56 protein-coding genes and 2 pseudogenes (1 of these 58 running past the window's edge) are annotated in these 55536 nt (G+C 71.3%); 26 read left to right on the forward strand and 32 right to left on the reverse strand.

Going from position 1 to position 55536, the window contains the following annotated elements:
• Positions 1-192: 192 nt before the first annotated feature.
• The 3 genes from BT364_RS15385 to BT364_RS15395 are packed head-to-tail and all read left to right on the forward strand — an operon-like array spanning position 193 to position 3416.
• Positions 193-903, forward strand: coding sequence for a bifunctional DNA primase/polymerase (locus BT364_RS15385; protein WP_256259790.1), 711 nt, complete (start codon positions 193-195; stop codon positions 901-903).
• Between the two features lie 39 nt (positions 904-942).
• The gene (locus BT364_RS15390) at positions 943-1773 is read left to right on the forward strand and encodes an ABC transporter ATP-binding protein (protein WP_072485710.1); all 831 of its coding nucleotides are present in this window, start codon (positions 943-945) and stop codon (positions 1771-1773) included.
• Positions 1770-3416 carry a transporter gene (locus BT364_RS15395; RefSeq protein WP_072485711.1) on the forward strand — a complete coding sequence of 549 codons (1647 nt, stop codon included), beginning with the start codon at positions 1770-1772 and terminating at the stop codon, positions 3414-3416. Before BT364_RS15390 ends, BT364_RS15395 begins: the two co-directional genes overlap by 4 nt.
• 83 nt (positions 3417-3499) lie before the next feature.
• On the opposite strand, the gene BT364_RS15400 is transcribed toward BT364_RS15395, so the two are convergent.
• Complete coding sequence (locus BT364_RS15400; RefSeq protein WP_072485712.1) at positions 3500-4393, reverse strand: alpha/beta fold hydrolase; 894 nt, start codon at positions 4391-4393, stop codon at positions 3500-3502.
• Positions 4394-5060: 667 nt separating this feature from the next.
• The gene (locus tag BT364_RS15405; RefSeq protein WP_072485713.1) at positions 5061-5753 is read right to left on the reverse strand and encodes an iron-dependent transcriptional repressor DtxR; all 693 of its coding nucleotides are present in this window, start codon (positions 5751-5753) and stop codon (positions 5061-5063) included.
• Between the two features lie 211 nt (positions 5754-5964).
• Here BT364_RS15405 and BT364_RS15410 point away from each other — a divergent pair, with 211 nt between their 5' ends.
• Complete coding sequence (locus BT364_RS15410) at positions 5965-6720, forward strand: SIS domain-containing protein (RefSeq protein ID WP_072485714.1); 756 nt, start codon at positions 5965-5967, stop codon at positions 6718-6720.
• A gap of 33 nt (positions 6721-6753) precedes the next feature.
• On the opposite strand, the gene BT364_RS15415 is transcribed toward BT364_RS15410, so the two are convergent.
• Together BT364_RS15415 and pdxH are read right to left on the reverse strand one after the other, a co-directional pair.
• The gene (locus BT364_RS15415) at positions 6754-8112 is read right to left on the reverse strand and encodes a PAS domain-containing protein (protein ID WP_072485715.1); all 1359 of its coding nucleotides are present in this window, start codon (positions 8110-8112) and stop codon (positions 6754-6756) included.
• A gap of 371 nt (positions 8113-8483) precedes the next feature.
• Complete coding sequence (pdxH, locus tag BT364_RS15420; RefSeq protein ID WP_072485827.1) at positions 8484-9110, reverse strand: pyridoxamine 5'-phosphate oxidase; 627 nt, start codon at positions 9108-9110, stop codon at positions 8484-8486.
• 220 nt (positions 9111-9330) lie between these two features.
• Here pdxH and BT364_RS15425 point away from each other — a divergent pair, with 220 nt between their 5' ends.
• The 3 genes from BT364_RS15425 to BT364_RS15435 all read left to right on the forward strand — a co-directional run bounded on the left by BT364_RS15425 (position 9331) and on the right by BT364_RS15435 (position 12518).
• The gene (locus BT364_RS15425; RefSeq protein WP_072485716.1) at positions 9331-10440 is read left to right on the forward strand and encodes a citrate synthase 2; all 1110 of its coding nucleotides are present in this window, start codon (positions 9331-9333) and stop codon (positions 10438-10440) included.
• A 178-nt stretch (positions 10441-10618) separates the two neighbouring features.
• A complete protein-coding gene (locus BT364_RS15430; protein ID WP_072485717.1) occupies positions 10619-11926 on the forward strand; it encodes an AAA family ATPase in 1308 nt (435 codons plus the stop codon).
• Positions 11895-12518, forward strand: a complete 624-nt coding sequence (locus tag BT364_RS15435; RefSeq protein ID WP_072485718.1) for an RloB family protein — start codon at positions 11895-11897, stop codon at positions 12516-12518. The genes BT364_RS15430 and BT364_RS15435 overlap by 32 nt, the downstream gene beginning before the upstream one ends.
• 12 nt (positions 12519-12530) lie before the next feature.
• Here BT364_RS15435 and BT364_RS40115 read toward each other — a convergent pair.
• The 3 genes and pseudogenes from BT364_RS40115 to BT364_RS15450 form a co-directional block, all read right to left on the reverse strand.
• A pseudogene (locus BT364_RS40115) lies at positions 12531-12626 on the reverse strand (TetR/AcrR family transcriptional regulator); the annotation flags it as partial.
• 243 nt (positions 12627-12869) lie between these two features.
• A complete protein-coding gene (locus tag BT364_RS15445; protein WP_218172435.1) occupies positions 12870-13280 on the reverse strand; it encodes a hypothetical protein in 411 nt (136 codons plus the stop codon).
• A gap of 69 nt (positions 13281-13349) precedes the next feature.
• Positions 13350-13574, reverse strand: a complete 225-nt coding sequence (locus tag BT364_RS15450; RefSeq protein WP_072485721.1) for a hypothetical protein — start codon at positions 13572-13574, stop codon at positions 13350-13352.
• Positions 13575-13622: 48 nt separating this feature from the next.
• On the opposite strand from BT364_RS15450, the gene BT364_RS15455 reads away from it, so the two are divergent.
• Entirely contained in the window at positions 13623-13841 is a 219-nt protein-coding gene (locus tag BT364_RS15455; RefSeq protein WP_072485722.1) for a hypothetical protein, read from the forward strand.
• A gap of 181 nt (positions 13842-14022) precedes the next feature.
• Here the strand turns inward: BT364_RS15455 and BT364_RS15460 are convergent, their stop codons facing one another.
• The 4 genes from BT364_RS15460 to BT364_RS15475 form a co-directional block, all read right to left on the reverse strand.
• On the reverse strand, positions 14023-14616 hold the full coding sequence (locus tag BT364_RS15460; protein WP_072485723.1) for a TetR/AcrR family transcriptional regulator: 594 nt from the start codon (positions 14614-14616) through the stop codon (positions 14023-14025).
• On the reverse strand, positions 14604-15341 hold the full coding sequence (locus BT364_RS15465) for an enoyl-CoA hydratase family protein (protein ID WP_072485724.1): 738 nt from the start codon (positions 15339-15341) through the stop codon (positions 14604-14606). Before BT364_RS15465 ends, BT364_RS15460 begins: the two co-directional genes overlap by 13 nt.
• Positions 15342-15489: 148 nt before the next feature.
• A complete protein-coding gene (locus BT364_RS15470) occupies positions 15490-15708 on the reverse strand; it encodes a DUF397 domain-containing protein (RefSeq protein ID WP_072485725.1) in 219 nt (72 codons plus the stop codon).
• On the reverse strand, positions 15705-15926 hold the full coding sequence (locus BT364_RS15475) for a Scr1 family TA system antitoxin-like transcriptional regulator (RefSeq protein ID WP_143166494.1): 222 nt from the start codon (positions 15924-15926) through the stop codon (positions 15705-15707). Before BT364_RS15475 ends, BT364_RS15470 begins: the two co-directional genes overlap by 4 nt.
• Positions 15927-16173: 247 nt before the next feature.
• Here BT364_RS15475 and BT364_RS15480 point away from each other — a divergent pair, with 247 nt between their 5' ends.
• The 4 genes from BT364_RS15480 (at position 16174) to BT364_RS15495 (ending at position 19243) form a co-directional block, all read left to right on the forward strand.
• Positions 16174-16512 (forward strand): hypothetical protein, encoded by a 339-nt coding sequence (locus BT364_RS15480; RefSeq protein ID WP_143166495.1) that lies wholly within the window; start codon positions 16174-16176, stop codon positions 16510-16512.
• Positions 16513-16603: 91 nt separating this feature from the next.
• Positions 16604-17356 carry an ATP-binding cassette domain-containing protein gene (locus BT364_RS15485; protein ID WP_072485728.1) on the forward strand — a complete coding sequence of 251 codons (753 nt, stop codon included), beginning with the start codon at positions 16604-16606 and terminating at the stop codon, positions 17354-17356.
• Positions 17350-18651 carry a DUF7224 domain-containing protein gene (locus BT364_RS15490; RefSeq protein ID WP_072485729.1) on the forward strand — a complete coding sequence of 434 codons (1302 nt, stop codon included), beginning with the start codon at positions 17350-17352 and terminating at the stop codon, positions 18649-18651. The genes BT364_RS15485 and BT364_RS15490 overlap by 7 nt, the downstream gene beginning before the upstream one ends.
• Positions 18638-19243 carry a hypothetical protein gene (locus tag BT364_RS15495; RefSeq protein ID WP_072485730.1) on the forward strand — a complete coding sequence of 202 codons (606 nt, stop codon included), beginning with the start codon at positions 18638-18640 and terminating at the stop codon, positions 19241-19243. Before BT364_RS15490 ends, BT364_RS15495 begins: the two co-directional genes overlap by 14 nt.
• Positions 19244-19387: 144 nt before the next feature.
• Here the strand turns inward: BT364_RS15495 and BT364_RS15500 are convergent, their stop codons facing one another.
• From BT364_RS15500 to BT364_RS15525, 6 genes are read right to left on the reverse strand one after another with little or no spacing between them, the layout of a single operon-like run.
• Positions 19388-21007 carry a 4-coumarate--CoA ligase family protein gene (locus tag BT364_RS15500; RefSeq protein ID WP_072485731.1) on the reverse strand — a complete coding sequence of 540 codons (1620 nt, stop codon included), beginning with the start codon at positions 21005-21007 and terminating at the stop codon, positions 19388-19390.
• Positions 21008-21057: 50 nt separating this feature from the next.
• A complete protein-coding gene (locus BT364_RS15505; protein ID WP_072485732.1) occupies positions 21058-22218 on the reverse strand; it encodes an acyl-CoA dehydrogenase family protein in 1161 nt (386 codons plus the stop codon).
• Positions 22215-24182 carry an ATP-binding protein gene (locus BT364_RS15510; RefSeq protein WP_072485828.1) on the reverse strand — a complete coding sequence of 656 codons (1968 nt, stop codon included), beginning with the start codon at positions 24180-24182 and terminating at the stop codon, positions 22215-22217. Before BT364_RS15510 ends, BT364_RS15505 begins: the two co-directional genes overlap by 4 nt.
• A gap of 17 nt (positions 24183-24199) precedes the next feature.
• Positions 24200-25798 carry an acyl-CoA carboxylase subunit beta gene (locus BT364_RS15515; RefSeq protein ID WP_072485733.1) on the reverse strand — a complete coding sequence of 533 codons (1599 nt, stop codon included), beginning with the start codon at positions 25796-25798 and terminating at the stop codon, positions 24200-24202.
• A complete protein-coding gene (locus tag BT364_RS15520) occupies positions 25795-27510 on the reverse strand; it encodes an acyclic terpene utilization AtuA family protein (RefSeq protein ID WP_072485734.1) in 1716 nt (571 codons plus the stop codon). Before BT364_RS15520 ends, BT364_RS15515 begins: the two co-directional genes overlap by 4 nt.
• Positions 27507-28304, reverse strand: a complete 798-nt coding sequence (locus BT364_RS15525) for a TIGR03084 family metal-binding protein (protein WP_072485735.1) — start codon at positions 28302-28304, stop codon at positions 27507-27509. The genes BT364_RS15520 and BT364_RS15525 overlap by 4 nt, the downstream gene beginning before the upstream one ends.
• A gap of 173 nt (positions 28305-28477) precedes the next feature.
• Between BT364_RS15525 and BT364_RS40120 the strand changes: the two genes are divergently transcribed.
• Positions 28478-28999, forward strand: coding sequence for a hypothetical protein (locus BT364_RS40120; RefSeq protein ID WP_072485736.1), 522 nt, complete (start codon positions 28478-28480; stop codon positions 28997-28999).
• A 27-nt stretch (positions 29000-29026) separates the two neighbouring features.
• Here BT364_RS40120 and BT364_RS15535 read toward each other — a convergent pair whose 3' ends face one another.
• Entirely contained in the window at positions 29027-29455 is a 429-nt protein-coding gene (locus tag BT364_RS15535) for a DUF3592 domain-containing protein (protein ID WP_072485737.1), read from the reverse strand.
• Between the two features lie 82 nt (positions 29456-29537).
• A complete protein-coding gene (locus BT364_RS15540) occupies positions 29538-30518 on the reverse strand; it encodes an EamA family transporter (RefSeq protein WP_072485738.1) in 981 nt (326 codons plus the stop codon).
• 150 nt (positions 30519-30668) lie between these two features.
• On the opposite strand from BT364_RS15540, the gene BT364_RS15545 reads away from it, so the two are divergent.
• Entirely contained in the window at positions 30669-31568 is a 900-nt protein-coding gene (locus tag BT364_RS15545; RefSeq protein ID WP_072485739.1) for a LysR family transcriptional regulator, read from the forward strand.
• A gap of 671 nt (positions 31569-32239) precedes the next feature.
• On the opposite strand, the gene BT364_RS42975 is transcribed toward BT364_RS15545, so the two are convergent.
• Positions 32240-32371 (reverse strand): hypothetical protein, encoded by a 132-nt coding sequence (locus BT364_RS42975; protein ID WP_256259795.1) that lies wholly within the window; start codon positions 32369-32371, stop codon positions 32240-32242.
• Positions 32372-32384: 13 nt separating this feature from the next.
• On the opposite strand from BT364_RS42975, the gene BT364_RS15555 reads away from it, so the two are divergent.
• On the forward strand, positions 32385-32555 hold the full coding sequence (locus BT364_RS15555) for a DUF397 domain-containing protein (RefSeq protein WP_072485741.1): 171 nt from the start codon (positions 32385-32387) through the stop codon (positions 32553-32555).
• A gap of 65 nt (positions 32556-32620) precedes the next feature.
• Here BT364_RS15555 and BT364_RS15560 read toward each other — a convergent pair whose 3' ends face one another.
• Together BT364_RS15560 and BT364_RS15565 are read right to left on the reverse strand one after the other, a co-directional pair.
• Positions 32621-33622 (reverse strand): MarR family transcriptional regulator, encoded by a 1002-nt coding sequence (locus BT364_RS15560; RefSeq protein ID WP_143166496.1) that lies wholly within the window; start codon positions 33620-33622, stop codon positions 32621-32623.
• Positions 33623-33977: 355 nt separating this feature from the next.
• Positions 33978-36818 (reverse strand): FAD-binding and (Fe-S)-binding domain-containing protein, encoded by a 2841-nt coding sequence (locus BT364_RS15565; RefSeq protein WP_072485743.1) that lies wholly within the window; start codon positions 36816-36818, stop codon positions 33978-33980.
• 305 nt (positions 36819-37123) lie between these two features.
• On the opposite strand from BT364_RS15565, the gene BT364_RS15570 reads away from it, so the two are divergent.
• The 8 genes from BT364_RS15570 (at position 37124) to BT364_RS15605 (ending at position 44572) form a co-directional block, all read left to right on the forward strand.
• Positions 37124-38680 carry an ATP-binding protein gene (locus BT364_RS15570; protein WP_072485744.1) on the forward strand — a complete coding sequence of 519 codons (1557 nt, stop codon included), beginning with the start codon at positions 37124-37126 and terminating at the stop codon, positions 38678-38680.
• On the forward strand, positions 38677-39120 hold the full coding sequence (locus BT364_RS15575) for a roadblock/LC7 domain-containing protein (protein WP_072485745.1): 444 nt from the start codon (positions 38677-38679) through the stop codon (positions 39118-39120). Before BT364_RS15570 ends, BT364_RS15575 begins: the two co-directional genes overlap by 4 nt.
• Complete coding sequence (locus BT364_RS15580) at positions 39117-39482, forward strand: DUF742 domain-containing protein (RefSeq protein WP_072485746.1); 366 nt, start codon at positions 39117-39119, stop codon at positions 39480-39482. The genes BT364_RS15575 and BT364_RS15580 overlap by 4 nt, the downstream gene beginning before the upstream one ends.
• Positions 39463-40116 (forward strand): GTP-binding protein, encoded by a 654-nt coding sequence (locus tag BT364_RS15585; RefSeq protein ID WP_072485747.1) that lies wholly within the window; start codon positions 39463-39465, stop codon positions 40114-40116. Before BT364_RS15580 ends, BT364_RS15585 begins: the two co-directional genes overlap by 20 nt.
• Complete coding sequence (locus BT364_RS15590) at positions 40113-41393, forward strand: cytochrome P450 (RefSeq protein ID WP_072485748.1); 1281 nt, start codon at positions 40113-40115, stop codon at positions 41391-41393. The genes BT364_RS15585 and BT364_RS15590 overlap by 4 nt, the downstream gene beginning before the upstream one ends.
• Entirely contained in the window at positions 41390-42598 is a 1209-nt protein-coding gene (locus BT364_RS15595) for a cytochrome P450 family protein (protein ID WP_072485749.1), read from the forward strand. Before BT364_RS15590 ends, BT364_RS15595 begins: the two co-directional genes overlap by 4 nt.
• 97 nt (positions 42599-42695) lie before the next feature.
• On the forward strand, positions 42696-43814 hold the full coding sequence (gene serC, locus BT364_RS15600; RefSeq protein WP_072485750.1) for a phosphoserine transaminase: 1119 nt from the start codon (positions 42696-42698) through the stop codon (positions 43812-43814).
• 146 nt (positions 43815-43960) lie between these two features.
• Positions 43961-44572, forward strand: coding sequence for a Uma2 family endonuclease (locus BT364_RS15605; RefSeq protein ID WP_072485751.1), 612 nt, complete (start codon positions 43961-43963; stop codon positions 44570-44572).
• On the opposite strand, the gene BT364_RS15610 is transcribed toward BT364_RS15605, so the two are convergent.
• The 3 genes from BT364_RS15610 to BT364_RS15620 form a co-directional block, all read right to left on the reverse strand.
• Entirely contained in the window at positions 44573-44977 is a 405-nt protein-coding gene (locus tag BT364_RS15610; protein WP_072485752.1) for a DUF4259 domain-containing protein, read from the reverse strand. It abuts the gene before it with no gap.
• A gap of 66 nt (positions 44978-45043) precedes the next feature.
• Entirely contained in the window at positions 45044-45571 is a 528-nt protein-coding gene (locus BT364_RS15615; RefSeq protein WP_072485753.1) for a GNAT family N-acetyltransferase, read from the reverse strand.
• Between the two features lie 4 nt (positions 45572-45575).
• On the reverse strand, positions 45576-46571 hold the full coding sequence (locus BT364_RS15620; RefSeq protein ID WP_072485754.1) for a hypothetical protein: 996 nt from the start codon (positions 46569-46571) through the stop codon (positions 45576-45578).
• 58 nt (positions 46572-46629) lie between these two features.
• On the opposite strand from BT364_RS15620, the gene BT364_RS15625 reads away from it, so the two are divergent.
• Complete coding sequence (locus BT364_RS15625) at positions 46630-47316, forward strand: GDSL-type esterase/lipase family protein (protein ID WP_072485829.1); 687 nt, start codon at positions 46630-46632, stop codon at positions 47314-47316.
• Positions 47317-47337: 21 nt separating this feature from the next.
• Positions 47338-47484 (forward strand): histidine phosphatase family protein, encoded by a 147-nt coding sequence (locus BT364_RS40130; RefSeq protein ID WP_107408238.1) that lies wholly within the window; start codon positions 47338-47340, stop codon positions 47482-47484.
• Positions 47485-47496: 12 nt separating this feature from the next.
• Here the strand turns inward: BT364_RS40130 and BT364_RS15630 are convergent, their stop codons facing one another.
• The 7 genes and pseudogenes from BT364_RS15630 to BT364_RS15660 all read right to left on the reverse strand — a co-directional run bounded on the left by BT364_RS15630 (position 47497) and on the right by BT364_RS15660 (position 53896).
• The gene (locus BT364_RS15630; RefSeq protein WP_072485755.1) at positions 47497-48123 is read right to left on the reverse strand and encodes a helix-turn-helix domain-containing protein; all 627 of its coding nucleotides are present in this window, start codon (positions 48121-48123) and stop codon (positions 47497-47499) included.
• Positions 48124-48158: 35 nt separating this feature from the next.
• Positions 48159-48749 carry a TetR/AcrR family transcriptional regulator gene (locus BT364_RS15635; RefSeq protein ID WP_072485830.1) on the reverse strand — a complete coding sequence of 197 codons (591 nt, stop codon included), beginning with the start codon at positions 48747-48749 and terminating at the stop codon, positions 48159-48161.
• Between the two features lie 421 nt (positions 48750-49170).
• The gene (locus BT364_RS15640; protein ID WP_072485756.1) at positions 49171-49821 is read right to left on the reverse strand and encodes a hypothetical protein; all 651 of its coding nucleotides are present in this window, start codon (positions 49819-49821) and stop codon (positions 49171-49173) included.
• 119 nt (positions 49822-49940) lie between these two features.
• Positions 49941-50267 (reverse strand): annotated as a pseudogene (locus BT364_RS15645) (isochorismatase family protein); the annotation flags it as partial.
• A 55-nt stretch (positions 50268-50322) separates the two neighbouring features.
• On the reverse strand, positions 50323-50940 hold the full coding sequence (locus BT364_RS15650; RefSeq protein ID WP_072485757.1) for a hypothetical protein: 618 nt from the start codon (positions 50938-50940) through the stop codon (positions 50323-50325).
• A 303-nt stretch (positions 50941-51243) separates the two neighbouring features.
• Positions 51244-53256, reverse strand: a complete 2013-nt coding sequence (locus tag BT364_RS15655) for a serine/threonine-protein kinase (protein WP_079179481.1) — start codon at positions 53254-53256, stop codon at positions 51244-51246.
• 145 nt (positions 53257-53401) lie between these two features.
• Complete coding sequence (locus BT364_RS15660) at positions 53402-53896, reverse strand: hypothetical protein (protein ID WP_072485758.1); 495 nt, start codon at positions 53894-53896, stop codon at positions 53402-53404.
• 423 nt (positions 53897-54319) lie between these two features.
• Between BT364_RS15660 and BT364_RS15665 the strand changes: the two genes are divergently transcribed.
• Positions 54320-55536: the 5' portion of an N-acetylmuramoyl-L-alanine amidase gene (locus BT364_RS15665; RefSeq protein WP_256259833.1), read on the forward strand. 850 nt of this gene lie beyond the right edge of the window; only the first 1217 of its 2067 coding nucleotides appear in the window; it begins with the start codon at positions 54320-54322; its stop codon lies beyond the right edge, outside the window.

Raw genomic sequence — 55536 nt, forward strand, 5'->3', positions numbered from 1 at the left:
ACAGAGGCCGACCGTTCCGGACCCGCACATCGGCCGCCCGGCGGTTGCCCGTATGTGGCTACCCGCCCCGCCGGGCACCGCCTCACGCGCGCCCCCGCCCATGCATCCATGCGCCCCGTGTGCCGGACCGGTACGCCGCGTCCGCGCCTCGCGCGCCCGTAACCCCGGGCGTTGGCCGTAGTTGTGCTCTGCGTGGAAGAGCCCATCGGAGTCGAAGAGCCCGTCGTAGTCACGGAAGCCGCGAAGGTCCCCCGGCAGCAGGGCGAGCAACTGCTGGACGCAGCGGTGCGGTACGCGGAGGAGCGGCACTGGGACGTGTGCCCGGGCACCTGGCTGGAGGCGGCGGAGGGGACCGAGCGGTGCTCCTGCGGCGACACCGGCTGCGCCGCTCCCGGCGCCCATCCCGCCGGCCCGGACTGGGCGGGCCGGGCGACCGGCAGCGGTGCCGCGGCCCGCCGGATGTGGTCCAGGCACCCGAAGGCGTCGATCCTGCTGCCCACCGGGCGCACCTTCGACGTCATCGGCGTACCGGAGTCGGCGGGATTCCTGGCACTGGCCCGGATGGAGCGGATGGGCCTGCGCCTGGGCCCCGTCACCTGCAGCCCCGACCGGCGGATGTTCTTCTTCGTGCTGCCGGGTGCGGCGGCCAAGTCGGACGAGCTGGTACGGAAGTTGGGCTGGCGGGCCGCCGCCATCGACCTGGTCGGCCGCGGCGACGGCCAGTACGTGACCGGTCCGCCGACCCGGGTCGGCGGGCGCGGAGCGGTGCAGTGGGCGCGCCGCCCCACCCCCGCCAACCGGTGGCTGCCGGACGCGGAGGAGCTCATCAGCCCGCTCGCCTACGCCTGCGCCAGGGAAGCGGCCGACGCACGGACCCGCCCCCCGCAGAGCCCCCTTTCGTAGGGTGGTCCCTGAAACGGGGCCATCGAAAGGCAGTGCATCATGCAGGACCGGGCAGAGACCGACAGAGCGACGCGGGCGGGTGAGGCGGGCGGACCGGCCACGCCACCGCCCGCCGTGCGCGTACAGGGGCTGTGGAAGCGGTTCGGGGAACAGACCGCGGTGGCCGGGATCGATCTGCAACTGCCCGCGGGCAAGTTCATCGGTCTGGTCGGACCCAACGGCGCCGGCAAGACCACCACGCTGTCGATGGTCACCGGGCTGCTCCGCCCCGACCAGGGGACCGTCGAGGTCGCCGGTCACGACGTGTGGCGCGACCCGGTCGAGGTGAAGAGCCGGATCGGCGTGCTCCCGGAGGGGCTGCGGCTCTTCGAGCGTCTCTCGGGACGCGAACTCCTCGCGTACACCGGCAGATTGCGCGGACTGCCGGGCTCCGAGGTCGACAAGCGGGCCACCCAGCTCCTGGACGTGCTCGACCTGGCGGGTGCCCAGCACAAGCTGGTCGTCGACTACTCGACCGGCATGCGGAAGAAGATCGGGCTCGCGGCCGCGCTGCTGCACAACCCCGAAGTGCTGTTCCTGGACGAGCCGTTCGAGGGCGTCGACCCGGTCTCGGCGCAGACCATCCGCGAGGTTCTCGAGCGCTACACCCGCTCGGGTGCGACCGTCGTCTTCTCCAGCCATGTGATGGAGCTCGTCGAGTCCCTCTGCGACTGGGTGGCCGTCATGGCGGCCGGCACGATCCGGGCCCAGGGCACCCTCGCCGAGGTGCGCGGCGAGGCGTCCTCGCTGCAGAACGCCTTCCTCGAACTCGTCGGCGCGGGCTCCCGCACCGGCGGTGACTCCCTGGACTGGCTGGGCGGCAAGCGATGAGCGTGCTCGACGCCCCGGCGGGGGCCGCGCCCGGACCGGCCGGCACCGGCGAGGGGCTCGTCGGTGTCTTCGTACGGCTGAAGCTGACCCTGCTGCGCAACGGGCTGCGGCAGTCGGCCGGCCGGCGGGCCGCGTACATCACCTCCGTCGTCTTCACCCTGCTGTTCGCCGCGGGCCTGCTGCTCGGGCTGGTCGCGCTGCGCGGGCACGCCCACGCCGCCTCCCTCGTCGTGCTGCTGGCGGGGGTGGTGGCGGTCGGCTGGACCGTGATACCGCTGTTCTTCCCCAGCGGTGACGAGACCCTCGACCCGAGCCGGCTGGTGATGCTGCCGCTGCGGCCGCGGCCGCTGATCGGGGCGCTGCTGACGGCCTCGCTGGTCGGGATCGGTCCGCTGTTCACGCTCTGCCTGGCGGCCGGATCGGCCTTCGCGGTGGCGAGCGGGGCGGCCGGGGCGGTGTTCGCGGTGGTGGCCGCGCCGCTCACGCTGCTGGTGTGCGTGGCACTGACGCGGGCCGTGGCCACGGCCAACACCCGGCTGCTGACGTCGCGCAAGGGCCGCGACCTCGCGGTGCTCAGCGGGCTGGTGATCGCGGTGGGCTTCCAGGTCGTCAACTTCGGTGCGCAGCGGCTCGGCCGGGCGGGCGGGCTCGCCGCGCTCGACCCGGCCGCGGACGTGGTGCGCTGGCTGCCGCCCGCCTCGGCGGTCGGCGCGGTGGACTCGGCGTCGCGGGGCTCGTACGGGCAGGCCCTCGTACAACTGCTGCTGTCCGTCGCGGCGCTGGCCGCGCTGCTGTGGCTGTGGCAGCGGAGCCTGGTGAAGCTGATGACGGCCCCGGACGGTTCGACCCTGGCCGCCGCCGGGCCGGGCCGCGAGAAGGCCGGCAAGGACGGCTCCAGGCTTTCCGCGCTGCTGCCCCAGGGGCGCACGGGGCCGGTGATGGAGCGCAGTCTGCGGTACATCGCACGCGACCCGAAGACCAAGGCCGCCTGGACCACGGCGCTGGCGATCGGGCTGATCGTGCCGATCCTCAACGCGCTCCAGGGCACCGGGTCGATCTACTTCGCCTGCTTCGCCGCCTGGATGCTCGGCATCCAGATGTACAACCAGTTCGGGCAGGACACCTCCGCGTTCTGGATGGTGGCGCTGACGATCTCCTCGGCCCGTGACGCCTATCTGGAACTGCGGGCGCGGGCCCTGGCGTTGCTGCTGATCACGCTGCCCTACACGGTCCTGGTGACGGTGGTGACCGCCGGGGTGCTCGGTGACTGGGGTGACCTGCCGGAGGCCATGGGGCTGTCGTTCGCCCTGCTGGGCGGGATGCTGGCGACGGGGGCGGTGGCGTCGGCGAACTTCGCGTACTCGATCCCGCAGGACGGGGCGTTCAAGAACGTGGCGCCGGGGCAGGCCGGGCTCGCCTGGATCTCGATCTTCGGCGGCATGGTCTCGGCGGGACTGCTCTGCGCACCCGTGATCGCGGTGACGATCTGGCTGCATGTCGCCGATCTGGAGCAGTGGCTGTGGCTGCTGCTGCCCGTGGGGGCGGTGTACGGGGCACTGATCTCCTGGGCGGGGCTGCGGATCGCCGCGCCCCGCACGGCGGACCGGCTCCCGGAGATCCTGGCGGCGGTCAGCAAGGGCTGAGAGCCTGTCGGCCTGTGCGGCGGATCAGGGCCGGACAGGCCCCGGTCCGCCGCACACCCGTCCGCACCCGTCCTGATGCTCCGTTACGACGGGACGGGCTCGCGGTCGTCCTGGGAGTCCTCGGCGAACTGTTCCAGGAAGGGCTCGACCGCCGCGCGCCAGCCCTCGGGCTGGTCGTAGTGGACGAGATGGCCGGCGTCGGCCACCTCCGCGTACTGCCCGCGCGGCAGTACGCGGACCATCTCCTGGGCCTCCGCCCGGCCCAGCTCGCCGTCGAGGCCGCGGAGGACCAGGGTCGGGCAGCGGACCTGCGCCAGCTCATCCCAGTGCGCGTCGAACACCCAGGTCGCGCGGGACTGGAGCATCTGGCGGCGGGAGAAGACGGGGCGCCAGCCGTCGGCCCGCTCGGCCATCACCTCGGCGAAGAACTCGCCGCGGGCCGGGTTGGGCCGCTCCACCCAGGGGTCGTCCTCGCCGAACCACTTCCGTACGTCGGAGAGCGTCGCGAACGGCACCGGCCAGGTCTTGAACCAGTCCTCCCACTCTCGCTGCGAGGCCGCGCCGAGCGCGGAGGCCCGCATGTCGCAGATGACCAGGGCCCGGACGAGATCGGGGCGCTTCGCGGCGAGCTGCCAGGCCGTCAGCGCGCCCATCGAATGCCCGACGAGGGTGACGGGCGCGAGGCCCAGCTGTTCGATCGCGGCCTCGGCGTCGGCGACGTACGCGTCACGGGTGTACGGGCCTTCGGCCGGCTTGTCGCTGCGGCCGTGCCCGCGCTGGTCGAGGCCGACGGCGCGGTGCCGCTCGGCGAGCCAGCGAGCGGTGGGGGCCCAGTGCGCGGCCCTTCCCATCAGGCCGTGGAGCAGTAATACCCCGGGGGCGCGCTCGCCCTCCGCGCGCCCCTTGGGTGGGTCGGCGAACTCCCAGGCCGCGAGGCGTACGCCGCCGGTCCCGGTCACATCGATGCGCCGCACCATATGTCCTGGCACCCCCTTCTGGTCCTCGATCACCGCTTGATGCACTGCTCGATCACCGCGTGGTCGCGTCAAGCCAGACTATCGAACTTGTATTCGAAAACTGGGTTCCGCCATCCAACACCGCTCGTTCGAGTGACCGCCGTCAAGGATTGACCGGGGCGGCGGAGGGGAGACCTTCTCCGGGAGGCGGGCCACTCGGGGATGAGGGCCCGTGGGGATCGACCTCGAGAGCTCGGGGCTCCAGGTCGAAGCAGGGGAGGACAGGCCCCGGCGCCGCGAGGCGCCGGGGCCCTCTGTCTTCCGGGAAGCCGCCGACGCCGGTGCGCCGCGATGGGCGGCGGCACCGGCTTCGCGGGCGGCGGCGGGCGATGCGCGGGGGCTTCCATGAGCACTGCCGCGCGATGTTCGGACGGCCGGGACCACGGCAGCCACGTTCCGGTACGCGCGCCGGACGTGCCGGACGCGCCAGTACGACGGGCGCATGCACCTGCTCCCTCCCCGACCGCGCGGCCAGTCGGCCGACACTCTCAGGTATGTCTCAGCCACAGCCTGGCACGCGATCCGTCCGGGCGCTGCAGTTCCGGACGGAAAAAGGGAAAGCGGAATTCACACATGAACGCCCCGCAGACGGCATCCGGCCAAGCGGTGGGACGCGGAGACGAGGCGCTCAGCGCTTGCCCACGAACACGTGCGAGGCGACCTCGGTGTCCAGCTCCGCCGCCTCGCCGCTGCTGCCGACCAGCACGCCACCGGGCGACTGGGTCACGCTGACCACGGAGCCGGGCTGCACACCCGCACGCCGCAGCGTGTACATCAGCTGGGCATCCGTCTGGATCGGCTCACCGATCCGGCGCACGACCACCGTCTTGCCCTCGGCACCCGGGTCGAGCTCCGACAGGCTCACCATCCCCTCGTCGAGGAAGGGGTCGGCCTCGGCCTTCTCGCCCAGCTCCTCCAGACCCGGGATCGGATTCCCGTACGGCGACTCCGTCGGATGACGCAGCAGCTCCAGCACCCGCCGCTCCACGGCCTCGCTCATCACATGCTCCCAGCGGCACGCCTCGGCGTGGACCTGCTCCCACTCCAGGCCGATCACGTCGACGAGCAGGCACTCGGCGAGCCGGTGCTTGCGCATCACACGCGTCGCCAGGCGGCGCCCCTCGTCGGTCAGCTCCAGATGCCGGTCGCCCGCGACCTGCACCAGACCGTCACGCTCCATGCGCGCCACCGTCTGGCTGACCGTCGGACCGCTCTGGTCCAGCCGTTCCGCGATCCGGGCGCGCATGGGGACCACGCCTTCCTCTTCGAGTTCGAGGATGGTGCGGAGGTACATCTCCGTGGTGTCGATCAGTCCGGACATTCGTGCCCCTCGATGCTGTGACATGAAAAACGTCGTGCGCTGGCCCTGACCCAATTCTGACGCATACCGCCGACAACCGTGCCGCGCCCGGCGAACACCGTGCAGCGGAGCCGCCGGGGCGGTATTGACAGGTCACTGGTCCAGACCGCAACGTGATCCGCGGCATGGACACCCGTGAACACTCTCTCCCCCGCCGGAAAGGGCCTCCTCGATGAGCGACAGCAAGCTGGCCGGTCAGTTCTTCGACGCAGCGATCGGCCTGCTGGAGCGGGTACGCGACGAGGAGTCCGGCAGCATCGCGGCCGCCGGTGCCGCGATCGCCGACGCCGTCGCGGCGGGCGGCCGGCTCTTCGCCTTCGGCGCCGGGCACTCCTCGCTCGCCGCGCAGGACGTCGTCTACCGGGCGGGCGGCCTCGCCCTGATGAACCTGCTGGCCATCCCGGGGACGGTCGGCGTCGACGTCATGCCCGCGACCCTCGGCTCCGCGCTGGAGCGGGTCGACGGACTGGCGGGCGCCGTGCTGGACTCCAGCCCCGCCCGGGCCGGCGACGTACTCGTGGTCATCTCGCTCTCCGGACGCAACGCGCTCCCGGTGGAGATGGCGCAGAACGCACGGGCGCTCGGCCTGAAGGTCATCGGCGTGACGTCGGTGGCGTACGCGGACGGCACCCGCTCCCGGCACGTCTCGGGCGGCTTCCTGCGGGACCACTGCGACATCGTGCTCGACAGCAAGATCGCCATCGGTGACGCGGAGCTGACCCTCGACGGGATCGAGGCGCCGTTCGCCCCCGCGTCGACGGTGGTCACCAGCGCCCTGATGCAGGCGATGACGGCCGCCGCAGCGGAACAGCTCGTGGAGCGGGGCGTGGAGCCACCGCTGCTGCGCTCGGCGAACGTCGACGGCGGCCACGAGTGGAACGGGCGCGTGATGACGGAGTACCGGGACCGGATCTTCTACCGGCAGTGAGCGGTGACAGGTGACGGGCCGGAGAACGCATCGTCACCTCGTCGGCGCCAGCACCTGCGCCAGGTCCACCGCCGCGGCCACCCGCACCGCCACGCTCTCCGCGTACGCCGCGTCGGGACGCTCGAACGCCGTGCGGTGGGCCGAGCGCAGGAACGTCACCACACCCAGCGTGCGCCCCCTGCTCCGCAGCACCGCGCACAGCGCGTGCACACAGTCGCCCGGCCACTGCCGCTCCGCCGCCCACGCCCCGGCCCCCGGCCCGGCCCCCGCGCTGGCCCGCACCGAACCCGTGCGGTCCACCGCCTGGAGCGCCGGGTGCCCCGCCACGTACCGCAGCGGAATGGAACCGCCCGCCACCGGCAGGCACGGGCCAGGCTCACCGGACGGGGTCGCCGCCGCCCGCACCAGCCGCTCCCCCACCACCAGATCGACCAGCGCATGGTCCGCGAAGCCCGCCAGCGCGTAGTCCAGATAGGACGTCGCCGCCTCCATCGGGTCCTCGCACTCGGACGCCGACCGCGAGGCCCGGTGCAGTTGGTTCGACCTGAACCTCATCCGGTCCGCCTCCTGCGCCGCCAGCTTCTCGGCCGTCACGTCCTGGAACAGCCAGCCGACCCCCAGCGGCACCGGCTCCTCGGCGAGCGGCGACGCCAGCTGCAGAAAACCACTGCGCCAGCAGCGCCGCCGCTCCCCCTCCGCCGTCCGCAGCGTCACCCACAGCTCGGCGGGCGCCGGTGGTGCGCCCTCGGCGAGCACATGCTGCAACGCGCCCTCCAGGTCCTCGACGCCCTGCACGATCAGCTCCCCCAGCGGGCGCCCCAGCAGCGTCGTGCGGCCGGCGCCCAGCGCCCGGGCCGCATGCGCGTTGACGATCGTCGGCCGCAGATCCGCGTCGACCAGCACCACGCCCCAGGACGCGTCCTCGAACAGCGCCTCGCTCAGCGCGATCGACCGCTCCAGATCGATCTGCGCATGCACCTCGCTGAACGCGCAGTACACCCCGGCCGGTCCGCCGTCCGCGCCCCGGACCCCGGCCGACTGGGTCCGCACCAGCACCCGCCCGCCGTCCTTGCGCAGCAGCGCGAACTCGTGGACGCGGCGCCCGGCACCGTCCATGGCCGCCATCAGCCGCTCCTGCACCTCACCCGCGTCCGCCCGCCGCACCGCCCACCCGGCGAACCCGGACCGCCCCACGGCCTCCTCGGCGGACCAGCCCAGAATCCGCTCGGCCTCGCGGTTCCAGTGGGTGATCGTGCCGTCCGCGTCGAACGCGCAGAGCGCGGCGTCCATCCCGTCGAGCAACGCGGCGAGCAACTCGGCCCCGTGCCCCGCCTTCGGCCCCTCGTCGGGCCCGAGCGCTTCGGCCGTTCCACTGCTTGTGGACGCACTCATCCCGTACCCCCCGCAGGACGCATCCGGCATTTCCGCACGTCAGACCATTGAACTCGAAGGCGCCCCAGCACACGTCGACTTCCCGGAAATCGACCGGCGCATTAATTCGCTTGTGCGGTGCCGGGGACGTTCCTAGGCTGCTGCTACACGCGAAAGGAGGTGTTCCAGAAGTGATTTCTTCTCGGACTCGTGAGGTGGCTGCGGGCTGACGCCCGTTGTCGCGCTCTTTGCAGTGCAGGCCGGTCGTCGGCCAATCCCAAGCAGTCACCGACCCGCAGGCTCGCCGGTAAGTCCGGCCGGCTCCTCCGCAAGGAGGGACCAGAGCCTGCGGGTCTCTGCATGTCCGCAGGGGGCTGCCCCGAAAGGACTCGCTACGGGCACAGGCGCTCGACGCGCCACTGATCGCCCTCGCGTACGTACTTCAGCCGGTCGTGCAGCCGGTTCTCGTGGCCCTGCCAGAACTCGATGGTTTCGGGGACGACACGGAAGCCGCCCCAGTTCGGGGGCGCGGGGACCTGTTCGCCCTCGGGGTAGCGGGCCGCGAGCTCCTCGTAGCGGGCGAGCAACTCGTCGCGGGAGCCGATCACCGTCGACTGGGGGCTCGCCCAGGCGCCGAGCTGGGAGCCGTGCGGGCGGGTGCGGAAGTAGGCGACCGTCTCGTCACGGCCGGTCCGGTCCGCCCGGCCGGTGACGATGACCTGGCGGGCCATCGGGTGCCAGGGGAAGAGCAGCGAGACGTACGGGTTGGCGGTCAGCTCGCGGCCCTTGCGGGATTCGTAGTTGGTGAAGAAGACGAAGCCGCGCTCGTCGTACTTCTTCAGCAGCACGGTGCGCGAGGAGGGCCGGCCCTCGGGGGTGGCGGTGGAGACCACCATGGCGTTGGGCTCGTGGAGCAGCCCGCCGACGGCGACCTGCCGGAACCAGTGGGCGAACTGCTGCATCGGGTCGGCGGCCAGCGTGTCCTCGGTGAAGCGCTCGGAGCGGTACTGCTCGCGCATCGCGGCCGGATCGGTGGTGGAATCGGAGGGGGAATCTGCGGTGGGCACGGGGTCATCCTGCCGCAGCGGCAGGCCAGGCCCGGCAAGGAGGGTGTCGGAGGGGCGGGGCCGATTCGAGGTCCTGTGCCGGATGTCACGCTTCCCCGCGTCAGGGGAACCCGCCAATATCTTGAGGCAGGCCACTGTGGCCTCCGCAGAGCCGCCGACCGAGGGAGCCGCCATGTCCGACTTCGTACCGGGACTAGAGGGAGTCGTCGCGTTCGAGACGGAGATCGCCGAACCGGACAAGGAAGGCGGTGCGCTCCGTTACCGGGGTGTCGACATCGAGGATCTCGTCGGCCATGTGTCGTTCGGCAACGTCTGGGGTCTGCTGGTCGACGGGGCGTTCAACCCCGGTCTGCCGCCGGCCGAGCCGTTCCCGATCCCGGTGCACTCCGGGGACATCCGGGTCGATGTGCAGTCCGCGCTGGCGATGCTCGCCCCGGTGTGGGGTCTGAAACCGCTGCTCGACATCGACGAGCAGACCGCGCGCGACGATCTGGCGCGGGCCGCCGTGATGGCGCTGTCGTACGTCGCCCAGTCGGCGCGCGGGCAGGGGCTGCCGATGGTCCCGCAGAGCGAGATCGACAAGGCGCAGTCCGTGGTCGAGCGGTTCATGATCCGCTGGCGGGGCGAGCCGGACCCCAAGCACGTGAAGGCCGTCGACGCGTACTGGACGTCGGCCGCGGAGCACGGCATGAACGCCTCGACGTTCACCGCCCGCGTCATCGCGTCGACCGGCGCCGATGTGGCGGCGGCGTTGTCGGGTGCGGTGGGTGCCATGTCGGGTCCGCTGCACGGTGGTGCGCCGTCCCGGGTGCTCGGCATGATCGAGGAGATCGAGCGGACCGGCGATGCCACCGCGTACGTGAAGAAGGCCCTGGACAAGGGTGAGCGCCTGATGGGTTTCGGCCACCGGGTCTACCGGGCGGAGGACCCGCGGGCGCGGGTGCTGCGGCGTACCGCCGAGGAGTTGGGCGCGCCGCGCTTCGAGGTGGCGCAGGCGCTGGAGAAGGCCGCGCTGGAGGAGCTGCACGCGCGGCGCCCGGACCGGGTGCTGGCGACGAACGTGGAGTTCTGGGCGGCGATCATGCTGGACTTCGCGGAGGTTCCGGCGCACATGTTCACGTCGATGTTCACCTGCGCGCGTACGGCGGGCTGGTCGGCGCACATCCTGGAGCAGAAGCGGACGGGGCGGCTGGTGCGTCCTTCGGCGCGGTACGTGGGTCCGGGCTCGCGGGATCCGCGGGAGATCGAGGGGTACGGCCAGCTCGCGGATCTGGGGAACTGAGCGCCTCGTCCGGCCCAGGGCCGAGGTCGGGGGGACCGGTTCCCTCTCCCGCCTCGGCTCCCGTTCGGGTGGAATCACCACCCGCGACGGCTGGTATTCCCTGCAACAGGTTGCCAGCCTCCTGTACTCGCGATTCACTTGCGCACGGTCCCACTGAATCGCCGGGGGGAGGGCTCACGTGCTGCTGAACTTCAGAGTGTCGAATCATCGCTCGATCCGGGAAGAGCAAGAACTCCAGCTTCACCCCGCCTACGACGCGGATCGGCCTCCCGGCACGTACTGGCAGGCCGTTCCCGTGGCAGGCCTCTTCGGCGCCAACGCGGCCGGCAAGTCGAATCTGCTCGGTGCGTTGGAATACATGGCCCGAATGGTAGTGAACTCGCACCGTGACGCGGAGCCCGACGGCGGAGTCACCCGCAGCCCCTTCCGTCTGGACACCGCCGCGCTCGAAGAGCCTTCCTGGTACGTGGTGGACCTGCTGCTCGACGGTGTCCGCTACACCTACGGTTTCAGCGTCGATGACGAGCGGGTTCTGGACGAATGGCTCTACAGCTATCCGCATGGGAAGAAGCGCAAGATCTTCGAGCGGCCGGACGGCGACGTGCAGCCCGGCGACTCACAGGCCAAGCGCGAACTGGAACTGGTCGAGAACATCACCGAACCCAATGTGCTGTTCCTGACCATGGCGGCACGTTCCAGGCAGATGGACTTCCGGCCGGTCTATGACTGGTTCCTGACAGATTTGAGGTTCGGTCGGCATGGACCGGGCCGCCCCATCGGCCCCGAGGTGGGCCGGATGCTGGAGGCGCCGGAACGTCATCCCGAGCTGATGGCCCTCCTGCGCGCGGCTGACCTGGGTATCGAGGAGTGCGGCACGGAGCGCGTGCTCGTGGACGAGGACGCGCTGCGACAGCGGTACGGCAGGCGTGTCCCGTTGCGTCTGCTCGCCAGACTGGAAGAGGAGGGGCCGCAAGAACACGTGCGTCCGTGGCTCGGGCACCGCGGTCGTACCGGCGTGGTGCGGATGGACCTGCACGAGCAGTCCGCCGGCACCCGGGCGCTGCTGGAACAGGCTCCACGGTTCATGTCGGTCCTTCGGCGGGGCGGCACCTTGGTCGTGGACGAGATCGACTCCAGTCTCCACCCCCTGCTCACCGCGCAGCTCATCGAACTCTTCCAGGACCCGGCCACCAACCCGCACGGAGCGCAACTGGTCTTCACCACGCACGATGCCAGCCTGCTCGGTCGCATGGGCGGCGAGGACATCCTCAAGCGGGACCAGGTGTGGTTCTTGGAGAAAAATCGCCACGGGGAGACGGAGTTGTTCGCCCTGTCGGAGTTCAAGCCACGCATCGGGGAGAACCACGAGCGCCGCTACCTGGGCGGCAGCTACGGCGGCGTGCCCTTCATCGACGACAGTTTCGCCAGAGCGCTGGCGGGCCGGGGGGAGCAGGATGGCGAGGACACCGAAGCCGAGCGGACGTAGGAGTCCCTCCTTCGAGTCCCGGCTCGACAGAAGAACCGGGCGTCGAGTCGCTCGGCAGCGATTACTGGTCGTCTGCGGAACCGAAGTGACGGAACGGGACTATGTGCAGGGACTCAAGTCCTCCGTACGGAATCCGGCAGTCTCGGTCAAGATCGTCGAGCGCCCCAAGGCACCTTCCCAAGTCGTCGCGTACACAGCGAAGTTACTCGCGTCGGCAGCCGAAGAGTACGACCAGGCATGGTGTGTGTTCGATGTCGACGAATTCACGGACATCGACCGCGCCGTGACCGACGCGGACCACAGCGGCATCGGGATCGCGCTGTCGAATCCATGCTTTGAACTGTGGTTGTTGCTGCACTTCACCGACCACCGCAGTCACGCCCCGTCGTGCACCCATCTCGTGCCGCACCTGGACAGACACACAGCAGGCGGATACAGCAAGACAGGGCTCGACTTCCGCGCCTACGAGAGCACCTGGCGCGAAGCGGTTCGCCGGGCGCGAGAACTGGCGCCGGAGGGCAAGGAACCGGAGGTGAATCCGTCCACCGGCATGTGGCGGCTTGCCCTCGCCATCGGCGGCCCGGCGACGTAGCGACGTATTCGGTCAGTCCAGTACGCCGTCCAGCAGCGCTGCCCACTGCGCCACGACCCTCCGGCGGCGGGCCGTGTCGTCGTGGCGCAGGCGCTGGAGAAGGCCGCGCTGGTGCCAGCCGCGTTGGCGCCGAAGAAGCCTGCCACGGGAACCGCCTGCCAAGTCGAATCTGCTCGGCGCGCTGGAATACATGGCCCGGATGGTGGTGAACTCGCACCGTGACGCGGCACCCGACGGCGGCGTCACGCACAGTCCCTTCGCCGTCACTCGTTCACGTCAGCGACGCCGACTGCCACTGGGGCCGCCACACCCCGAGGAGCCAACCCGACCAGTCTGCTACCGAGTCGCCGGCTAGAACGTCCCCGTGAAGAGAAGCTTGCCGTCCCCTCCGTACACGGCTACCGGCGAGGAGCCGGACTCGGATTTCTGCCATGCCGCAAACGCGCCGGCAAGGAGTTCACCGTTGACTTCGGTGGAAAGGGCGGCCGGGAGCTTGGTCGAGATGAATGCCCGACCCTCATCGCCGTCCCAATCCCCAATGATCTTGTCGACCGCCGGGAGCAGGTCGTTGACTGCGGCTTGATCAGCTGAGGCCTTACGGAAGTCCGCAGCATCCCTTCGCGAGTCGGCTGCATCATCATCCGGAGGCACTGTGTCAACGGTAACCACGTCGACTGACTTGGGTTCGTTTTCCATGAACGACGAACAGCCCGCAAGGAATCCAACAATCAACACACACGGGACGATCTTTCGATAACGCATTCCGCTGCTCCAAACCAATAGCGACGCGCTCCCCCGGCCGACACCGGCCGGAGGAGCACGCTACCGCACCTACACGCTCACGTGGTCAGCCTTGTTGTTCCAGTCACCACCGTAGGTGTAATCAACGTCGGTCATCTTGTTGCACGTTCCAAGGGCGGTGTACGCGTGGGGGTCCGGCAGTCCAGTTCGAAAGTCGGTGAAATCCATCCCCCCGGACTTCTTGTTGTTGCATGCCGAGCCGGTCTTGTCACGGAAATCCCAGTCCGCGAGGTTCTCTGACCGCTTCTCGCTCACACACCGGCTTGAATCGAACGAGTAATTGGGGCATCGAGTACATACGACGTGAAGCGGACCAGGTTTGGCTCCTGGAGGAAAAATCAGTACGGCGAGACAGATCTGTTCGCCCTGGCGGAATTCAAGCCCCGCATCGGGGAGAACCACGAGCGCCGCTACCTGGGCGGCAGCTACGGCGGCGTGCCCTTCATCGACGACAGTTTCGCCAGAGCGCTGGCGGGCCGGGGGGAGCAGGATGGCGAGGACACCGAAGCCGGGCGGACATAGGAGTCCCTCCCTCGGAACCTATGGCCGTGACCAAGGCAGACCGCCACAGCATGGGGATCGCGCTGTCCAACCCATGCGGGAACTGGCCCCGGAGGGCAAGGAACCGGAGGTGAATCCGTCCACCGGCATGTGGCGGCTTGCCCTCGCCATCGGCGGCCCGGCGACGTAGCGACGTATTCGGTCAGTCCAGTACGCCGTCCAGCAGCGCCGCCCACTGCGCCACGACCCTGCGCCGCCGGGCCGTGTCGTCGGTGAGCACGTTGGCAAGGCCCAGGCCGCGGGCCATGTCGAGGAGTCCCTGGACCGTTTCCCGTACGCCGGGGCGGGTCTCGTCGGCGTGCAGGAGGCCGACCGCGATGCGGTGGGTCTCGCGGCCTACGCGGGCTTCGAGTTCGGTGACGCGGGGGCGGAGCTGTTCCTCGTTGGAGGCGGCGACCCAGAGCTGGAGTGCGGCACGGAAGAGCGGGCCGGTGTAGAGGTCGACGAGGGCGGCGACGACGGCGGCCCGGTCCTGGTCGGGGACGGCGCGCAGGGCGGCGGAGCGTTCCTCGGCGACGTATTCGACGGCTCCGGTGAACAGGTCCTCGCGGGTGGGGAAGTGGTGCTGGGCGGCGCCGCGCGAGACGCCGGCGCGCATCGCGACGACGGAGACGGTGGAGCCCGCCCAGCCGTGTTCGGCGAGGCAGGCGACGGCGGCTTCGAGGAGTCGGCGGCGGGTGGCGCGGCTGCGGTCCTGTTTGGGGGTCCGGTCGGTAGGGGGCGTCACAACACCCATGCGGGGTCCCGTCGTTCGAGGAAGGCCGTCATTCCTTCCCGGGCCTCGGCGGAGGCGAAGAGGGCCGCCGAGCGGGCGATGAGGTCTTCGGCGTGCTGGTCGAAGCTTTCGAGCACAGTAGCCGTGACCAGCTTCTTCGATGCCGCCAGCCCCTGGGGGGACGCCTTGCGCAGCCCGTCCAGGACGGGGGCGAGGTCCTTGTCCACGTCCTCGGCGGCGAGCGTGATCAGGCCGATGCGGGCGGCTTCGGCGGCGTCGAAGCGTTCTCCGGTGAGGTAGTAGCGGGCGGCGGCACGCGGGTCGATGCGGGGCAGCAGCGGCAGGGAGATGACGGCGGGGGCGAGCCCCAGGCGGGATTCGGTGAGGGCGAAGGAGGCTTCGGGGCCGGCCGCGGAGATGTCGCAGGCGCCGAGCAGGCCGAGGCCGCCCGCCCGGACATGGCCGGTGACCCGGGCGACGACGGGTTTGGGCAGGGCGACGATCTGCCGCATCAGGGCGACGAGGGCGTGCGGGTCGGGCGGTGCGGTGAGATCGGCGCCCGCGCAGAAGGTGTTGCCGGTGTGGGTGAGGACGACGGCCCGTACGGTGTCGTCGGCCGCGCACGCGTCCAGGGCGGTGGAGAGCTCGCCGACGAGTGCCGCGGAGAGTGCGTTGCGGTTGGCGGGCGAGTCGAGGGTGAGTGTGGTGATGCCCCGGTCGTGGGTGGGCAGGGCGAGCAGCGTCATGCGGTTCGTCTCCTTGTGCCGGGCCGTCCCGTCGAGCGTGGCAGCAGGGAGCAGAACAATCAAGCGCGCTTGCATGATTTCAGGCTCGGCACGAGGCAGCGGTCCACCCCCGGGGCGTGGGGGCGGACCGCTGCTCTGCCGCGCCTACCTACCGCAAGTCGCCCCGACGCAGCACGTCCACCAGGCCGCCCAGGGCGGCGTACGAGAACAGCAGCGCCGGACCGTTCGGATTCTTGCTGTCCCGCACGGCGACGCGCTGCTCAGCGTGGTTCACGATGCCGCACTCGACGCACTGGGCGCCGGTGTCGGATCGCGACGACTTCCACCAGGAAACAGGCAGCGTGGACGCGTCATCAATGTGAGTCATAGGGATTTCCTTATCTCTGCGATCAGTTCCGTGGACGCCTCGACCGACTCCGCGGCAGAGGTGAGCCTCCGCGCGGCCTCCCGGTACATAAACACCTGATCACGCTGCTCGACGTAGACGGCGGACGTGAGGTGCTCAGTGTGTACGACGTCGAGGTCTGCGTGATCACCGAACGACAGGATGCTGAACGAGCCGAGTTGCCCCACGTAGAGAGGCAACTGCAGCTCACTCAGCCTGGCTCGCGGGCATGTAGCCCCGTCAGCCACACAAGTCTGGACACCTCAGGCTGGAAACAAGCCAAACGAGACGATCTCCAAACGCCCATTTGCTGCTCAACAGCGCCGGAAGGCCGCAATTCGCTTCAGCCGAAAGAGTTCGGCGCGCTATTGTCACGTTTCGTAATTCGGGGGCGCCGACCCATGCCTCCATTGCTTGATTCTAAAATTCCCAAGGGGGGGAATGTATATGATTTCTCTTGCGTCGCGCATATCTGGCTCCAAGGCTGCCAAGGGTGTTGCCGTCGGTGCCCTGGCGGCTGCGGCCATCGGCCTGACGGCTCCAGTGTCGAGCGCTTCCAACGAGGCGTCCTGGTTCAAGGGGTGCCGGGGGTACTGGTACTCCACGTCCGGTCACGGCTACTGCTCCAACGCGACGAACTACCCGAATTACGGGTACTTGACGAGCTATGACTGCAATGTCGAGATCGATACGCAGAACTACGACAGGCTGTACAAGGGGTACGTGGGCAAGTACGACACCCACGAGTGCACGTTCGAGATCAACAAGACCCCTGTGGGATCGTAACTAGCCAGCACTTCAGGAGAGCCCGCCAGCGCGGCGGGCCCGTCCTTTATTTCGGGGAAATGTGCCAATGACGACATACCCTGTCGCTCGATTGACGGCCCTCACACAGGGATACGGTGGTCGACGCATCATCGAGAATCTCGACCTGGCCATCCAGCCCGGCGTCACGGGCCTGTTGGGCCCCAACGGCGCGGGCAAGACCACGCTCTTCCGTACGCTCGCCACCATCGCGCCGCCGCAGAGCGGGCAGCTGGAGCTGTTCGAAAGGCCCGTCACCAACGAGCGGCAAGCGCGGCGAGTCCGCCGTCGCATCGGCTACCTCCCGCAGGACTTCGGGTACTACCCGGCCTTCTCCATAACGGACTTCGTCCGCTACTGCGCCTGGCTGCGTGAGGTCCCCTCCAGGAAGGTCGACTCCGCGACCAGGGAGGCACTGGCGGCCGTGGGCCTGGCCGACCGGGCCCGAGACCGCATGAAGTCGCTGTCCGGCGGCATGCTCCGCCGGGCCGGGATCGCTGCGGCTATCGTCGGCTCCCCCTCCCTGCTCCTGCTGGATGAGCCGACCGTCGGTCTCGACCCCGCGCAGCGCCTCGACTTCCGTGAGCTCATTCGTTCCCTCGCCCGCGCGGGAACAGCCGTCCTCCTCAGCACGCACCTGGTCGAGGATGTCGGCGCCGCCTGCGACACCGTCTTCGTACTGAGTAACGGCCAGGTGTGCCACAGCGGCACACCTCAGCAGCTGGCAGAACTCGCCCTGTCCACAGCGCCGGGCGACAGCCCCCTGGAACGCGGCTACATGACGGTACTCGGCAACCACCGACCCAACGAGGGGGCCGCATGCTGAACGCCTACCGCATCGAGCTGCGCCGCTCGCCCCTTCTGACAGCGTTCCCCTTGATGATCGCCGTGGACCTGGTGGTGCTCTTCGGCCGGTCCCGGTACTGGATCGGTGTGTGGCCCGAAGCGAGCGTGGCGGCCCAGGTCGTCACGCTCTTCCTGGGGCCCGTGCTCGCCGGCGTCTCGGCCTGGCAGGCCGGACGTTCCTCCCGCGCGGGGATGCCCGAGACCGTGCTCGCGGCCGCCCGACCGATCTGGCGGATCGAGGCCGCACGGCTGGCCGCGACGCTCACTCTCGGATTCCTGGCGTACGTGATCGGATGCCTGACCGCCGCATTCATCTCATTCGGCGAGGCGGGCCCCGGCTTCCTGTGGCCCTCCTATCTCCTGCTCGGCGCCTCCATCCTGATCATCTTCGCGTCCGTGGGCCATCTGGCCGGCCGCTGGTGGCCCTCCGCCGCCTTCACCCCCGTCGTCTGCGCGCTGGGCTGCTTCATCAGCATGCTGGCGCTCCCCTTCAAGTTCAACGTCCTCGCGGGACCGCCGGACCAGCACCTGCGCCTCCTTCCGGTCGCCGTGCGGCTGCTGTTTGCACTCGCGCTCGCGGCGCTGGCGGTGACGGCACCACCGCTACGCAGGAGCGCCGAGCGCCAGATGCCGCGTCAGGGAACGCCCCTGCACATCCGCGGTGTCGCCATCGGGTCGGCAGCAGGCTCTCTCATCGCACTGGCCGCGGTGCCGGCCGCCGGCGAACTGCGCGTCGAGCGCCCGGCATCGGCGACGGCGCCGCTGTGCGAGCGCGCGGAGAAGGGCGTGCCACAGGTGTGCGTGTGGCCCGAGCACCGCAAGTACCTGCCCGAACTGACCGGCATGGCCCAGCGCTTGGGCCAACCCGTCCAGCCCTGGTTGAAGTCGCCCGACGCGTTCCACGAGTTCGGGCTGCGGCGGAACAAGTGGGGCGACCGCGGATTCGACATCGCCGAAGGTCACGTCCGTACCGCGGCGATCGCCATGGCCGACCGGGTGTTCACCGAGTCCCTGGGTCTCTGCATACCTCCTCGCCAGGAGAGCCGGGCCTGGCAGGCCATGGACAACATCCGCCTCTGGCTCGAGTACCGCTCCGCGGGACAGGACCCGGCTGTCGCCGACGAGGGACTCCATATGGAAGGTGTATCCGCCGCCCAACGCGAGGCGACCAAGGTCATACGGATGCCTGCGGCCGAGCAGCAAAAATGGCTTGCTCAGGAGCGCGGCCACATCCTTCGAGACCCTTCCTGGTGCAAGCCTGATGACCGGTTCTGACCTACTCCGCTATGCAAGAGTCCACCGGGGTGTAGCCGTCCTGGTGGCAACGGCCGCTGTCGCCCTTCTCTCGGCCTTCTTCGGCGGCACTCATATCGCGCTGCCCTCCATCGGTAGCGGGGGAGTCACCACGGGCGTGCCCTTCCGGCACGAACTCCCGCTTCTGTCGGCTGTTTTCCTCACCGCGGCTCTCGACGGTGCCATGTCGGCACATGATGAGATGGGTGCATCCGCGATGCACCGGTTCCGCCTCAAGTACTGCACTGGCCTGACACTGACAGCTTGCGCCTTCTCCTTCGCCACTGAGGCGCTCGCCGTCGGTCCGGAAGCCGGGGTCGTCTTCGTTCGATCCCTCCTGATCTGGTTCGGTCTCGCCCTGCTGTCAGTGAGGCTGCTCGGCCACCAGCTCGGCTGGATCATCCCCCTGGCTTCGGCCTTCTTTCTGATCTGGTACCCACACAACCGGTGGGACTGGACGTCCAACTCGGCCACCGACCTCTTCAGCTGGGCAGTGGCCGTGATCGCTCTGTCCGTCGGAGTGGGCGCAACCGCGGCCACCCCGTGGAGAAGGAAAGCTTTTCTTCGAACGTAAAACCCGCCAGGCAGAGCAGAACTTCACAATGTGCAGGTAGGCGTAAGGCGTTCATCCGCACCGTGACCGAGCCCGCACCGGCCCGGACGGGGCTCGCGCCGGGGTAACAGCCCGGCAGGTGCGGGAAGTGCACAGGGCCGGGCGTCAACCACCGGAACCGTGACCCTCGTTCGCACGGCGGGACTTCTCCCGGTCGCGCAGTTCGCGGCGGAGGATCTTGCCGGAGGTGGCGCGCGGTACCGCGTCGATGAACTCGACCTGCCGGATCTTCTTGTACGGGGCGACGCGCTCGGCGACGTACGCCATGACGTCGTCCGCCGTGAGGTCCGGTGCGGACGGCTGGCGGACGACGCACGCCTTGGGGATCTCGTTGCCCTCGTCGTCGTACACCCCGATGACGGCGGCGTCGGCGACGGACGGGTGGGTCAGCAGCAGGGCTTCCAGGTCCGCGGGGGCGACCTGGTAGCCCTTGTACTTGATGAGTTCCTTCACCCGGTCGACGACGAACAGCCAGCCGTCGGCGTCGACGTGTCCGATGTCGCCGGTGTGCAGCCAGCCGTCGGCGTCGATCATGTCGGCGGTGGCCTCGGGGCGGCCGAGGTAGCCCTTCATGACCTGCGGGCCGCGGATCAGGATCTCGCCGTCGGTGCCGGCCGGGGCGTCCTCGGTGTCGTCGCCGAGCGAGGCGATCCGCATCTCGGTACTGGGCAGGAGCCTGCCGACCGAGCCCGGGGGCGGGTTCTCGGCGGCGAGCGGGACGACGTGGGTGCCGGGCGAGAGTTCCGTCATGCCGTAGGCCTGGCGTACGAGTGGCAGTCCCAGGCGCTGGGAGCAGGCGGCAGCGAGCGAGGCGTCGAGGGGTGCGGCGGAGCTGACGACGTACTCCAGCGAGGACAGGTCGTGCCGGTCGACCGAGGGGTGCTTGGCGAGGGCGAGGACGATCGGCGGGGCCACGTACAGGCCGGTGATCCGGTACTTCTCGATCGTGGCGAGGAACTGGCCGAGGTCGAAGCGCGGCAGTACGACGACGGTGGCGCCCATCCGCAGCGGGGCGTTCATCAGGGCGGTCAGCCCGTAGATGTGGAAGAACGGGAGTACTGCCAGGATGCGGTCGCCGGGGCCCATGGGGACGAAGGGGCGGAACTGCTCCAGGTTGGTGCCCATGGAGCGGTGGGTGAGCATGACGCCCTTGGGGGTGCCGGTGGTGCCGGAGGAGTAGGGCAGGGCGGCGATGTCCTCGCCGGGGTCGATGGTGATGCGGGGTTCGGGGGCGGTGGTGGCGAGCATGTCGAGTACGGAGGTGTGCCCCTCGGCCCGGTCGCAGACGAAGATCTGCTCGATGCCACCGGCGAGTCCGGCGGCCCGGCGTGCCGTGTCCAGGAGCGGGGAGACGGTGACGATCCAGCGGGCGGAGGAGTCGCGGAGCTGTTTGGCGATCTCCTCCGCCGTGGCGAGCGGGTGGACGGTGGTGACGGTGGCGCCCGCCCGGGTCGCGCCGTGGAACACCGCCGGGTAGGCGATGGTGTTGGGGCTGTGCAGGGCCAGTACGTCGCCCTTGCGCACTCCGGCCCCGGCGAGCGCGGCGGCGATCCTGCGGTGGAAGGTGTCGAGCTGCCGGTAGGTGAGGGTGGAGCTGTCGTCCGTCCCGTCGATCAGGGCCACCGTGTCGCCGTAGGCGGTGGTGGCCTGCCCCAGGACCGCGTCATGGATGGGTATGTCGAGTGCGGGTACGACGGGGTGGTCGCTGTGGAACACGTGTGCCATGGCGGTGGGCCCCTTCGGAGCGGCGGTGTGGGGAGACGGACTGCCGTGTGTCAGTACGACTTGGGGAGGCCCAGGGACTGGTGGGAGACGTAGTTCAGGATCATTTCCCGGCTGACGGGGGCGATCCGGGCGACGCGGGCCGCCGTGATCAGGGACGCGAGGCCGTATTCGCGGGTGAGGCCGTTGCCGCCGAGGGTGTGGACGGCCTGGTCGACGGCCTTGACGCAGGCTTCGCCGGCCGCGTATTTCGCCATGTTGGCGGCCTCACCGGCGCCGATGTCGTCGCCGGCGTCGTAGAGCCCGGCGGCCTTCTGCATCATCAGCCGGGCCAGTTCCAGTTCGATGTGGGCCTGGGCGAGGGGGTGGGCGATGGCCTGGTGGGAGCCGATGGGTTCCTTCCACACCTGGCGGGTCTTCGCGTAGTCGACGGCGCGGGCGAGTGCGTAGCGGCCCATGCCGATGCCGAAGGCGGCGGTCATGATGCGTTCGGGGTTGAGTCCGGCGAAGAGCTGGAGGAGCCCCGCGTCCTCATCACCGACGAGGGCGTCGGCGGGGAGCAGTACGTCGTCGAGGACCAGCTCGAACTGCTTCTCCGGGGCCTGGAGTTCCATGTCGATCTGCGAGCGGCCGAAGCCGGGGGCGTCACGGGGGACGATGAAGAGGCAGGGCTTGAGCCTGCCGGTCCTGGCATCCTCGGTGCGGCCGACGATGAGGGTGGCGTCGGCGATGTCGACGCCGGAGACGAAGACCTTGCGCCCGGTGAGCAGCCAGTTGTCGCCGTCCTTGCGGGCGGTGGTGGTGATGCGGTGGGAGTTGGATCCGGCGTCGGGTTCGGTGATGCCGAAGGCCATGGTGAGGCTGCCGTCGGCGAGGCCGGGGAGCCACTGCTGCTTCTGGGCTTCGGTACCGAAGCGGGCGATGACGGTGCCGCAGATCGCCGGGGAGACCACCATCATGAGCAGCGGGCTGCCGGCAGCTCCCAACTCCTCCAGGACTATGGAGAGTTCGGCCATGCCGCCGCCTCCGCCGCCGTACTCCTCGGGGAGGTTCACGCCGAGGTATCCGAGCTTGGCGGCCTCGGTCCACAGTTCGCGCGGGTGGTCGCCGTCGCGGACGACGGAGGTCATGTAGTCGCGTCCGTAGCGCTTTCCGAGTGCGGCGACGGCGGCGCGCAGGGCCTGGTGCTCTTCGGTTTCGAGGACGGTGCTCATAGCTTCGGTTCCTCCTGTACGTCTTGCACGACGGCGAGCAGGGCGCCGACCTCCACCTGGAGGCCGGGTGCGGCGTGGAGTGCGGTGAGGGTGCCGGAGGCGGGGGCGAGGATGCGGTGTTCCATCTTCATCGCCTCCAGCCAGATCAGGGGCTGTCCGGCCGCGACCGCCGTCCCGGCGGTGAGGCCGTCGGCGACGCGGACGACGGTGCCGGGCATGGGGGCGAGCAGTGAGCCGGGTTCGGTCCGGTCGGTGGGGTCGGTGAAGCGGGGCAGGGCGGTGAAGGTGTACGAGCCGGTGGCGGTGTCCACGTACGCCTTGTCGCCGTGGACGGCGATGTCGAAGTGGTGGGTGACGCCGCCGGTTTCGAGGGTGACGCGGTCGGGCCCGGCGGCGACGACGCGTTCTCCGGTCTCGGGTACGGGGCCGGTGCGGGTGGTGCGGTAGGCGGCCTCGTGTTCGGTGCCGTCGGGTTCGGCGCGGTAGCGCTTGGTCCGGGGCTGCGAGGAGATGTTGCGCCAGGCGCCGAGGCGGACGGGGCCCGGTCCTGGGCCGTGCTGCCGGGCGGCGGCGTCGGCGAGCGCGGCGGCCAGGGCGGCGAGGCGCGGCCCGGCTCCGTCCGGGGACGGGGCCGGGGCCGGGGACGGGGTGAGGGCGTCCAGATGACGGTCGTAGAAGCCGGTGTCGAGGCGGGCGGCGAGGAAGTCGGGGTGGCGCAGGGACCGTACGAGCAGGTCGCGGTTGGTGACCGGGCCGTGGATGCGGGCGCGTTCCAGGGCGCGGGCGAGGAGGCGTACGGCTTCGGTGCGGGTGGGGGCGTGGGCGACGACCTTGGCGAGCATGGGGTCGTAGTGCACGCCGATGGTGTCGCCGCCGGTGTATCCGGTGTCCAGGCGCAGTCCGGGTTCCTCGGGTATGTGGAGCGTGTGCAGTGCTCCGGTCTGCGGCTGCCAGTCGCGGGCGGGGTCCTCGGCGTAGAGGCGGGCCTCGACGGCGTGGCCGTGCGGTGCGGGGGGTGCGGTGGCGGGCAGCGGTTCGCCTTCGGCGATGCGGAGCTGGAGGGCGACGAGGTCGAGTCCGAAGACCGCTTCGGTGACGGGGTGTTCGACCTGGAGGCGGGTGTTCATCTCCAGGAAGTAGGGGCGTCCGTCGGCGGCGAGGAGGAATTCGACGGTGCCCGCGCCCCGGTAGCCGACGGCCTGTGCGGCGGCCACGGCGGCGTCGTGCAGCCGGGTCCGCAGTCCGTCGTCGAGGCCGGGTGCGGGGGCTTCCTCGACGACCTTCTGGTGGCGTCGCTGGAGGGAGCAGTCGCGGGTGCCGAGCGCCCAGACCCCGCCGTGCCCGTCGGCCATGACCTGGACCTCGACGTGCCGGCCTCGTTCCACGTACGGCTCGGCGAAGACCTCGCCGTCCCCGAACGCGGCCGTGGCCTCGGCGGCCGCCGCCGTCAGCTCCGCGGGCAGGGCGGCGAGTTCGCGCACGACCCGCATCCCGCGCCCGCCGCCGCCCGCCGCCGCCTTGAGCAGCAGCGGCAGGTCGTCGGCGGTGGCCCGCTCCGGGTCGACGGGGGCGAGCAGCGGCACCCCGGCGGCGGCCATCAGTTCCTTGGCGCGGGTCTTGGACGCCATCAGCTCGATGGCCTTGACCGGCGGGCCGACCCAGACGAGTCCGGCGTCCTGCACGGCGCGGGCGAATCCGGCGTTCTCGGAGAGGAAGCCGTAGCCGGGGTGGACGGCGTCGGCACCGGTCGCGAGCGCGGCGCGTACGACGAGGTCGCCGCGGAGATAGGTGTCGGCCGGGGCGGCGCCGGGCAGCCGTACGGCGGTGTCGGCCTCCCGTACGTGGAGCGCGTCGGCGTCCGCGTCGGAGTACACCGCGACGGTGGCGATGCCGAGCGCACGGCAGGTGCGGAAGATCCGGCAGGCGATCTCGCCCCGGTTGGCAACGAGCAGTGTGGAGATCATCTCGGTCATCCCTCGCCTCACATCCGGAAGATTCCGAAGCCGCCGCGGGCGCCTTCGACCGGGGCGGTGTGGATCGCGGACAGGCACATCCCGAGGACGGTCCTGGTGTCGCGCGGGTCGATGACCCCGTCGTCGTACAGCCGCCCGGACAGGAACATCGGCAGTGACTCGGACTCGATCTGCTGCTCGACCATGGCGCGCAGTCCGGCGTCGGCCTCGTCGTCGTAGGGCTGCCCCTTGGCGGCGGCGGAGGCGCGGGCGACGATGGACAGCACCCCGGCGAGCTGCTGCGGGCCCATGACGGCGGACTTGCTGCCGGGCCAGGCGAAGAGGAAGCGCGGGTCGTACGCCCTGCCGCACATGCCGTAGTGCCCGGCCCCGTACGAGGCGCCCATCAGCACGGACAGGTGCGGGACCTTCGAGTTCGACACCGCGTTGATCATCATCGCGCCGTGTTTGATGATGCCGCCCTGCTCGTACTCCTTGCCGACCATGTAGCCGGTGGTGTTGTGCAGGAAGACCAGGGGGATGTCGCGCTGGTTGGCGAGCTGGATGAACTGGGCGGCCTTCTGCGACTCCTCGCTGAACAGCACCCCCTGCGCGTTGGCGAGGATGCCGACGGGGTAGTCGTGGAGCCGCGCCCAGCCGGTCACCAGGCTGGTCCCGTACAGCGGTTTGAACGCGTCGAAGTCGGAGCCGTCGACGAGCCGGGCGATGACCTCGCGGGGGTCGAAGGGCACCTTCAGGTCGCCGGGCACGATGCCGATCAGCTCGTCCTGGTCGTACTTCGGCGGCTGCGCGGGGCCCGGATCGGCGTGCGCCTTGCGCCAGTTGAGGCGGGCGACGATCCGGCGGGCCTGGCGCAGCGCGTCCTGCTCGTCGACGGCGAAGTGGTCGGCGAGCCCGGAGGTGCGGGCGTGCATCTCGGCGCCGCCGAGCGATTCGTCGTCGCTCTCCTCACCGGTCGCCATCTTCACCAGGGGCGGTCCGCCGAGGAAGACCTTGGACCGTTCCTTGATCATGACGGTGTGGTCGGACATGCCGGGGACGTACGCCCCGCCCGCGGTCGAGTTCCCGAAGACGACGGCGACGGTCGGGATGCCGGCCGCGGAGAGCCGGGTGAGGTCGCGGAACAGCGCCCCGCCGGGGATGAAGATCTCCTTCTGCGAGGGAAGGTCGGCGCCGCCCGACTCGACGAGGCTGATGCAGGGCAGCCGGTTGGCGAAGGCGATCTCGTTGGCCCGCAGGGCCTTCTTCAGGGTCCAGGGGTTGGAGGCGCCGCCGCGTACGGTCGGGTCGTTGGCGGTGATCAGGCACTCCACGCCCTCGATCACCCCGATCCCGGTGACCAGCGAGGCGCCGACCGCGTAATCGCTGCCCCAGGCGGCCAGCGGCGAGAGTTCCAGGAACGGGGTGTCCTCGTCGATCAGCAGCTCGATCCGCTCGCGGGCCAGGAGCTTGCCGCGCGAGCGGTGCCGTTGCACGTACTTCTCCCCGCCTCCGGCCTGGGCCTTGGTGTGCTCGGCTGCCAGTTCGTCGAGTTTCGCGAGCATGGCCGTGCGGTTCGCGGCGTATTCGGGGCTCGCGGTGTCGAGCGCGGTGGGCAGGACGGTCATGCGTGCGCCTCCGGTGCGTGGACGGTCTCCAGCAGCGATACGGGAATGGGCAGGTGCCGGGAGCGCAGCCACTCCCCCACCGCCTTGGCCTGCGGGTCGAACCGGTGCTGGGCGGCGACGCCCTCGCCGAGCAGCCCGTGGACGACGAAGTTCAGGGCGCGGAGGTTCGGCAGGAGGTGGCGTACGACGGTGAGTCCGGCGGTCTCCGGGAGCAGTTCCCGGAACCGTTCGACGGTCAGTTCGTGGGCCAGCCACCGCCAGGCGTCGTTCCCGACGGCCCACACGCCCACGTTGGCGTCCCCGCCCTTGTCGCCGCTGCGGGCGCCCGCGATCCGGCCGAGCGGGGCGGACCGGGTGGGCCCGGGGTCCGGCAGGGGTTCGGGCAGCGGCGGTTCCCCGGCGTCCCGGAGCGGCTGCGTCGTCGCGGGAGGCGCCATGCTCAGTCGCCGTCCGTCGGGGAGGACAGCGACATGCGGGACCTCGCCCGCCGGTACGTACCGCGCCTCGAACACCCCGTACGGTGCGCCCTTGCCGGGCGGGGCGGTGACGTGGAAGCCGGGGTAGCTGCCGAGCGCGAGCTCGATCGCGGCGCCGGAGACCGCGCGTCCGACGGTCTCCTGGTCCCGGTCGCGGACGACGAGCCGGAGCAGGGCGCTCGCGCTCTCCTCGGTGGCGGCGTCGGCCCGGTCGGTCCGGGACAGCTCCCACCGCACCTCGTCGGGTTCGGCGCCGGAGCGGGCGAGCGCGTCGGCGAACTGTTCCCGCACCAGCCCGGCCTTGGCCTCGATGTCGAGGCCGGTGAGCACGAAGACGACCTCGTTGCGCCAGCCGCCGAGCCGGTTCAGCCCGACCTTGAGGGTGGGCGGCGGAGCCTCGCCGCCCACCCCCGAGATCCTGACCCGGTCGGGTCCGACCTGGGTCAGCCGTACGGTGTCGAGCCGGGCGGTGACGTCCGGTCCGGCGTACCGGGCGCCGCCGGTCTCGTACAACAGCTGGGCGGTGACGGTGCCGATGTCGACGACGCCGCCGGTGCCGTCGTGCTTGGTGATGACGGACGAGCCGTCGGCGTGGATCTCGGCGACGGGGAAGCCGGGCCGGCGCAGGTCGTGGCCCCGGAAGAACGAGTAGTTCCCGCCGGTGGCCTGGGTGCCGCACTCCAGGACGTGTCCGGCGACGACCGCCCCGGCGAGCGCGTCGTGGTCGCCGGGCCCCCAGCCGAACCGGGCTGCGGCGGGTCCGGTGACGAGCGCCGCGTCGGTGACCCGCCCGGTGACGACGACGTCCGCGCCCGCGTCGAGGCAGGCGGCGATCCCGGCGCCGCCGAGGTAGGCGTTGGCGGTGAGGAACCCCTCGGGCACGGGGAGGCTGTCGCCCTCCACATGGGCGACGCGCACGGGGACGCCGACCTTCTGCGCCAACTCCCGTACGGCGTCGGCCAGTCCGGCCGGGTTGAGGCCGCCCGCGTTGGCGACGATCTTCACCCCGCGTTCGTGGGCGAGCCCGAGGCCCTCTTCGAGCTGGCGCAGGAAGGTGGTGGCGTAGCCGCGCGCGGGGTCCTTGAGCCTGCTCCGGCCGAGGATGAGCATGGTCAGCTCGGCGAGATAGTCCCCGGTGAGGATGTCGAGGGGCCCGCCGGTGAGCATTTCGCGTACGGCGTCGAAGCGGTCGCCGTAGAACCCGGAGGCGTTGCCGATCCGCAGCACTCCGGTCACTTGCCGCCTCCCCGGGGTGCGCGGCCGGGTCCGGCGGGCCCGGCGAAGGCCTGGGCGATGTCGAGCCACTGGTCGGCGTCGGGGCCGGCCGCCCGGACTGCGAGGTCGTCGCGGTGCGCGCGCCGGGTGACGAGAAGGCAGAAGTCGACGAGCGGCCCGGTGACGCGCTGCGGCGCGTCCGGTGCCCCGAATGACACCAACTCCCCGTCCGGGGAACGGAGTTCGACCCGGAACTCCTCCTCGGGCGCCTTGATCCCCCGCACCAGATAGGCGTAGTCGCGGGCCCGCACCCCGATCCGGGCGACGTGCCGCAGCCGGGCGGTGGGGGTCCTGGTGACCCCGAGGGCGTCGGCGACGTCCTGGCCGTGCGCCCAGGTTTCCATGATCCGGGCGGTCGCCATGGACGCGACACCCATCGGCGGCCCGTACCAGAGGATGCGCGTCCCCGCCGGGGTGTTCCGCAGCGCCGCCTCCAGTCGCTCCCGCCCGTCGCGCCACCGCGCGAGCAGCGCCTGAGGGGCCAGGGCGGCGACGATCTCCTCGGCGCCCCGGTCGACGAAGGAATCGGGCGCCTCCATGGCCCTGGCGGCCTCCCCCGCGAAGGCGTCGGCATCGGTGGCGGCCAGCAGCGCGACCTCGTCGGTCCAGGTGAGGTGGGCGATCTGATGCGCGATGCTCCAGCCGGGCGCGGGCGTCGGCGCGGACCACTGCTCCGCAGTCAACCCCCGCACCAGTGCGTCGAGTTCATTGCTCTCGTCGCGCAGATCGTCGATCACGGCTGCGACTTCGGACACGGTGCGCTCCCCTCGGGGCGTGGCGGTGTGCCCAGGAGCATGGCAGTGGAGCAATAAACAAGCAAGCATGCTTGCATTATTTTCCGCAGGATCCGATCCGCCCGCGGCGGGCGCCGGGCCGCGGGGCGTTACGCTCGTCGCCATCGACGACACGACGCACGGGGGCGACGTACATGGAGCGTTCGAGAGGGCCGGGCCGTCGTGCCTGGCTGGCGCTGGGCATCGGCACCGCGGCGGCGGCCGCGGTCGGGGGAACGGTGTACGTGTCCACCGACGACGACCCCGTGCCGGACCGCGAGCGGGTACGGACGGACGTCGCCCCGCTGCGGCGCAGGTTCGGCGAGGCGGGGCGGCTGGGCGGGGCGCACTGGCTGGCGTACGACCGTGACGCGAAGGGCCGTTCGTACCTGCCGAGCCCGGACCCGCGGTACCGGGTGGTGGGCGTGGCCCGGCTGCCCGCCGGGACCGCGGCCCGGACCGTGGCGGACCCGGCACACGCCTTCGAGCCGTCCGCGCCGCACGGGGTGCCGGACGTGCTGGCCGAGTTCCTGCCCGCGCACGCGCGGTGGATGACCAGCACCTCCTATGACGCGCTGCTCCTGGGACCCGGCCCGGTGGACGGTCTGACGGAGGGGCGGTTCTTCCTCGACGCGGCCACGGACAGCCTGTATTTCGACACCGTCAACCCGGAATGAGGGCGAACGCGGTCGACGGTCCGCAGGTCAGGCGACCACCGCGATGACGACCGCCGAGACCAGGGCGAAGAAGCAGCCCGCCGCGGTGATCACGGTCCTGGCGTGGCGGATACCGAAGGACGGGGCCCGGGTGGTCGCGTCCTGCGGGTTCGCGGCGCTGTAGTGGACGGTGACGAAGTCGCCCTCGGCCGGGGTCGGGCGCGACTGGCGCTCCTCGAAGCTGACGGTGCGCCCGTCGCCGGTACGGAACTCCAGGGTGGGGTGGCTGTGCAGGACGAAGCCGCCCTCGGCGTCCTGGGCCTCCTCGGTGCGCACGGCGGTGCACCGGGCCTCGGCCGTGCGGCCGCCCGCCCAGATGGCCCGGAGCCGGGGGCCTTGGAGGTGACGGTCCAGGTTCCTCCCGGACAGCACGGCCGCGCCCACGGCGACGACGAAATAGACGGCGGCGACGACCATGGGCTCTCCCGGCGGGATCTCGCGTATCGAGCCGCCATGATCCCGTGCGCGGGGGCGGGCCGACAAGGGCCCGCCCCGGACGTCAGCCGCGTTCCCGGGGCCCCAGGCGCCGGGTCTGGCTGCGTACCGCGCCCATGCTCGCCCCGATGACGAGCGCGATCGCCAGCGCGTCGGTGGTCGTCAGGGCCTGGTCGAGGATGAGGAAACCGGCCGTGGCCGCGATCGCCGGCTCCAGGCTCATCAGGATCGCGAAGGTGGGCGCGGGCAGGCGGCGCAGCGCCATGAGTTCGAGGGTGTACGGAAGCACCGAGCTCAGCAGCGCCACCGCCGCACCCAGCCCCAGCGTGGACGGGACCAGCAGCTTCGAGCCGGACTCCATGAGGCCGAGGGGCAGCGAGAGGAGCGCGGCAACGACCATGGCCAGGGCCAGGCCGTCCGCCTGGGGGAAGCGGCGGCCGGTGCGGGCGCTGAAGACGATGTACGCCGCCCACATCGCGCCCGCGCCGAGCGCGTAGGCGGCGCCCGCCGGATCGAGGCGGTCGAAACCTCCGCCGCTCAGCAGCACGACGCCGCCCAGCGCGAGCCCGGCCCAGACCAGGTTGATCAGGCGGCGGGACGCGAACACCGAGAGGGCGAGCGGGCCCAGCACCTCCAGGGTGACGGCCGCGCCCAGCGGGATGCGGTCGGCCGCCTGGTAGAAGAGCGTGTTCATGCCGCCCATGGCCAGCCCGAAGGCGAGGACCGTGCCCCAGTCGGCGCGCTGGTAGCCGCGCAGCTTCGGGCGGCAGACGACCAGCATGACGAGCGCGGCCACGGCCAGGCGCAGGGTGACGACGCCGAGCGCGCCGGCCCGCGGCATCAGCAGGACCGCGACGGCGGAGCCGAACTGGACGGAGAGGCCGCCCGCGACCACCAGCGCGATCGGGGCGAGCGCCGCGCCACGGCCCCTGGCGCCCACGGAGCCCGCCGCGTCGCCCAGTGCGGGGACCGCCTCGGGTACGGCGACGGCCGCGCCCCGCTCCACGGCCGCCGCGGCCCCTGCTGCACTGCGCTGGTCGTTCACCTGCGGTGTTCCTCCCGGATCCGACAGTGCAATTCAATGCACTGCTCGATTGAACATACTGCACTCCACTCATGCGGTACGTCCTCTTACGGTAGGTACCTCCGCGTGCCATGTGAAATGTCGATCGAGCTCCGGTTATGCTCCCCGCGCATGAGCATCGGGCGTTCCGGACAAAGCGCTGGTCGCGGTATCGAAGTGCGGCATCTGCGCGCCTTCCTCGCCGTGGCCGACGAGAGCAACGTCACCCGCGCCGCCGCCCGCCTGCGCCTCACCCAGCCCGCGGTCTCCCGCACCCTCGCCGCCCTGGAGCAGCACCTCGGCGTCCGGCTCGTCGACCGGTCCACCCACCATCTCGCCCTCACCCCCGAAGGCGTCGTCTTCCGGGACAAGGCCGCCGCCGCGGTCGCCGCCTTCGACGAGGCGCTCGACTCCGGCGGGCTGCGCCACTGGCCACTGCGGCTCGGGCACGCCTGGTCGGCGTTCGGCCCGTACACCACACCGCTGCTGCGCCGCTGGCAGGAGCTGTATCCGCGGACCCCGCTCGAACTGCTGCGGATCGACGACCGCACCGCCGGTCTCACCCGCGGCGAGGTCGACGCCGCACTGCTGCGGGGACCCGTCGAGGCGCCCGGCCTCGTCACCGAGGTGCTGTTCGAGGAGGACCGGGTGGCGGCGGTGGCGGCGGACGGCCCGCTCGCGGACCGCACGGCGCTCCGCCTCACCGACCTGGCAGGCGAGACCGTCGTCCTCAACACCGTCTCCGGCACCACCACCGTGGACCTGTGGCCACCGTCCGCCCGGCCCGCCGCCACACTCACCGTCGCCAACACCGACGACTGGCTGACCGCCATCGCGGCGGGGCGCGGGGTCGGGGTCTCCGCGGCGTCCACCGCCGGCATGCATCCGCACCCCGGTGTCGCCTACCGGCCGCTGGCCGACGCCCCGAGCGTTCCGGTGCTGCTCGCCCGGCGGGATGTCCCGGGGCACCCGGCACTGCCGGACCTGGTCGCGCTGGCGCGCGAGGTGGTGGGGCGGGACGGCGGCGGCTGAGGCGGGGTGGCTCGGAGGCTGTCAGCCTGCGGTTACGCCCAGGTGAGGCGCTGCCCGCCAGGGCCGACGTGCAGCCGCATGCGGTCGGCCGGCGGCCGACCGTCCGCCTGCCACGGCGCGACGTGCTCGGTGATCTCGTCCCACCAGACGTGCCGGGCCGCCCTGCCGGACCATCCACCGTCCGCCGTCCCGGAAGAGGACCGCCCACGCCTCGGCGTCCACGTCGACCACGACGTGTTCCGTTCGGCCGCCACGTTCCAGCGTGAGCCGCTGCGCGCGGGGCGCGGCGAACTGCGCGACGAACCGGGCCGTCCAGTCAGCGCCGGGGCGCCGGTTGCCCATCCGGGGCTCAGGTTCCTGGCTCAGCTCGACGCCCCTCTGTCGACCAACGAGCGGGCAACCGACGCCGGAGACGCTGACCCGCTTGCCGCCGTGAGGGCAGCCGCCCGCGCCGCCGCAGAGGAGTCCTGCCATGCCCTGAGACCCTGCACGACCGTCAACGCCGACGGGTCGAAAGCCTGCCGCCTTGAGTAATGAACTCAGGCAACTCTTGCCATCAACTCCTAGCCCCCTTGGACACCCCGCACGAATCAACGTGCCCGTGCGCCGGGTCCCAGGGGGCGGGGCGATGACGGAGGCGGACACGTCCACGTATCCGTGCTCCTTGAGGATCAGCGCCCAGACTCCTCCGAGCCGCCCCCGTCCTCGTCGGGGACGTGGTGGATGTGGTCCACGCCGAGCGACCTGGAGAAGGCGATGTAGGGCACGGTGCGCTGCACGAAGGCGTGCCAGAACAGATCCACCCGAAGGGACGGGGTGAGCGGCTCATCGCTCCGGGTGCTGGTGGCCAGGAAGGCCGCCCCCGACCACGCGCGCGCGACCGGTGAGTTCCCGATCCGTGACAGCAAGACACCGGACGGCCCGCACCTGACCCTGACGAACGAGGGTTTCACCGGTCTCGTGGAGTTCGCCAAGCACCACGGGTGACCGACTGCCCGACTGGCCCCCGAATGACCGGCCCTCGCCCCGCGGCGGGGGCCGTTGTCATGCCGTCAGGCCGGGTCGGGTTCGCGGCAGGGCCGGCACAGGCCGTCACGGAAGGCTTCGGGCCTGCCCGGGGCGCCGCACTCGGTGCACTCGACCATCAAGCGGCGTACGGGAGTTCCCGGCGTGGCCGGGGTCGCGGCGGGCAGGCGGGGCGGGAGCTTGTCGCGGAGGCGGCGGCGGACGAAGCCGAAGGGCGAGTCGACGGACGCGGGGAGCCCGGCGGTGAGGGCGTGCGTCAGGTAGTCGGCGCCCACACCGCGCGCGAACCACTCGGCGGCCGCCTGCTCCAGTGCCGCACAGTCCGCTGCCGAGAGGGCCAGGCGGGAGTCGGTACGGCCCAGTTGAGCCAGGGCGAGGAAGGCGTGGGACGGCCGGTCCACGGTCGCCCGCGGTACCGGCCCCGGCTGCGGTACCGACACCGGCTCCGGCTCTGCGGTGCGCTGCTGCGGCACTGTCGTGACGGGCGGCTGCGCCGGTACGTGCACGTGCACGGGCGCGGATGCGGGGGCCTCGGCCGAGGCGTCCGCCTCGGGAGCGGTGGAGTCGACAGGAGCCCACGGCGGTGGCGCGGCGGCCTCTGCGGCCTCCTGCGACGCGGGGTGGCGCTCCTCGGCGGCCAGGAAGGCGTTCCACCACTCGTTGTCATGGGCGGTGCGGGACCAGAAGGTGCGGGTGACCCAGCGGACCTGGTCGCCCTCGCCGCTCAGGCATCGCACATGCCGCAGATGGCCCGCCACGCCCAGGGCCCGCAGGGCGCTGCCGACGGCCATCTGCCCGTACAGCGGCTGGCTCCTGGCCAGCGACTTGATGCCCATCGCCGCACCCTCGGGCAGCGCGTCGACGTAACCCGCGATGTGCCGCTCGCGTTCGGGGAGCAGTGTGACGTCGCCCTCGCTGCAATGGTGTTGCTTCGGTACGGATCGCTTTCCGTAGCCGGGCTTGGCCTTCGGGTGGGCGCGCGAGGATGCGGGTGCACGCAGGGCAGGGCTAAGGTTTGAGACAGCCACGGGATCGCCTGTTTCGGTCTTGGGGTCAGGCCCCGGCCGGTGCTGAGAACACCGCGTCGGGGTCGTTACGTTGGGCACCGTAAGCAGCCGCGACTCGCCGCCGCAAGTTGGTCACGACTAGTCATACTTGCTGGCCGTGACGGGTCGGGGAGGGTGGGGAGGTTTTCCCAACCCCCTTCATTTACCTACCGGTTGTACGGCATCGCTCGAATCCCGACGTCCGGATCCCGACCCCCGAAGCCCGAAGCTCAAGACCCGGCCCCGGGCCTCTCCTCGTACCCACGAAAGAGTGAACAAGCCCTCCCCGAAGCTCGGAACCCGGCTCCCGAAGCTCGGGCTCCGGCCGCCCCGCGCCTCAGCCGCAGGAAGTACCCGATTCCGGCGCCAGGCCCTCCGCCAGCAGTTCCGCCAAGTGCCGTGCCCGTACGCCGCCCAGCTGTTCCAGCTGCGTCCGGCAGGAGAAGCCGTCCGCCAGGATGGCCGTGCCCGGTTCCGATGCGCGTACCGACGGCAGCAGGGTCTCCTCCGCGCAGGCCGCCGACACGTCCCAGTGGCCCCGTTCGAAGCCGAAGTTTCCGGCCAGGCCGCAGCAACCACCGCTCAACTCGCCAGCCAGTCCGGCCCGTTCGCGCAGTCGGCGCTCCGCCGCGTCGCCCAGGACCGCGTGCTGGTGGCAGTGGGTCTGGCCGGTGACCGGGAGGTCCAGGCGGGGTGGTTGCCAGTCGGGGGCGTACTCCTCCAGGTACTGGGCCAGTGTTCTCACCGACGCGGCCAGTTCGGCGGACCTCGGGTCGTCGGGGAGGAGTTCGGGCAGATCCGTGCGGAGGGTGGCGGCGCAGCTCGGTTCGAGGACGACCAGCGGGGTGCCGAGCGTGCCGCCCAGCCGGTCCAGGGTGCGGCGCATGACCTTGCGGGCCTTGTCCAGCTGGCCCGTCGATACGTAGGTGAGGCCGCAGCACAGCCCGCGGCCGGCGGGGATCGTGTGGCGGCCCGCCGCCTCCAGGACCCGCACCGCCGCCCGGCCCACCTCGGGAGAGAGGTGTTCGGTGAAGGTGTCGGGCCAGACCATGGCCACCTCGTCGTTCGAGAAGACGAACGTGCCCTTGCCCCAGCGCCGGTTCAGCCACCGGGTGAACGTCTCCCGCGCCAGGACCGGAATACCGCGCTCCGGTGCGACGCCCGCCAGCCGCTTGGCGAGGGCGGCGAGGAGGCGCACCCGGGCCAGTGCGTTCAGCGGGCCCGCGAAGGGGGACGCGAGGCGCAGCCACACCGGCAGCCGGCCCATCGTGTAGTGGGCGGCCGGGCGCAGCCGCCGCCGGTAGTGGTGGTGCAGGAACTCCGCCTTGTACGTGGCCATGTCGACGCCCACCGGGCAGTCGCTCCGGCAGCCCTTGCAGGACAGGCAGAGGTCGAGCGCGTCCCGCACCTCCGTCGAGCGCCAGCCGTCCGTGATCACCCCGCCCGCGTCGCCCGCGAGCATCTCGTGCAGCAGCCGGGCCCGGCCGCGGGTGGAGTGGGCCTCCTCACCGGTCGCCCGGAACGACGGGCACATCACGCCCGCGCCCGCAGGCTGCGCCGTGCGGCATTTGGCGACGCCCACGCAGCGGCGTACCGCCGCCGAGAAGTCGCCGCCGTCGTGCGGGTAGCCGAACGCGACGTCCACCGGGCGCTTGGGCAGCACTTCGAAGCGGAGGTTCTCGTCGAGCCGGGCGGGGCGGGCGAGGATGCCGGGGTTCATGCCGCCGTCCGGGTCCCAGATGTCCTTGAAGCGGGAGAAGAGGGCGACCAGTTCGTCCCCGTACATGCGCGGGAGCAGTTCGGCGCGGGCCTGGCCGTCGCCGTGTTCGCCGCTCAGTGATCCGCCGTGCGCGACGACCAGGTCGGCGAGGTCCTCGGAGAAGCGGCGGAAGCGGGCCACGCCCTGGGTGCTCAGCAGGTCGAAGTCGATCCGGACGTGGATGCAGCCGTCGCCGAAGTGCCCGTACGGAGTGCCGCGCAGCCCGTGTCCGGCGAGCAGGGCGCGGAAGTCGCGGAGGTAGGGGCCGAGGCGGTCGGGCGGTACGGCGCAGTCCTCCCAGCCGGGCCAGGCCTCCGTGCCGTCCGGCATCCGGGTCGCGGTGCCTGCCGCGTCCTCGCGGATGCGCCACAGGGCCCGCTGCCCGGCCGGGCCGGTGACGACCGTGCCGTCCAGCGCGTCGGCCGCCCGCAGGACGCGCTCGGCGTGCGCCCGCGCCTCGGCCGGGGTGGCGCCGCCCGTCTCGACGAAGAGCCAGGCACCGCCGCGCGGCAGCCCGGCCGGTTCCCGTACGAGATCGGCGGCCATGCCCTCGACGGTGAGCGGATGGTGCGGGAGCAGGCCGGGGGCGGCCTCGGCGGCCGCGGCCTCGTCGGCGTAGCCGAGTACGGCCAGCGCGCGGGCGGCCGGTGCCTCGACCAGTCGTACGGTCGCCTCCGTCACCACACCGAGCGTGCCCTCGCTGCCGCAGAAGGCGCGGGCGAGGTCGGTCCCGCGCTCGGGCAGGAGGGCGTCCAGCGCGTATCCGGAGATGCGGCGCGGAAGCTCTGGGAATCCGGTGCGCAGCAGGGCGAGGTTGGTGCGGATGAGCTCGGGGAGGCCGGTCAGGGCCTCGGGGACCGTTCCCCGGCCCAGTCGCAGGGTGTCGCCGCCGTAGCGGGTCACGGTCAGGGCGTGCGTGTTGTCGGCCGTGGTGCCCCAGGCGACCGAGTGCGCGCCGCAGGAGTTGTTGCCGATCATGCCGCCCAGCGTGCAGCGGCTGTGCGTGGACGGGTCGGGGCCGAAGGTGAGGCCGTGCGGGGCGGCGGCGGCGCGCAGCTCGTCCAGGACCACGCCCGGCTGGACGGCGGCGGTGCGGGAGCCGGGGTCCAGCTCGACGATCCCGCGCAGATGACGGGTGAGATCGAGCACGACGCCGGTGCCGGTGGCCTGTCCCGCGATGGAGGTGCCGCCGCCGCGCGGCACCACGGGGACGCCGTGCGCGCGGCAGACCGCGAGGGCGGCGGCCACGTCGTCGGCGTCGCGCGGGAAGACGACGCCGAGTGGTACGCGGCGGTAGTTGGAGGCATCCATCGTCGTCAACGCCCGTGCGGTGGTGCCGAAGTCGGCCTCCCCCCGGACCGCGGTGCGCAGGGCCTGAGCGAGTTCGGCGCGTTCCGTCGGATTCAGATGTGCGGCCATGGCGCCCAGGATGCCGTTGATCGGGCCACTGGGCCGTCCGGCGCCGTCCGTTTCCCCCGAATACGTCAATACGTCGGAATACGTCGGGCGCGTAGTCACATACGTAACAGAGAGGCCACAAGATCTTCCCAAAGAGAGCGTCAATTCTCATATAGTGACCGAGACTTGCCTTGGAATTGTCAGCTCCAGTTGCCTCATTCAGCTTGGCAGTTCCGAACTGTCCCGATCTGTACCGTTCGATCCGCCCGACCTGTCCCACCTGTCCGTTCCGTCCGTCCGCACCCGTCCGCTCCCAAGGACTCCCATTGAGCCCCTCATCCCGGCCGACCGCAGTGGCCCTGCTGATATCGCTGGCCGTCACCGGATCCCTGTGCCTGTGGGCGGTCGCCGCCGCCCCCGATTCGGTACGGCCCGCGCTGGCGTGGGGGGCGGGTGGAGCCGCCGTGGTGCTGTCCGCCGCCGTGGCCGTCGCCGTCCAGGCCCGTGCCAACGCCGGCCGTCTGCGCGCCCGGCTCACCTCGGAGACCCAGCGGTTCACCGGCGAGATCAGCCGCCTCGTGTCCGCCTCGGCCGCCGAGGGCCAGCGGTTCACCGCCGAGACCGCCCGGATCAAGTCCGCGTCGGCGGCCGAGACGGCACGCCTCAGGTCCGCGGCCGAGGCCGAGACGGCACGGATCACCGCGCATGCCGCCGCCGAGATCGAACGGCTCACCGCGGAGATCGCGCGGCTCACCGCCCGCGCGACCCGCAGCGAGACCGAGCGCTCCGCCGCGGTCGCCGCCTGCGCCAACGCCGCGGGCCGGATGCAGGCCCTGGCCACCAGCATGCTCGCCGACCTGCGCGAGATGGAGCACCGGCACGCCGCCGAGGACGTGCTCGGCGATCTCCTCCACCTCGACCACCGCACCGCCCAGGCGGGCCGGCTCGCCGACTCCATCGCCGTGCTCACCGGCGCCCGCTCCGGGCGGCGCTGGGCGAAGCCGATCGTGATGGAGTCGATCCTGCGCGGCGCGATGGGCCGGATCAGCGGCTACCAGCGGGTGCGGCTCCACTCGACCAGCGATGTCGCGGTGGCCGGCCACGCCGCCGAGGGCGTCATGCACGCGCTCGCCGAGCTCCTCGACAACGCCGCCAACTTCTCGCCGCCCACGGCCGAGGTCCATGTGTACGTCGAGGAGGTGCCGGCCGGCATCGTCCTGACCGTCGAGGACAGCGGCCTGGTCATGAGCGATGTGCAGCTGCGCCGCGCCGAGCGCGCGGTGTCGGCGACCGACCAGGACCTGACGGGGCTCTCCGGCACCCGGCTCGGCCTCGCCGTCGTCGGCCGGCTGGCCCGCAAGCACGGTCTGACCGTTGCGTTCCGGCCGTCCGCGCGCGGCGGTACGGGCGCCCTGATGATGCTCCCGCAGGAGCTCCTCACCCGGACCCCCGTACCGGCCCCGGCCCCGGTGTCCCGGCCGGTCCCCGAGCCGGAGCCCACGCACGGCACCGCCCCGGCGGAGACGGGGACGGCGACCGGGGCGGCGGCTCCCACGTCCGACGCCCAGCACCCGCAGCACGCACCGGCCCCCGCCGAACCGGCCACCCCCGCACCGGCGGACCCCACCACGGGCCCCGCCGCGGACTCCCCCGCCTCCGATACCACCGGCAACCTCCCCCGGTTCGGCGAGAGCGGGCTGCCCAAGCGCCCCCGCGGCCGCACCCTCGCCGCCGCCGAGGCCCGCGCCCAAGCCCACTCCGACGACGCCACGGCCCCCCGGCCCCGCACCTCCGACCCCAAGGAACAAGCAGCCCGCTTCAGCAGCTTCCGCCAGGCTGTTCGGGCCAATTCCCCGCACCCGGAAGAAGGCAACACCCGATGACCGCCACCACCGACGAGAAGCTCAACTGGCTGCTGGAGGGGCTCCTGGAGCGCACCCCCGGCACTCGTCACGCCCTCGTCCTGTCCAGGGACGGCCTCAAGCTGTGCCGCACCCCCGAGCTCTCCGTCGACCAGGCCGACCAGCTGGCCGCGATCTCGGCCGGGATCCAGAGCCTTTCCCACGGCGCCTCCGTCGAGTTCGGTGACGGCACCGGCGGCGTACGGTCCGCGATGGCCGAGTTCTACGGCGGTGTGCTGTTCATCGTCGAGGCGGGCGCGGGCGCCCATCTCGCGGTCGTCGCCTCCGAGGACTCCGACGTCGGCCTCATCGGCCACAACATGAGCGAGCTCGTCGAGCAGCTCGGCGAGCATCTCAGCGCCCCGCCGCGCTCCCCCGCGGCCTCCGAAGTCACCGCCGCCGACGCCGACGCGGCCGTATGACCCGCCCCCGCCGCCCCGGCCGGGACGACGATCCGGACCGGCTGTACACCCTCACCGGGGGCCGCAGCCGGTCCGACTCGGACGCTTTCGACCTGGTGACGCTGGTGGTATCCGAGTGCGAGCCGACCCCCGGCATGCAGTCGGAGCACGTCACGATCCTGCGGATGTGCCAACTGCCCACCGCGGTCGTGGAGATCGCGGCGGGCCTCGGCCTGCCCGTCAGCATCGTCCGGATCATGCTGTCCGACCTGCTGGACACCGGACGGATCAGCGCCCGCCACCCCCGTACTGCCCGTGTCGCGGACCGGCTCCCCGACCCCGAGATCCTGGAACAGGTGCTCGTTGGACTCCGCAACCTCTGACCGTGCCGCCCTGCGGGCGACGGCCGACAACGGACTGAAGATCGTCGTCGTCGGCGGCTTCGGCGTCGGCAAGACCACCATGGTCCGCTCCGTCAGCGAGATCCGTCCGCTGAACACGGAAGAGACCATGACCCGCGCGGGCGAGGCCGTCGACCACCTCGACGGCGTGCAGTCGAAGACCTCCACGACCGTCGCGTTCGACTTCGGCCGGATCTCGCTCGACGAGCGCTCCGTGCTGTACCTCTTCGGCGCCCCCGGCCAGGAACGCTTCTGGTTCCTGTGGGACCGGCTGTTCTCCGGCACGCTCGGCGCCGTCGTGCTCGTCGACACCCGCAGGCTCGCCGACTCCTGGTACGCGATCGACCGGCTGGAGCACCACGGCACGCCGTTCATCGTGGCCTGCAACGACTTCGGCGGCCCGCTCCACACCGAACAGCAGATACGCGAGGCGCTCGCCCTTTCGGACGACGTGCCCCTGGTGGAGTGCGACGCCCGGGACCGTTCGTCCAGCAAGTACGTACTGATCACGCTGGTCGAGTACCTCCACACCCTTTCGCAGGGCGGGGCTGCCGCCCGGTCCGCCGCCACCCGTCCGGAGACCGCGCCGGAGAAGACCCCGGAGCCCACCTCGTGACCCAGCCCCCGGCCCCGCCCTCCGGCTGCCCCGTCTCCCAGGGCCGCGTGCCTCTCTCCGGCCCCCGGTTCCAGACCGATCCGACCCGGCTCTACCGGGAGATGCGCCGCGACCACGGGGCCGTGGCCCCGATCGTCCTCGACGGCGACATCCCGGCCTGGCTCGTGATCGGCTACCGCGAACTGCACCAGGTCACCGGCGACCCGGTGCTGTTCAGCCGCGACTCCGAGCTGTGGAACCAGTGGGACCACATACCCGCCGACTGGCCGCTGCTGCCGATGATCGGCCGCAAGCAGCCGTCGATCCTGTACACGGTCGGCCCCCGGCACACCGAACGCGCCGCGATGATCAGCGACGCGCTGGAGGCCGTCGACCCGTTCGCGCTCAAGCGGTACGCGGAGAAGTTCGCCGACGCCCTCATCGACAAGTTCTGCGCCACTGGCGGCACCGAGATCATCGCCGAGTACGCGATGCTGCTGCCCGCCCGCGTCCTGGCCAAGATCTACGGCTTCAGCGACACCATCGGCCACGCGCTCGTCGGCTCGCTCAACGACATGATCGACGGCCGGGAACGGGCACTGGCCGGCCAGCAGCACCTCGCGTCCTCCATGTTCCAGCTGCTGGCCGACAAGCACGCCGAACCGGGCGACGACGTCGCCTCGCGGATGATCGCCGACCGCGGCCACTTCACCGACGAGGAGATCGCCCAGGACCTGATGGTCATGATGGCCGCGGGCCACCAGCCGACCGCCGACTGGATCGGCAACTCGCTACGGCTGATGCTCACCGACGACCGGTTCGCCGCCTCCCTCTCGGGCGGCCGGCACAGCGTCGCCGAGGCCATGAACGAGGTCCTGTGGGAGGACACCCCGTCGCAGAACATCGCGGGACGCTGGGCCTCGCGCGACACCCGCCTGGGCGGCCGCCACATCCAGGCGGGCGACCTGCTGGTGCTGGGCATCGGCGCCGCCAACGCCGACCCGCAGGTCCGCACCGACGGCTCCGAGATGACCGGCGGCAACAACGCCTTCCTCTCCTTCGGCCACGGCGAGCACCGCTGCCCGTTCCCGGCCCAGGAGACCGCCGAGGTCATCGCCCGTACCGGCATCGAGGTACTGCTCGACCGGCTCCCGGACATCGACCTCGCCGTCCCCGCCGGACAGCTCACCCGGCGCCCGTCCCCGTGGCTGCGGGGCCTGACCGGCCTGCCGTTGACCTTCACGCCCACTCTCGCACTGGGACCTGTCACGGAAACCGACACCGGAGGCCAGAGATGACCCGGATCGTCCTCGACCCCTTCGTCACCGACCTCGACGGCGAGAGCGCCCGGCTGCGTGCCGCGGGCCCGCTCGCCGAGGTGGAACTGCCGGGCGGGGTGCACTGCTACGCGGTCACCCACCACGCCGAGGCGCGGCAGCTGCTCACCGACAGCCGGATCGTGAAGAACATCAACGTCTGGAACGCCTGGCAGCGCGGCGAGATACCGATGGACTGGCCGCTGATCGGCCTCGCCAATCCGGGCCGCTCCATGCTCACGGTCGACGGCGCGGACCACCGCCGGCTGCGCACCCTGGTCGCGCAGGCGCTGACGGTGAAGCGGGTGGAGCGGCTGCGGGCCGGCATCGAGGCGCTGACCACGGCGAGCCTGGACCGGCTGGCCGCGCTGCCGAAGGGCGAGCGGATCGACCTGAAGGCGGAGTTCGCCTACCCGCTGCCGATGAACGTGATCAGCGAGCTGATGGGCGTGGACAGCGCCGACCACCCGCGGCTGAAGGAGCTGTTCGAGAAGTTCTTCTCCACGCAGACGCCACCGGAGGAGGTCCCGCAGATGATGGCGGACCTCGGCGAGCTCTTCGCGAAGATCGTCGACGGCAAGCGGGAGAACCCGGGCGACGACCTCACCAGCGCCCTGATCGCGGCCTCCGAGAACGGTGACCAGCTCACCGACGAGGAGATCGTCAACACCCTCCAGCTGATCATCGCGGCCGGTCACGAGACCACGATCAGCCTGATCGTGAACGCGGTCGTCGCGCTCCAGACCCACCCCGGGCAGCGCAAGCAGGTGCTCGGCGGTCAGGTGCCGTGGGAGAACGTGATCGAGGAGACCCTGCGCTGGAACACCCCCACGTCGCACGTCCTGATCCGGTTCGCCACCGAGGACATCGAGGTGGGCGACAAGGTCCTGCCCAAGGGCGAGGCGCTGATCGTCTCCTTCGGCGCGCTCGGCCGCGACGAGGCGCAGCACGGTCCGACGGCCGGTGACTTCGACATCACCCGCTCCCCCAACCACCACATCGCGTTCGGCCACGGCCCGCACGTCTGTCCGGGTGCGGCGCTCTCCCGGCTGGAGGCGGGCGTGGCGCTGCCCGCGCTGTACGAGCGGTTCCCGGAGCTGGAGCTGGCCGTACCCGCGTCCGAGCTGCGGAACAAGCCGATCGTCACCCAGAACGACCTGCACGAGCTGCCGGTGGACCTGGGCTGACCGACGGGCCCCCGTACGCGGTCCACGGACCGGAGCGGGTGTCTCATCCGACGGACACGGTGCTCGGCCGTGTCCGTGAGGCACTACGCTCCGGTTCGTGGCCGATATCCAGATTCCCGCTGACATCAAGCCCGCCGACGGACGCTTCGGCGCCGGTCCTTCCAAGGTGCGGACGGAGGCGCTCGACGCGCTGGCCGCCACCGGTACGTCTCTTCTCGGTACGTCCCACCGCCAGGCCCCGGTCAAGAACCTGGTCGGCGCGGTGCGTCAGGGCGTGCGCGACCTCTTCTCCCTCCCCGAGGGCTACGAGGTGATCCTGGGCAACGGCGGCTCCACCGCCTTCTGGGACATCGCGACGCACGGACTCATCGAGACGAAGTCCCAGCACCTCAACTTCGGCGAGTTCTCGTCGAAGTTCGCGAAGGCCGCCAAGCTCGCCCCGTGGCTGGCCGACCCGACCGTGATCGCCTCCGACCCGGGCACCCACCCGGACCCGCGGGCCGAGGCGGGCGTCGACGTGTACGCCTTCACGCACAACGAGACCTCGACCGGTGTCGCCGCGCCCGTCAAGCGCGTCGCGGGCGCCGACGAGGGTTCTCTGGTCCTGGTGGACGCCACCTCCGGCGCGGGCGGCCTGCCGGTCGACATCACCGAGTCGGACGTCTACTACTTCGCCCCGCAGAAGTCCTTCGCCTCCGACGGCGGCCTGTGGATCGGCGTCTTCTCCCCGGCGGCCCTGGAGCGCGCCGCGCGCGTCCACGCCTCCGGCCGCCACATCCCGGAGTTCTTCTCGCTGCCCACGGCGATCGACAACTCCCTGAAGAACCAGACGTACAACACCCCGGCCCTGGCCACGCTGTTCCTCCTGAACGAGCAGCTGACCTGGATGAACACCCAGGGCGGCCTGGACTTCACCACCGGCCGCACGGCCGCGTCGGCGCGGAACCTGTACGGCTGGGCCGAGGAGTCGAAGTACGCGACCCCGTTCGTCACCGACCCGGCGAAGCGCTCGCAGGTCATCGGCACGATCGACTTCGCGGAAGAGATCGACGCCTCCGCCGTCGCCAAGGCCCTGCGTGCCAACGGCATCGTCGACACCGAGCCGTACCGCAAGCTGGGCCGCAACCAGCTGCGCGTGGCGATGTTCCCGGCGATCGACCCGTCGGACGTCCAGGCCCTGACCGCCTGCATCGACTACGTGATCGAGAAGCTGTAACGAGCAGTCGCACGAGGAAGGGCTCCGCGCCGGCGCGCGGGGCCCTTCCTCGTTCACTCGGTCAGGTGGCGGAACGGCTTTCGGGCGCTGGCGACCGGACCGGCCTACGATGATGACCTCGACATCACCCCTTCAGGAGGCCCGCAATGTCTGCAGCAGCAGTCGAGCACCCCTGTGACGGTGAGCCGGAATCGCTGCTCGACACGGCCAACAGCCTCATGGAGCAGCACCCGGGTTACCGCGTCGAGATCATCGGAGGCGTCATCACCGTGGCCCCACCCCCGGACGGACCGCATGCCAACGCACTGACCACGCTCATGATCCCCTTCCTGGCCGCAGGCCTTCACGGCGAGGAGAGCAGCGTCCTCCAGGGAATCGGCCTGTGGCTCCCCGGCGGCCCCGAGGACTACGCCATCCCCGACCTGGCGGTCGTCGACGCCGATCTCGACGAGCATCTGGTCGATAACAACTGCTACGACCCCGCCGTCTTCCGCCTCGTCCTGGAGGTCACCTCCAGCAACTACAACAACGACCTGCGCAACAAGGTCGCCGCCTACTCCGAGGCCAAGATCCCGGTGTACGTGATCATCGACCGCAGGCACGGCCGGGTGCATGTCCTGACCGAGCCCATGGGCGGCGGCTACGAAAGTCACCAGGTGTACGCCCCCGGGCAGACCGTCACCCTCCCCGAGTCGATCGGCGCCCCGGTGGCCCTCGACGTCGCCGAGCTCATCCAGGCCGGCCGCCCCCGCTCCTGATCACCCGGCCGCCACCAGGACCTCCCGGAGGCGGGCTATGCCCAGGGCCCATTCCTTGTCCCCCCCTTCGTCCCACAGCTCGCGCAGCTCCGAATTCTCGCCCAGCACCGCGTCGAGCGCCTTCACCGCGAGGGGGCGCAGGTCCGTCGCGAGGACGGGCAGCGGATTGTCGGGGCCGTACGCGGTGGTCACCGGCTCACCGCCCGGACACTGGGAGGCGACCAGCGCGGCCGCCGCGACGGCGGGAGCGCCCTCGTCGCTGTCCAGGTAGTCCGTGGGGGCGATCGCGGTCTCCAGGGCCTTGCGGATCACCGCTTCCCGTCCCGCCTCCGGCGCGTCGTCGATCTCCCCGGAGAAGTCCGCGGCGGTGTCGTTGTCGAAATGGCCGGTGTCCCAGGTGCCCATGAGATGCCCTTCGCAAGTGCTGTGCTTACGTGCACCACTCTGGCATCGACCACTGACAACGGCGGGTCAGTCCTCCCCCGCGCCCCGCTCCCAGCGCCGTTCGCCCTCGCACCACTCCTCCGTCGGCACCAGTCCCGCCGCACCGGCCACGGCGGCGGAGGCGTCGTGGTCCGGATGGATGTGGGCGAGGACAGTACGCACCGCCCCCGTCCCCGGCCCCGCCGCCAGCAGGTGCGCCACCAGCCCCGCCGCGGCCTCCTTCGCGTACCCGCGCCCCTGCCACCGCGTCCCGACCACCCAGGCGATCTCCGCCGCCGCGCCCGGCACGTCCACCGTCGCCTGCACGTATCCGGCCAGGCGGCCCTCGCCCCGTACCCGCAGCACCCAGTTCCACCACCGCACCCCGGGGTCCGGCGAACCGGCGGTCTGGCGTCCGTAGCGGGCCCTCAGCTCGTCGGCGGTCTCCGGGGCGCCCCCGGTGTACGTGTGCAGGGCCGGGTCGCCGAGCACCGCCGCCATCTCGTCCGCGTACGCGACCCGCAACGGCAGCGCGTCCAGCCGCGCGGTGCCGAACGGCCCGGGATCGAGGTTCATTCCCTCAGTTCCCCTTCCTGCGTCGCCCCATGAAGACCAGGAAACCGATGCCGGCGAGCACGAGCACCCCGGTCAGGGTCGTCCCCTTCACGTCCCCGGTGCCGTCGCTCCCCGCCCCGGCGGACGAGGCCGACGAGTCGCCGCCCCGGGACGGCGACGTGCCGCCGCCCCCGTTGCCGCCGTCCACGTCCACCCGTTCCACGTCGCTCTGCTCCCCCTCCGAGCCGAACATCAGCGCCGAGCCGTCCGCCGTGTACGTCACGGACTCGGCCTGCCGCTGGATCGGTGCCCGGACCGCGTCGTCGGCGCCGAGCCTGCCGTTCTCGAAGACATAGCCCCGGGCGCTGAAGTACGAGCGCAGCACCAGCTCCTTGCCGTCCGGCGAGAACGCCCCGTCCGTCACCCACGGCACCTCGCCCACCCGCCGGAAGACATTGGTGGCCCCGGTGGTCAGCTTCGCCGGGCCCTCGTACAGCCCGCCGCCGTCCTCGTTCTTCGACGCGATGTAGACGCGCCCGGTCACGGGGTGGACCATCAGCGCCTCGGCGTTGCGCGGGCCGTCCGCGTACTTCACGTCGAACTGGGTGGCCCGGACCGTCGCGTCCCTCAGCTCCTTCGGCTCCGGGAAGCGGTAGATCCAGACGTGGTCCCAGCTGCCGTTCAGGTTGTCGCCGATGTCACCGACGTACAGGTTGCCGTCCGGTCCGAGGGAGATGGCCTCCACGTCGCGGGGTTCGCCCACCCCCTTCATGGTGATGGTCGCGACGGTCTTCCCGGTCCGGGAGTCGACGGCGTAGACGTACGGCCCGTCGTCGCTGTCGTTGTGCGTCCAGTAGATGCCGGGGTGGGCGCGGCTCGCGGCGAGGCCGCTGGACTCGGTGATCCGGGAGTCCTCGATCGTGAAGCTCCGGTCGGCTCCGGCGTCGGCCACGGCCGGAGCCGCACCGGTGAACAGGAGGAGCAGCGCGGCGGCTCCGGACACAGTCAGGTACGAACGCATGGCACAAGTGTCCATCGTCACGTCGCAGGCGGCAGGAGTGATCCGCGATGATGACGCCATGCGGTTCACGTTTGTCGGCGATTCCATGACCATCGGCTGCGCCGGCGACTTCACCTGGCGCTACCGGATGTGGCAGCACCTCACCTCCACCCTCGGTGCGCCGTTCTCGATCGTCGGGCCGCGCAGGGCGCTGTACGACACGGTGGCGGGCGCCCCGGTCAGTCACGCGTACGGCGCGCCGGACTTCCCCGCCGAGGCCCGCACCCACCTGGCCGGCTGGGGCGAGGGCTGGCTGCACATGGCCCCGGTGATCGCCGGCACGGTGGCCGGGCACCGCACGGACGTCCTGCTCGTCTCGCTCGGCCTGATAGACCTCGGGTTCTACACGGACAGCGACCAGACCGTCCTGAACGCAAGGGCGTTCATCACGGCGGCCCGCACCGCGAACCCGCACGTCAAGATGGTCCTCCTGCCCGTGATACCGAACATCCGGGCCGAGTCGGACGCCCCGTTCGCCGCCGAGTGCGACCGTTTCAACGAGCTGCTGGCGAAAGCCGTCGCCGACCTCGACGAGCCCATGTCCCCGGTCCTGCTGGCCTCCCGCCCCCCGGGGTACGACATCCACGAGGACACGTACGACGGAACGCACCCCGGGCCCACCGGCGAGCACGCGCTGGCGGGCGCGTTCGCCGAAGCGATGCATCAGGCGTGGGGGCTGGGCGGCCCGTACACACCCCGGCCGTGAGCGGACACGAAAGGGACTGACATGGCAGGAACGGCCACCCGGCACCTCTATCTCGTCCGGCACGGCGAGGCGGCGGGGGAGGACGACGACAGCACGCTGACGGAGGCCGGCCGCCGCCAGGCGCAGCTGCTGCGCTGGACGGGTTTCCCACCGGAACTCCGGGTCTGAGCCCGGGACTTCCTACCGGCCGTCCGAAGAGGGCCGGGCCCGCACGTGCATCCGCTCGCCCTGCTGCCCGAACAGGCTGAGGAATTCGACCGGCTCGGGCCCGGCACTGGCCCAGGCGTGCGGCGTACGCGTGTCGAACTCGGCGACCTCGCCGGCCGTGAGCACCAGATCGTGTTCGCCCAGCAGCAGCCGCAACCGCCCCGCCAGCACGTACAGCCACTCGTACCCCTCGTGCACCCGCTGCTCCAGCGGCCCCGTGGACCCGCGCCCGCCGGGCAGGATCTGCTTGTACGCGTGCAGCCCGCCGAGGTGCCGGGTGAGCGGTACGAACGTCATGCCGTCGCGGGTGAAGGGGCGGAAGTGGATGCGCGGGTCGCCGGTGGCCGGGGCGCCGACCAGTTCGTCCAGCTGCACCCCGTACGCCTTCGCCAGCGGCAGCAGCAGTTCGAGGGTGGGCTTGCGGCCGCCGGACTCCAGGCGCGAGAGGGTGCTCAGGGAGATCCCTGTCGTCTCGCTGAGCTGCGCCAGCGTCGTGCCGCGTTCCTGGCGCAGGGCCCGCAGGCGCGGGCCGACGCCCGTCAGAACGGTCGTGATCTCGTCGTCGTCCGGTCGTTCCGCGTGCTCCGCGCCGTCTTCCATGGGCCCATTATTTGCCGACACGGCAACCGGACGCGTCAGGACGACAGGATCATGGCCAATGAGAGCCGGGTCAGCTCGTCGGTCAGCCACTCGGCGTCGACCTGGCGGGGCCGGCGGCCGTGGTGGGCCATGAGTTCGTCCACCGAGTGGTTGAGCACCGTGACGGTCACCGTGTGGTCCCTGGCCACCGCCTCGCCCCGGCGCACGGCGCGCTCGGCCTCGGACGTCAGGAACTCGATCCACATCGCCCGCCAGGTCGCGAGGTGCTTGTCCACCTCCCGGCTCACCCCGAGCACCTCGACGAAGGCCACCCGGGCCGCGCACCGGTCCTCGGTGACCGCCTTCACATAGGCCTCGAAGAGCAGCCGGACCCGTTCCTCCGTCGGGCAGTCCTCCATGCCCTCCGCCATCAGGGCGTTCTCGGCCGCGCGCAGCCCGTAGGTCGCCACCTCGTCGTACAGCGCCATCAGCAGCACTTCGCGGGAGACGAACTCCTGATGGAAGACATGGACGGGCACCTTCGCGCGGGCGCACAACTCCTCGATGCCCGTGTGCGCGTACCCGTACGCCCCGAACAACTCGCGCCCTGCCCGCAGGAGTCGGTCCCGTGCCCCCAGGAGCTCCATGGACCGCCCGACCGTCCCGTTCCGCCGGCTCGCCACGACACCCGTCATCGGTCCTCCTTCGTCGTCCGTACCGCTGTCCCCACTCTTCCCGCTCCACGCGGTCGGTGGTGGGTCCGCCACGCACTGAGGACTCCATCACTTCCCGGGCTCCCCCGCCTCCGGAACTCCCCAAGAAACAACCCTCGGGGGGCGCGAGACCTGCCCCTTCACGCCTCGGCGCAGGCGCCCCCGCCCCCGAACCGGGCCCGTACGACCGGGGTTGCCGGCCCCGTCCCCGCCGCCCGGCAGGCCGCCCCCGGGCGGTTTCACCGGGCTCTGCCCAACTGGACGGCCGACGCCGGCTCCTGCGGCGGTTTCGCCCTCACGCACCGCGGCCGGTGAAGCGCGTGCTTCACCGGCCGCGGAGTTGTTCCGTACGGGGTCAGGCCTTGCCGGTGCAGATCGCGTCGTAGGGCCGCCCCGGGCTCGGGAACAGCTCCAGGGGCTTGCTCCCGACCGGGCACTGCTCGGCCGTCTTCGTCAGGTCGAGCACCTTGCTCACACCGCTTCCGCCGCTGCCGCAGGCGACCTCCTTGGCCTGGTCGTCCACGCAGTCGCCCTTCACCAGCTGACCGCCGCCCGCACCGGCGTCACCGGGGTGGTCGCCGCTCAGGTTGCGGCCGCAGATGGTCTTGCTGGGGATGCCGGACTTGGCGTCGCCGCCGGAACCGAAGGAGACCTTCACCGAAATGATCGCGTCCGTACCGGCCGGGCACTGGATGGAATCGGAGAAGATCGCGCCGTCCTTGATCTCCAGGGCCTTGAGCGTGGCCTTGGAATCGCCGCAGTCCAGGGGCTGGTAGGCATCCTTCGCGCTGCTGTCGGGCCCTGCGCAGTCGCCGACCTTCCAGTCCTTGGCCGCGTGGGTACCGTCGCTCGACTTGTTGCAGGCAGTGGCCGCACCGAGGACGAGTGCGACGGCCACCACCGCCTTCGAGCCGTTCAGGAGAGCCGTACGAGAGCTGCGTCGCGGGGAGGAAACGGTGCTGCTTCGGCTACCGCTACGGGGTCGCGTGCTGCCGTTGACTCTCATGCTGCTCCTTGGAGTTCGGGTATGGGGCGCGGCCAGCACAGCACTCGGCGTGGCCCGCGCATGGTGGCGCGCGCGTGATGACGACAGGACCGGGCGCCGCGGTTCCCGCTCCGGCGGAATCAGCCCCCGTGCGGGGCCGGTGCGGCGAACTCCACGTCCGCGGCGCGCGCCACGACCTCCAGATCGCTGCCGAGGGCCCATTCGGCGACCCGCGAGACCGCGGCGGCCGGGACGGGCCCGCTGATCCCGGGCGCGGCCGGGATGTCGTGCGTCGCGTGCGCGTCGTGCGGCATGACGACCCGGTACCCCAGCTCCAGCGCCGTACGAGCCGTCGCCTGTACGCACATCTCGGACATCACGCCGCAGATGGTGAGCGCCCGCACCCCCGAGTCCCTCAACAGGTCGCCCAGCGGCGTCCCGTGGAACCCGTCGTCCCTGAGCTTGCGGAAGGAGGGTGCCCCCGCTCACCGGGCGGACAGGAACGACCACCCCCGCCGCGCCCTACTCGCTCAGCCCCACAACACCCCAGCCCCGCCGGGCGGCTTCGGTGAGGATGCGGCCCCACTCCGTCAGCAGGAGAGCGAACGCGTCGAAGTCGCCGCCCCGGCCGTCGGGGACCGCGGAATACACGGTGAAGGCCTCGCGCAACCCGCCGAGCCGTGGCCGTACGCCCTCCCATGTCGCGGCCAGTTCCCGGACGCTGTCCGGTGACCGCGCGACCAGCAGGCCGTACGAGACTTCCGGGTCCTCGGAGAAGAAGTCGCGATCCGTTTCCCCCGACTCGCCGTCCATGCCACCCCAGATCAGCCCGAGCAGGAAGGTGTCCAGCCCGGTCCGCAACAGCGGATCGGCGTGGTCGCGGACGCGCTCCCAGTAATGCGTGGCCCAGAAGTGCGGCTTGTACGAACCGAGGGTGTGCAGGAACTCGTAGACGGCGAAGTGGGCACCGTTCGGCCCCGTCGGCCACTCCCAGTCGCCTTTGACCACCGGGGCGTCGTAGTCCCACAGCCCGCTCTCGTCGGCGTACCAGGCGTCCCTCAACCGCAACAGCCGCTCACGCTCGGGCACTTCACCCAGCCATGACCAGTCGGTGATCATCACCGTGATGTCGAGCCCCATGGTGCGAGGCTACCGGGCACGGTCAGGTCGCCGCCCCGTCCGGTTCCGTCGCGAGCAACACCGAGCAGGCGATGGTGATGCTGCTCGATCACCCCGGCGACCCGGGAGGGCACGCCACGGACCCCGGGGCGCAGGAGTGGAGCGACGGGTTCGTCCTCTCGAACGGGCGGGCCGACGAATACCCCGACGCGGACACCGTGCCGCTCGACGAAGCCCTCCGGATCGTCCGCCACACCCTCGCCACCGGCCGACGCGGCGTGGGTGGTCGACCGCTGAACCGGCCCGTGGATCAGGACGTCAGCACTAACATTCCGCCAGCTTCGGCTTGTTCGGCGGGTTCGTCCTGTTCAGCAGCGGGGCGAGATGCTTGGCGTACAGCTCCTCCCAGACCCCGTCGTTCATGATCTTCTTCAGCGCCGAACACACCTCCCCCTTCAGCCTTTTCTCGTCCGGCTTCATGGCGACGCCGTAGCCCTCCGCGCCCGGACCGCTGTCCAGCCGCTTCAGCTCGGAGAGGTTGTTCTTGACGAACCCGGCGAGGATGACGTCGTCCGTGCTCACCGCGTAGACCGACGACGCCGGGTCCAGCAGGTCGCGTACGCACCGGTCGTAGCCGTTCGGCAGCGACTCCGTCATGTTGTAGCCCGCCTCGGGCAGCCATGACTCGTACGTCGAACTCCTCGCGGTACACACTTCGAACTGCCTCTTCCGCAGCATCCTGGAGTCGTCGATCGACACCGTCTTCGCCTTCTTGCGGACCATGAAGCTCCGGCTGGCCACGTAGTACGGGCCGGCGAACGCGACGCTGTAATCGGGCGCCTTCGCGTGCTTGCGCTCCGGCGTGATGCTGTAGGTGGCGATGACCAGATCCACATCGCCCTTCTGCAGTATCGTGCTCCGGTTCTCGCTGCTCACGGGTTCGAAAATGACCCGGTCGCGGCTGTAGCCCATGTCGTGCGCGATGGCGTAGGCCACGTCGATCTCGTACCCGCGGTACTTGCCGCCCTTGGTCTTCTCGCTCAGTCCGGGCTGATCGGCCTTGACGCCCACCTTCAGGAACGGGTGCCTCTTGATGTACGGCTCCGACTGGGAACCCTGCCCCGGCCGGGCGCCCGTCTCCGCCTCGCCGTCCCCCCGCATCCGGTCCACGGCGAACCATCCGAGTCCGGCCAGCAGAGCCCCGCACACCACGGCCGCCGAGAGTTTCTGCCATCCCGGGACGCCCTTCTTCGGCGGCTCCGGCTGCTGGGGCGGTGCCTGCGGGGGTACGGGTGGGGGCTTGGGCACGGGTACGGGGTCCGGTTTCGCGGAGGAAGCGCGGAGGATCTTCCGGAGCATCTCCTCCGCGCTCTGGGCGCTCAGACGCCGGCGCGGGTCCTTGTGCATCAGCCGGACCACGACCTCGGCCAGGTCCCCGCCGTGTTCCATCGGCAGGGGGTCGGACTGGCAGGCGGCGACCAGGACCTCGTACTCGTTCGGCCGGTCGAAGGGGTGCCTGCCCTCGACCATCTCGTACAGCGTGACGCCCAGCGACCACAGGTCGGAGGCGGGTGTCGCGGCGCTCTCCTGCGAGGTCTGGGCGAGCAGTTCGGGCGCCAGGTACTTGAAGGTGCCGATGAGCTCGCCGGCCCTGGTGAGCGGGACGGCACCGTCGAAGGTCGCGATCCCGAAGTCCGCCAGGATCGCGAAGTCCTCCTTGGCGAAAAGGATGTTGGCGGGCTTCACATCGCGGTGGACCACCCGCGCCTCATGGACCGCCCGCAACCCGCCCAGCACCTGGAGGCCGATCGCGGCCGTCCGCCGCACCGGCAGACGCTGCTCCGCGCGCATCAGGTCCGCCAGCGAACGCGCGTCGAGCAGGTCCATCACGATCCAGACCTGGTTGCCGGACTCGACCCGGTCGTGCACCGCCACCACGTTCGGGTGCTTGATCTTGGCGATGGCCGCGGCCTCCCGGCGGGCCCGCTGCATCATCTGCTCCTGCGTGGCCGCCCCGACGGCGTCCCGGCCCAGCAGGCCCTTCACCGCGACATGACGGTCCAGACGGGTGTCCAACGCCTCCCAGACCTCGCCCATGCCACCGCGCCCGAGGCTGTGCAGCAACTCGTAACGGCCGTCGATCACATGGTGCGGCGCGGGGGCCGCCGCCCGGTCCGGCGCCTGGGACGGCTGCGACGCCGGCTCCGGCCACGACTGCGCGTGCTCGGTGGAGTCGCTCCGCAGGAAGTCGCCCGCCCAGCCGCCGTCGGCCCCACGGGGGGAGTCTTCGCCCTGTCCATGGCCCGAATCGCGACCGGCCGTACCCTCGCTGTGCATGCGACCCCCTGTGGACTACATGGAGGCAACAGACTAGACGCTCGGTCATATGCGAAGCGGCCTCACAGCACTTGCGATTCGGTCACCTCACGTTCGCTCCCGGCCACCTTCACGAACCCCCGGCCACCCTCGCGGCCTCCCGTGCTCAGGCTTCGGCGAACCGCTCCCCGCACCGGCTGCAGAACACCGGCTCCGGGTCCGGCGAGAGCCGGCCGCACCCCGGGCAGACCCGGTCCAGCATGCAGGGGGACTCGCCGCCCTCGTGCGACAGGGCGGGGGCGGCCGCGGACCTGATGGTCAGGCCGGGTCGGCGGCGGTGGACGGTCAGGCAGATGAGGCCGTCCGGGCCGGCGGCGAGGGCGCGGCGGGAGGTCCGGGGCAGCCAGGCGACGGTGGTGGGCGTCAACTCCAGCGATACGTCCTCCGCCTCGATCCGGCCGTTGCCCGCGACGACGACCAGGAGGACGTCCAGCACGTCCTCCTGGTGCTCGCCGACCTCGCCGCCGGGCGGCAGGCGTACCAGGTTGGCATCCAACTCGCGGCCTTGCTCGCTCAGTTGCCACAGCGCCCCACGCCGGTCGGGGGTCGCGTCGCGGAGCAGCTCGTCGAATACGGCCAGAACGCGCGGTACGGAAGTCACAGCAGCCAGGCTACGCCCCGGCGGGGGGCGGTGCCGGGCTGTCGTAGAGGCATGGGAAGCTGTGGCTCCGCTGTATGCGCGCGTCGGCACTCGTACCCCCCACTGGTCACCTGTGACCTGTGTCGTCGCTTGCGCGGCGGGTCATGGAACGAACGTCGAAGACGATCCTTGGGGTACGACTTGAGATCGAAGCGCAGAATCCCGAACCAGCCCTTCTCGAAGCGAAGAATCTGGATCACGGCCGCGGTGGCCACATCGGCAGTTGCCGGTGTCCTGGTCTTCGAGGGGGTGACGGGCAACTCCTCGGTGGACGCCGACGCCAAGTCCGGCCCGACGAAGGCCGATGTGCGCGCCACCTCGCTGAAGGTCGGCGACGACGGCACGTCCGCCGTCCTCGGCAGGCGGGACACCGCACCGTTCAGCATGCTGGGCGTCACCTGGACCGACCCGGCGGCGAGGGTCGCCGGGGCCGTGGAGGTCCGCACCAAGTCCGCCACCAGCGGGAACTGGACGTCCTGGGTGCCGCTCGAAACCGACATGGACGGGCGTACGGAGACCGGCCGGTCCGGCGTACGGGGAAGCACCGAGCCCCGCTGGGTGGGGCCCTCCAATGGTGTGGAGGTACGGATCAACGCGGGCGGCAAGGTCTCCGCGAAGCTGCCCGGGGGACTGCGGCTGGACACCGTGGACCCGGGCCGGGGCAGCTCGCCCGCCGCGGAACCGGCCGCCTTCGCGGCCGACCTGCCCGCCGAGGACCCGACGGCCACCACCGATCCGTCGGCCCCGGTCCCGTCCGACCCGGCCGCGCCGGGCGACGGCACGGAGACGCCCGCCGAGCCCACACCGACCGATCCGGCGTCACCGACCCCGTCCGACCCGGCCACCCAGGAGCCCACTCCCCCGGCGAGCCCGAGCCCCTCGGCGTCGCCGAGCTCCTCCCCGGCCGAGACCCTGCCGCCCGCGCCGCCGTCGACCGTGCCGAAGCCGCCGATCGTCTCGCGGGCCGGCTGGGGCGCCGACGAGTCGATCAGCCCGGAGGCGCCGGAGTACCTGGACGGCGTCAAGGCCGTCTTCGTCCACCACACCGCGGGGAGCAACACCTACTCCTGCGCAGACTCCGCGGCGGTGGTGCGCAGCCTGTACGCGTACCACGTCCAGAGCGAGCACTGGAAGGACATCGGCTACAACTTCCTGGTCGACAAGTGCGGGACGGTCTTCGAGGGCCGTAAGGGCGGTGTGGACCGGCCGGTGTTCGGCGCGCACACCTACGGCTTCAACCGGGAGTCGGCCGGCATCGCGGTCATCGGCACGTACACGGACGCGGCCGCGCCCAGCGCGGTGACCACGTCGGTGGCCCGGATCGCCGCGTGGAAGCTCGGCCAGTACAAGGGCGACCCGGCGGGCAGCACCATGCTCACCGCGGGCGCCAACGGGAACAACTACTTCGGCAAGGCGTTCACCGCCGGTACGAAGTACTCCTTCAGCCAGATCTCCGGGCACCGCGACGGCTTCAACACCCAGTGCCCCGGCACCAAGCTGTACGGGCAGCTGAAGTCGATCCGTGATCTCGCCGCGGGCCCCGTCACCGGGCTGGCCGTCAAGTCGGTGACCGGCGCCGGACTCTCGGGCACGACGTACTA

Source organism: Streptomyces atratus (assembly GCF_900119365.1).
GTDB lineage: Bacteria > Actinomycetota > Actinomycetes > Streptomycetales > Streptomycetaceae > Streptomyces > Streptomyces atratus_B.

Excerpts from the sequence above, each read along its gene's own strand:
- BT364_RS15535 (WP_072485737.1), bottom strand. The coding sequence starts at position 29,455 with ATGGTCGTCGCCGCCGTCTATTTCGTCGTCGCCGTGGGCGCGGCCGTG.
- BT364_RS15615 (WP_072485753.1), bottom strand. The coding sequence starts at position 45,571 with ATGAACCTCGATCCCGGGCCGTTCGGCACCGCGCGGCTGGACGCGCTG.
- BT364_RS15415 (WP_072485715.1), bottom strand. The coding sequence starts at position 8,112 with ATGAGTGCGTCCACAAGCAGTGGAACGGCCGAAGCGCTCGGGCCCGAC.
- BT364_RS15460 (WP_072485723.1), bottom strand. The coding sequence starts at position 14,616 with ATGGGTGTTGTGACGCCCCCTACCGACCGGACCCCCAAACAGGACCGC.
- pdxH (WP_072485827.1), bottom strand. The coding sequence starts at position 9,110 with ATGCGCGAGCAGTACCGCTCCGAGCGCTTCACCGAGGACACGCTGGCC.
- BT364_RS40130 (WP_107408238.1), top strand. The coding sequence starts at position 47,338 with ATGGCAGGAACGGCCACCCGGCACCTCTATCTCGTCCGGCACGGCGAG.
- BT364_RS15425 (WP_072485716.1), top strand. The coding sequence starts at position 9,331 with ATGTCCGACTTCGTACCGGGACTAGAGGGAGTCGTCGCGTTCGAGACG.
- BT364_RS15575 (WP_072485745.1), top strand. The coding sequence starts at position 38,677 with ATGACCGCCACCACCGACGAGAAGCTCAACTGGCTGCTGGAGGGGCTC.
- BT364_RS15435 (WP_072485718.1), top strand. The coding sequence starts at position 11,895 with ATGGCGAGGACACCGAAGCCGAGCGGACGTAGGAGTCCCTCCTTCGAG.
- BT364_RS15580 (WP_072485746.1), top strand. The coding sequence starts at position 39,117 with ATGACCCGCCCCCGCCGCCCCGGCCGGGACGACGATCCGGACCGGCTG.
- BT364_RS15410 (WP_072485714.1), top strand. The coding sequence starts at position 5,965 with ATGAGCGACAGCAAGCTGGCCGGTCAGTTCTTCGACGCAGCGATCGGC.
- BT364_RS15510 (WP_072485828.1), bottom strand. The coding sequence starts at position 24,182 with ATGATCTCCACACTGCTCGTTGCCAACCGGGGCGAGATCGCCTGCCGG.
- BT364_RS15445 (WP_218172435.1), bottom strand. The coding sequence starts at position 13,280 with ATGCGTTATCGAAAGATCGTCCCGTGTGTGTTGATTGTTGGATTCCTT.
- BT364_RS15500 (WP_072485731.1), bottom strand. The coding sequence starts at position 21,007 with ATGGCACACGTGTTCCACAGCGACCACCCCGTCGTACCCGCACTCGAC.
- BT364_RS15545 (WP_072485739.1), top strand. The coding sequence starts at position 30,669 with ATGAGCATCGGGCGTTCCGGACAAAGCGCTGGTCGCGGTATCGAAGTG.
- BT364_RS15635 (WP_072485830.1), bottom strand. The coding sequence starts at position 48,749 with ATGGAGCTCCTGGGGGCACGGGACCGACTCCTGCGGGCAGGGCGCGAG.
- BT364_RS15405 (WP_072485713.1), bottom strand. The coding sequence starts at position 5,753 with ATGTCCGGACTGATCGACACCACGGAGATGTACCTCCGCACCATCCTC.
- BT364_RS15630 (WP_072485755.1), bottom strand. The coding sequence starts at position 48,123 with ATGGAAGACGGCGCGGAGCACGCGGAACGACCGGACGACGACGAGATC.
- BT364_RS15470 (WP_072485725.1), bottom strand. The coding sequence starts at position 15,708 with ATGACTCACATTGATGACGCGTCCACGCTGCCTGTTTCCTGGTGGAAG.
- BT364_RS15400 (WP_072485712.1), bottom strand. The coding sequence starts at position 4,393 with ATGGTGCGGCGCATCGATGTGACCGGGACCGGCGGCGTACGCCTCGCG.
- BT364_RS15505 (WP_072485732.1), bottom strand. The coding sequence starts at position 22,218 with ATGAGCACCGTCCTCGAAACCGAAGAGCACCAGGCCCTGCGCGCCGCC.
- BT364_RS15495 (WP_072485730.1), top strand. The coding sequence starts at position 18,638 with ATGACCGGTTCTGACCTACTCCGCTATGCAAGAGTCCACCGGGGTGTA.
- BT364_RS15480 (WP_143166495.1), top strand. The coding sequence starts at position 16,174 with ATGATTTCTCTTGCGTCGCGCATATCTGGCTCCAAGGCTGCCAAGGGT.
- BT364_RS15625 (WP_072485829.1), top strand. The coding sequence starts at position 46,630 with ATGCGGTTCACGTTTGTCGGCGATTCCATGACCATCGGCTGCGCCGGC.
- BT364_RS15610 (WP_072485752.1), bottom strand. The coding sequence starts at position 44,977 with ATGGGCACCTGGGACACCGGCCATTTCGACAACGACACCGCCGCGGAC.
- BT364_RS15515 (WP_072485733.1), bottom strand. The coding sequence starts at position 25,798 with ATGACCGTCCTGCCCACCGCGCTCGACACCGCGAGCCCCGAATACGCC.
- BT364_RS15620 (WP_072485754.1), bottom strand. The coding sequence starts at position 46,571 with ATGCGTTCGTACCTGACTGTGTCCGGAGCCGCCGCGCTGCTCCTCCTG.
- BT364_RS15605 (WP_072485751.1), top strand. The coding sequence starts at position 43,961 with ATGTCTGCAGCAGCAGTCGAGCACCCCTGTGACGGTGAGCCGGAATCG.
- BT364_RS15565 (WP_072485743.1), bottom strand. The coding sequence starts at position 36,818 with ATGGCCGCACATCTGAATCCGACGGAACGCGCCGAACTCGCTCAGGCC.
- BT364_RS15490 (WP_072485729.1), top strand. The coding sequence starts at position 17,350 with ATGCTGAACGCCTACCGCATCGAGCTGCGCCGCTCGCCCCTTCTGACA.
- BT364_RS15640 (WP_072485756.1), bottom strand. The coding sequence starts at position 49,821 with ATGAGAGTCAACGGCAGCACGCGACCCCGTAGCGGTAGCCGAAGCAGC.
- BT364_RS40120 (WP_072485736.1), top strand. The coding sequence starts at position 28,478 with ATGGAGCGTTCGAGAGGGCCGGGCCGTCGTGCCTGGCTGGCGCTGGGC.
- BT364_RS15650 (WP_072485757.1), bottom strand. The coding sequence starts at position 50,940 with ATGGGGCTCGACATCACGGTGATGATCACCGACTGGTCATGGCTGGGT.
- BT364_RS15395 (WP_072485711.1), top strand. The coding sequence starts at position 1,770 with ATGAGCGTGCTCGACGCCCCGGCGGGGGCCGCGCCCGGACCGGCCGGC.
- BT364_RS15595 (WP_072485749.1), top strand. The coding sequence starts at position 41,390 with ATGACCCGGATCGTCCTCGACCCCTTCGTCACCGACCTCGACGGCGAG.
- BT364_RS15390 (WP_072485710.1), top strand. The coding sequence starts at position 943 with ATGCAGGACCGGGCAGAGACCGACAGAGCGACGCGGGCGGGTGAGGCG.
- BT364_RS15655 (WP_079179481.1), bottom strand. The coding sequence starts at position 53,256 with ATGCACAGCGAGGGTACGGCCGGTCGCGATTCGGGCCATGGACAGGGC.
- BT364_RS15465 (WP_072485724.1), bottom strand. The coding sequence starts at position 15,341 with ATGACGCTGCTCGCCCTGCCCACCCACGACCGGGGCATCACCACACTC.